Source organism: Candidatus Methanoperedens sp. (assembly GCA_012026795.1).
Classification (GTDB): domain Archaea; phylum Halobacteriota; class Methanosarcinia; order Methanosarcinales; family Methanoperedenaceae; genus Methanoperedens.
In genome coordinates this window covers 1-57671 of the sequence record VEPM01000009.1, presented here as the reverse complement: position 1 = coordinate 57671, position 57671 = coordinate 1, and the positions used below count along the sequence as shown (strand labels likewise).

The window sequence follows — 57671 nt, the reverse complement described above, 5'->3', positions numbered from 1 at the left end:
CTTTGCCACGATCTGAGGTTCAAGCGGCTCGATGTAAACCGCATCTGCCATATCGGTATCTGTCATGATGGTCGCAGGATTGCTATTGACAAGGACAACTTTTATTCCCTCTTCCCGAAGAGAGCGGCATGCCTGGCTGCCTGAAAAATCAAATTCTGCACCCTGTCCTATCATTATAGGGCCTGAACCTATAAGCAGTACTTTTTTGATATCGGATCTTTTTGGCATTGTACCTCTGTTTTTTGTTTTTCAGGTTTAATGGCAAGATGTGTTATTAATTCTATCCATCACAAAGAGACAATCCCTCAATCCCTTCAAAATGTGCTTTATTATTAGTTAGAAGCTTACATCCGTTCTGCAAGGCAATTGAAGCTATCAGCAGGTCCCTGATCTCAATCATTTTTCCCTTAGCCCTTCTTTGTGCGAAAATTCTGCCGGCCGTCTCCATACTCTCCTCCTGCGTGTGGAGCAGAATCATGGTTTTAAGGAGAACCTTAGTTGATGCGATATTCCTCTCCTTATCCCTGGAATTGTAGGCTCCGAAGTACAACTCGAAGGCGTTTATATCCGTGGTAGCAAGTTCTTCGTTTATCTCAAGCCCTTTTATCTTTCTGACCGCATATTCCTTATTCCTGAGAAGGTCGATCAGCATATCGGTATCTATTACAATTCCCATCTTTTCCAGCTTTCCTTTAATTCCTTTTTGATTTCTTCAACTTCATTTTCATCCATTTTCCAGCCGCCAGCTAACATACTTGGCTTATTCTTTCTGCATTTGAGCAAATATCTCAATGCTTCATCAATGGATACCGGTCTTTTGAGTTCTTTCATCAAGTCACTTATTAAGACGTTTATGTTTTCGTATGTTTCATCCCTGATTTTTATTGTTTTATATGGCACATTTACCACCTTATCTACATTGTGACCTATTTATATATAGTTACTGTTTGTGGGCTGGAGCACATATGATTCCAAGTTCCACACTCATCACTTTCTCTCCAGCCCTGAAACCTCACGGGCTGCAATCTGTTCATGCGCCAGACTGATCGCTTCATGCAGTTTTGCTTCAAGAAGCGGGCGCGGCGGGAGTTCGGTAAGATACTCGGCAACCCTTATCCCACTTGTCTCAAGCTGCAATAGTTCAACATGCTCTGCCGTCTTCTCCGCGCATAATATCAAACCCAGCGGGCTTTCTTCACCATCGCGCTTCTCATATTTTTCCAGCCAGCGAAGATATAGCTCCATCTGCCCCTTATCCTGCGCCTGGAATTTTCCAAGTTTCAGTTCAATCGCTACCAGACGGCGCATATTGCGGTGATAAAATAGCAGGTCAAGAAAATCAAGAAAATAGGGGTCGCGAAACACAAGATCAGGAGTCATGCGATCTTCATCGCGCAGTGCGGCAAGCTCCTGTGTGATGAGTTTCTCTGACTTTTTTGTTAGGGCTGTACGCTCATAAAGCATACCCTCGATTTTGGCATGCAGGGTACGGGTGCTCCAGTGTTCGATCCTGCACATTTCTGCATAGAAATCACGTTTAAGCGGGTCATCAAGAGCAATTATCTGCACGAAATGGCTCCAGCCTAATTGTCCAGTCAATGTCTGGACAATTTTCAGGTCGCTGAAAACCTCTGCAAACCGGATCATATGAAATATGTTAGTTCTACTATAACCTCGTCCATATTCCAATATCAATTTTCCAGACAGTGTCTGGACAATCTGTTTCCCATAATCAGCGCGTTCCATTCCGAGAATATCTTTTCGGATGCGGTCTCCTATATGCCAATAGAGCAGCACCATTTCTGCATTAGCTGTCGTGGAAACACGCCTGCGCGCAGCTTCTATAAGAGAACAGATATCGCTTAAGAGGGCCGTCGTTTCTGGTATTATAAGCATATCTTGGGTATTTGTGATAGCCACAATATTCGTCTTTTCAGGTCGTTTCTTCATCTAACCACGTCCTTTAACAACTCCTTTTGATTTTTCACAATCTTTGTTGTGATATTTATTCTAATTTCAGGTCTCTTTTTAAGGAGAATATAACCATTCGGCGCAGTATATCGTTTATCATTTGAAATCAAACTGTTGATCTTATTTGCAAGTTCATCTCCCTGAAGACAATATTCCTCATCAACAACACCCGTGATTGAGCAAATAATCGCATCAAGTTCATCGTCATTAAGTGTTATGTTTTGTTCTGAAGTTAATTTTAAGTATCGAGAAATTTGGGCTATTTTTCCACCCTTCCAGCTCCCATTTTCGAATTCTGCTTGCGATTTTTTATATCTATTATATGGCAAATTCAGAAGCTTAAGGGAACCTGCCGGATATGTTTCAAATATTTGTTTTCCAAGAGGAAATTCTTCTTTAATAGATGAGAATAAATTTAAGAATCGTGCCACTGGAGATCCTATGCGCTCTGCTAATGGAGGCATGGCGCCAAAAGCAAAATCTACGGGACGTTTAACAAGTTCCCAGATAAATCCAACATTATTCGGACACGGAAGTTCCTGCAAATCTATAGGAATATCAACAAGCAAACAACCTTTCTTGCAGCATGCTATCAAAAGTTCTTTTTCATTTTTAACAATATCATCGTCGAGTGGAGTTTTGGCACTACATTTATCAGCAAACACATGTTTCCGAAATACTGTGATTTCAATAGAATAATCTTCTTTTTTATCCGCCCGAACAAAACCAGATTTACCTGTAGAATAACCGGCAATATCCAGTCCAAATGCCGTTTTCATCCCGCCATCTCCCTAATCCCCATGTTATTTATGTATAACTTCTCTAATCCAATTATACTTTGATCATTGAACGCGCTATTTTGCATAGCTGACTTAAAGAAAAGCTTTAGTTATTATACTATCGATATTGGCTCGAATAGACAAAAATGAATGCTGAAACCTGCTCCTTTAAGAACGAGCTCATACAATTACCCTCTTCGCATACTCCACCACCCGATTGAAATCCTCTGCATTCGGTTCATATTTTGCAAATTTAACAAGGTCGCAGAGCATAAAACACTCCCTGACATCCCTTACATATCCCTCATCTTTTGAACCACGGATGCCCGTAATTATCTCATTGCTTGTCAGTTCATTTATTCCTGAGGTTCCCTTAAAATATGACCTCACAGCATGTGAAGCCTCCACATATGCCTCCCGTTGCATACCGCTATTGAACATATCTATTGCTTTTTCAAGCATTGAAAGAGCATTCTTCTTAGGATCAACATAAATAATCTCTTTTACAGGTTCAACAGGCTTTGCATCATTCCTGAACTTTGAATAAAGATATATTCCGAGCAAAGGCACAAGGAGAATAGCAAGTATCCAGTATGGGAATGGCGCCTGGGGTTCATTTAGCGATATATCTTTTATCTCACCTGCACCTGTCACATTACCTGTGATCGAAGCATTCCTTCCCTGCCTGTCACCATACGAATATTCAAAACTGCTGATATTTGTTTTCAGATCAATATTCTTACCTGTCAGGTTATATCCTTTATCTGAAAGCGTCTTATTCATTTGCATGAATGTCTCATTACTCTCAATATACTGCTCCAGTTTCTTTATATCTTCAGTACTCTGTTTCGTGATGTTTTCCATCTTCCCGGCATTCATCCTGCCGCTTATGTTGGCGCTCTCTTCACCTTTCCTGTAATTGTAATTAAAATTCCCGGTGTCATTTGATTCGGGTTTTATTTCCTGGTCAGCTGGCGCATATCCCTGTTTTTGGAGTTCCTCATCCAGTTTCCGGAAATCGCTGTTACCCTCGATCCTTTCCCTTAACTCATTTTGCATCTTCTGCTGTTCCTGCTTCTGGCGCTCCATTTCCTGTTTGATATTCTGCATATCCTGGGCGCTCTGCTGGATATTTTCAGGAGAACCAGCAGGCTGCGGATTGTTATTCTGGCCGGTTTGCTGACTGCCGCTGCTTATCGAAATTGAAGTTGAGCTGCCTGATGACATGGAAGTGCTTTGCATGCTCACACCGCCGCAATTGTATATTTTGGTAATACCCTGCTGCTGCCCTGTTGCTTGCCCCTGTTTTATGGAAACCTTAACAGGCCCGGATTTTACAGATTCCTCTGTTCCTGTTTCCGGATTTGTATAAGTAACTGTTGCAGGGTCGAGCGTAAACTCCCCGGCTGAATATGCCTGTATCGGGAAATCGTATGAAACACCTGTGTGCGCTTGATCAGGAAGAGTATATTCGTAACACTGTATCTCAAGCCCATTATTCCCCAGGATATTGTTATCCTGGATTTTAATTGGTACGGACTTATTGAAAGGATTTTCAAACTCAAGAGCAATATTGACGCTGTCACCTGTCCTTATATCCGTATTCGTAACTTTCTTGACAGCCAATTGTTTTGCAGATGCTATGCCTAGAAATAGAATTAAGAAACATAATAAAATTAATACTATCTTTGATCTCTTCATATTCTCACCTCACGGCAAAATCCTGTACCTCCCGAATCTCAGATACAATTGTGCAAGCAGGACTCCTATTGAAGACATAATAACCCAGTCCTTAATGCTTGAATTTTCGGGTTCACGTTCTATTTTTTGTGGAAGCTCGCTGTATATTTTTTCAAGCGTTCCACTGTCTACTGATTTAAAATACTGGCCATTCGTTTCTTTTGCTATCCTTTGCAGGGTTGCCTCATCAAGTTCGGCATATTGCGGTCGCCCGAACCAGTCATAACCGAGGATGACTCTTTCGTTTGATCCTATTCCCACGGTATATACCTGGATGTTGTTCGTCTTTGCGTATGAAATGGCATCATCCGGGCTTATCACACCTGCATTATTAACCCCATCGCTCATGAGAACTATGACTTTTTTCTTGTTCGGGATAGAAGTTGCCATGTCCACCGCAAGCGCAAGACCATCACCCAGAGATGTTTCACCTTCAGTCTGTTTTATCCCTGAAAGTTTCTCGATCACTTTATCTTTATAAGGTGAAAGATACGCTGACGTTGTCGCACCGCTTGAAAAAATAACAATTCCTGAATTGTCTTTATTATTCAATTCGTTAACCAATATCTTTGCGCTTTCCTTTGCAGCTTCAAGCCGTGTGGGCTTATAATCACTGGCTGCCATGCTTCCTGAAACATCCATCACCATGACTACGTTTACACCTTCTTTTGTTTGTTTGAGCGGTATATGGGGGTCGGCCAGAGCTGTGACAAGCAAGGCGACCAGAAGTATATTCATATAAAAAAGGACTTCCTTTGCTCTTGATTTTCCCACACCTGCTTCTTTGATAAGCGAAATATTGCTAAACTTAATAGCAAGAGATTTTTTCTTTTTAATGGATTTCCTGTAAAAATACCAGACAACAGGGATAAGCAGTAGGGCAGCAAACCATAACGGGTTCTCAAAATTCATCATCTCACCCTCATTTTAAAGAATTTCAATACTGGTTTTATCCAGTCCTGTGCAGTTGAAATTTCTATCAGGTCAATTTCTAGGCGTTTTGTGAGATCATTTAATTCCTTATTCCTGGATTTTACATTTTCCGCAAATCGCATCCTGAATCCGGCATCTGCGGTATCAACAAGTATCTGCTCACCCGTCTCCTCATCCTCAAGTTCGATAAGGCCGATGTCAGGAAGTTCCTGTTCCCTGACATCCCATAGCCTCACTGCTATTATATCATGCCTGTTCTTTAGCACCTGAAGCGGCTTTTTTATATTCCCCGGATCATCCTGGAAATCCGAAATTATAAAGATCACACTCTTTTTCTTAAGAATCCTGGAAAGCTTCACAAGAGGCACTGAAAGGTCGGTCCTATCGTGTTCTGGCTCATGAAAAATAGTCTCCCTTATTATCCTGAACACATGCCTTTTCCCTTTCATTGGCGGGATATATTTTTCCACTATGTCCGAGGTGAGCACAAGACCCACTTTATCATTGTTCCTGATCGCGGACATGGCAAGAGAAGCACATAATTCAATACCGATATCTTTTTTTAGCGAACCCACAGTTGCGAATTCTGACGACCTTGAAATATCAAATACTATAATTATTGTCAGATCTCGTTCCTCAATGAACTCTTTTACGAATGGATGGTTCATCCGTGCCGTAACATTCCAGTCAATTGTCCTGGGGTCATCTCCAGCCTGATATTCGCGCACTTCCGAGAATTCAATGCCTGTTCCTTTAAAGGCAGAAAGATAAGCCCCGCTGATAATTCCTTCCACGGGTCGGTTGGTCTTTATTTCGATCTGTCTTACTTTTGAGATTATTTCCGAAGTTGTTGGACGGGCCAAAATCCCACGCTCCATGTCACATTTAATTGACCCTGTCAGGGAACAGGCACTTTTTCAAGAACCGATGCGATTATTTTATCCTGTGTCATCTCTTCTGCCAGTGCTTCATAAGTCAGGATGATGCGGTGCCTCAGGACATCCTTTGCTATTCGTTTTATGTCTTCGGGTACCACATATCCTCTTCCTGCAAGGAGAGCGCTTGCTTTTCCGCCAAGGGCAAGATAGATCGAAGCGCGCGGAGATGCCCCGTATTCGATGAAATTCTTTATATCAAGCCCGTATTGCTTCGGGTCTCTTGTTGCCTGGACGATATCGGTGAGATATTTTGAGATCTTTTCATCCAGATAGATGCTGTGATTGAAATCCTGGATCTCGATTATCCTTGAAGGCGCAATGATCCTTCTGATTTTTGACAGGCCCTCACCTGCAACCATTCTCATGATTTCCTGCTCCTGCTTCTGGGTAGGATAATCAAGTATTATCTTGAATATGAAGCGGTCAACCTGGGCTTCGGGTAATTCGTATGTTCCCTGTGTTTCAACAGGATTCTGGGTAGCCATTACAAGGAAGGGCTTTTCAAGCTGGTGGCTCTCATCCGAGATAGTGACCTGCTTTTCCTGCATGGCTTCAAGAAGGGCGCTCTGTACTTTCGGAGGAGCCCTGTTTATCTCATCAGCAAGGATAAAATGTGCAAATACCGGGCCTTTTCGTGTTGAAAACTGGCAGGTATTCTGGTTATATATCCGTGTCCCGATAATATCAGCCGGGAGAAGGTCAGGAGTGAATTGTATTCGCTTAAAAGATGCATCTATTGTATCTGATAATGTTTTTATCATCAGTGTCTTTGCAAGACCAGGCATACCTTCAAGGAGCACATGACCATCAGCAACCAGGGCAAGAATAAGTTTTTCAAGGACATTATCCTGCCCGATTATTACCCTGTGCATTTCTTCAATTATCGCTTCGAGGTCTTTTGAATACAGTAACGCCTGCTTATTAAGTGCATGTATATCTTCGTTCGTTTTCATCACCTCATCTCTTTGGATTTCATTATTTATGTACAAAATATTTATTTTTTACGGCGTTTTAAAGTATAAATTAAGGTATAAATTATAGTACCCATTCTCAAAAATTGATAATGGCAGAACGTATTATATTTGTATTAACAATTAATAGTTGGAATATTATGGTTCAACACCTGATAGATAACCTGATCGGAGCAGCTCGCTTTCTCGTAGGTCTGGTTTTAATTATTATTGCAATGCGAGCGTTTTTGAAAACAAGAACTTCTGATATGTTTTATCTTACATTAGGATTTACTCTCATAACGATTGGAAATCTATTCTCAACCATTTATTATGTGGATGATGCACGCATGGATAAATTGCTTGCAAATATTTTTGATATTCTGGGACTAATTGCATTAATAATAGCAGTAAGAAAAAGCTAAAATGAAATGAACTCAAAACCTGGCAATGAGGTGTTTTTTGATCTACTTGCAAACAAGTACTCTCAGAAGATATTGTTGCTTACATCAAAAAAAGAATGTTCTGCCAGCCAGTTGAGCCAGGAGCTTGACATACCCCTTGCAACCGTATATAGAAAGCTCAAACTTATGGAAAGTGCTGGACTTGTAAAGCACGTAAAAAGCATCATTAATCTTTCAGGTAACGAGGAAAAATATTACCGCTGCGCGATCCTTGAGGCAACTGTACATATTCATGATGGGATATTTTCTGTGGATTTTAAGACGGAAGACCATAGTGATAGGATAATCAGATTGTGGAAAAGGCTTGCTCACGCGAATGATGAAAAAACGGAAACCGTTAAATAGCGATATTTGAATCTATATATTGATTAACAGTTAATTGAATATATTGAGGTAAATTATGAAAAATTTGATGAAGATCTTATTTATTGTGATTATAGTAATTTTTGTAGCCGGATGCCTTGAAAGCAAAAAAACTTCCGGGGCCAGTGAGCCAATTAACCTTGTGAAAATGAGCGGACAGGAAATGGTGCAGAGATTGGGGACCGGTGAAATTGCCGGGTTCATTATGTGGGAACCATATCCAGCAATAGCTGTTACCAAAGGATATGGAAAAAATTTGATATTTTCAGGAAAAATATGGACTGATCATCCCTGCTGTGTTGTAGCGTATGATGACGACTGGTATAAGAAGACCAATAATTCTGACGAGATCTTAAAGCGCATGGCACTTGTGCAGTTAAAATCTGTCGAATATATCAATAATGCAAAGCAAATCGATTCGCCCGACCATGAACAATTGATTAATTATACAATGCAATTTGGCGGAATGACAGATCCGGTCGCTGCGAACCTGAGCCTTGCTGATGTGGAATTTGTTTATAATACCAATATTGAGGGAACAACTACTTTTATCCAGAAGATACAGGATTTTGGGATTTTTGACATGAAGAAATGGAACATGTCGGGATACAAGAATGCACAGGATTATGCCAATTCGCTCGTAACAAATAATTACGTTGAGTGGGCGGTCAATAATAAAGATGAAAATATTTCTAAAATTGCATTGAAAGAACCTGTAAACATCCGATATGGTTACCTTGTAAATGATATCCATGAACTTCCATTCTATGTAGGATGGCAAAAAGGATATTACAGGGATTTAGGAATAAATATTGTTATAGCCGAAGGCGCCCCGTTCCAGAATGGCGCTTTTGAAATGCAGCAGGGCTTTAAAGGAAATACGGTCGATGCCGGGAGCCTGGGAATACCCCCGGTAATTATTCACCGGATCAATAGCAATGATTTTTCCAATAATGATACAAAAGTCGGAGTTATAGCCGGGATGAATAATGAAGGGTCGGTTATCGTTGTTGCCAGCAACGTAACTTCATTAAAGGACCTGCAAGGAAAGACTGTGGGATTCCCGGGCCAGGGGACGATACAGCATGTTCTTTTCCTCATGGAGGCAGATAAGGAAGGACTTAAGGTCAGCTATTAATGAAATTCGAGACCGGGAAAAGAGGATTGTTAATAAACATCCTTTCCCTTATCGTTTTTACTCTTGTATGGCAGATGCTGGTTATACTTGCAAGGAATGATATTTTCAATATTCCTTTCATTCGCCTCAGGGATATTCCCACACCTGTTGAAACATGGTATGCACTTGTTGGTTCAATGTTCACCAGAATATACGGCCCCTCCTTCACATATGGTATAATTAACCATGTTTATGCAAGTCTTATGCGGGTGATCGAGGGCGGGATAATTGCATTTATCATTGGAGTACCTGTGGGTATTGGTGTAGGATATTCAAAGTTTCTCGGAAATTTATTTAATCCCATAATTGAAATCGTCCGAAATATGCCTCCTATGGCATGGATACCGCTATCAATATTTATTTTCGTATCAGGCGGGTCAATTTTTATTGTTTTTATTGGTGTGGTTTTCCCAATTATCCTTAACACCATCCAGGGAGTGAAGTCAACAGACCTGCAACTTATCGATGCTGCAAAAACACTCGGGGCCTCAGAATCAATGATCGTAACAAAAGTGGTTATTCCTTCTGCACTTCCATCCATTATGACCGGATTGAGGATCGGCCTTGGCGTGGGATGGATGGCAATTGTAGCAGCTGAGATGGTTATCAAAAGTCCGGTTGGCCTTGGTTATTTTATCTGGAACATGGGGGACCTTGGCCGCTATTCGGAAATGGTGGCAGGAATGATAGTAATAGGCGTGATCGGATATATTATGAATATAAGCATACTTCTTTTTCAGAGGAGGTTCATAAATTGGGTAGATTAGTCCTTAGCTCGGTTTCCAAGAAATACAATAATTTCCAGGCGCTCCTGGATGTAAATTTTGAGGTTGAGCATGGGGAATTTGTATGCCTTCTTGGCCCCAGCGGATGCGGAAAAACGACAATCCTTCGCCTTGCAGCAGGGCTTGTTGCCCCGGATGATGGGATTATATCCCTTGATGGTAAAAAAATAAACGGGGTAAATAAGGAATGTGGTTTTGTGTTCCAGGAATACGCATTATTCCCCTGGAGGACTGTGAAAGAGAATATCGAATTCGGTCCCCAGGTAAAAGGAATAACCAAAGCGGAATGTGAAAGTATCTCAAAACACTATATCGACCTTGTAGGTTTGAACGGGTTTGAGAACCATTACCCCGATGAATTATCAGGGGGGATGAAACAGAGAGTGGGGATAGCCCGGGCTTATGCAAATAATCCGAAGCTGCTATTGATGGATGAACCGTTCGGGGCGCTTGATGCCCAGACAAGGAATCTCATGCAGGGAGAATTACTCAGGATCTGGGAGACTGAACACATAAGCGTACTTTTTGTTACCCATAGTGTTGATGAAGCGGTTTATCTCGGAGACAGGGTTGTTGTCATGTCAGCCCGCCCCGGTAAGGTTAAAGATATATTCGATGTCAAATTGACGCGCCCCAGGATACGGACAGGCCCTGAAGCCAATATCATCAGGGACAGAGTTTTGAAATCATTAAGTACACAGATAAAATTGGCGTCCGGAACAGGATAATGCCAGTCATTATGAACCTCCTGTCATAATCCTACGAATACATATAATTAAACTCACGGACTGGCCTTTGTACTTCAGTGACCTGAGGCTGGCTCATTTTATCCGTATTAAGATTTGTGGCAACAACCCGGAGGAAACAATTCTCTATGAAAGAGACTTCTTCTTCAGTCATTCCTTTTTGTTCTAAAATCAACTCGCTTTTCTCATTATAAACAAGAAGCGTTCCTTTTTCATGATCTGAAACTACCTTCCATATCCTATCCACAGGTTGGACCCATGCCCATATTCCCATATTTGAAACCTCCTTTTATCTGTATTTTTCATACTTCCTCGATTTGTTGGCTTCTTTACTTTCCTGAATTTGCTGTGAATCCAACATGTCGGGTCTGACACACATATCTAAGTTTAGTTATATTCTTATTTAAATTTATCTATTAAAATTTTAATAATCATGATAATAACTATAAGAATACAACTGGTTTTCATTCTGTCAGCTGTCAGATATTTATACTCACAGGTATTATATATATGGGTGAGGAATTCATGAAACAAATACAGATCACACTTACACCCCCGGAATCGAAAAGAATCATAGCAATGGGAGTAAAAAAGCTCCCTGTCATCCGGCAGGCGATGGAAAAAGGAATTATATTGATTACCCTGGGCACAACCAATGCCTATATCGCAGAAGAACTTACAGGCAAAAAGATAGACCATTCCAGATATGCAGCAGGATATATTGGTGAAACTGCCTCCGTTGTCCCGAATGACAAGCGCCTGCCTGCAATCGCCCTTAAAGATGGGAAAGAAGTGAATGCTGATACAATCCTGCAGGAAATGACAGCGCAGGACGTTGTAATCAAGGGCGCAAATGCACTTGACCCTGATGGGGTTGCCGGTGTGATGATGGCAAATCCGGTTGGCGGAACGACAGGAAGTTTCATGGGTATTGTAATGGCAAGAGGCATTAATCTTGTAATCCCGGTTGGTCTTGAAAAATCAATTCCATATTCAGTAATAGAGATATCAAAATATATCGGCATCCAGCGCTGCAGTAAAGCCACAGGGCTACCGGTTGGCATGATGCCGCTGTTCGGTGAAGTTATTACCGAAGTTGAAGCGTTGATCCTCCTTGGTGCTGAGGATGCTTTTCCAATAGGAGCAGGCGGGATAAATGGTGGAGAAGGCTCAATTACCCTGTGCATAATAGGGGATGATGTTGATAAAATATTTGACCTTGTTCAGAAGGTAAAAGAGAAAAAAGGCGATATGTAAAATGATGCCTATTTGATATAAGGATGAAGTTCACGAAACGAATCCATGCAGCTGAGAGTACAGAACATCTTTTTTCTGGCACAATCTTTTCTAACATAAATCTTTTTTTCACAATTTTTACATTTAATTTCTATTATTTCCATTCAATCATTCTTCCTTTTTTATAGTGAGCCAGTCTTCACTTAATTGGATACATCTTGACTTGCAGGCTTGTCTTTTTTGGATTTATTTGTCGGATCGGGTGTTAGATCAGGTGTCGGGTCAGGTGACGGACTTACAGCCGGGTCAGGTGACGGACTTACAGCAGGATCGGGTGTCTGGACGGGTGTGGGTGTAGAGGTCGAACCGGGGGCAGGAGCAGATGGAGAAGAGGTTGGGGCAGGATTAGAAGAGGCGGGTATATATACTGAAGCTGGCGCCGAGGGCCAGATAATATTATACCACGGCATTGCTTTTGGTCCTGATGAGTTTGGAGTATGAGTTGGTGTTGCTGGTAGAGCAGTCTCAAGAACGTTTATTTTTACAGATTGGGCTACAGTATCAGTATCCTTTGACTGAAATATCAATGCTCCTTCAAGAACCACGGGGTTTGGTGGTGCTTTCAGCAGCAGATATCCCTTTGTCTCTCCGGATAATATATCCCCCAAATTCAGGATGTCGGATCTGATTTTAAAGTTGGACTTTGCCTCCAGAAGATTTAGTCCTACTAATTTAATCGAAGCATTACGAATTACTTGTGTTGAAGGATTGTTTGTCGTGAATGAAATTGTATAGTTATCATCCTTCCTGATATTTGCAGGGTAAGATACTCCAAGATACACAGAGCCACTTTTTGCAAAGGCTCCGGATTCGATTATTTTAGATGCATTGTGATCATCCGGGAGTTTTTGCGGGGCTATGGCCTGGGCAAAGAAATAGAATATTCCGCCAGCCAGGAATAGTATCCCGATCAAGAAAAATGTTTTCGCAAACTGGGTTTTCAGGCTTTTCTCTTCCCGGAAAGTCTCCTTTATCCTGAAACTGAGGTACAGTGTTACTGCTGATAGTGCTATTATTGCGAATGTAATCGCAATTCCGATTCCAAATATTCCAATATTCATTATTCTAGTTCCTCTCTTTTTGGTTTTTCCCAACGCATAGCCAGGTTCAGTATTTCTTCGATTAATGCCATAAGACCTACACTATCTATAAAGACGTTATAGAACAGATATAGGGGACTTGCAATTAATTCTCTTAGTTTTGGCATTGGGTCTATGAGTACTGCATATATTGAGATCCCGATAGTTAAAGCCCAGTATGTCAGCATCCCTGAAGCCAGCAAATTCAGGTCATGGCCTGAAAAGCTTACCATATAACTAAAAGCATCAATAACCAGTATGAAAAGCAAAATCATGTTTATCAGGTACGAGCTTACCCCCAGCCACATATAAGGTACTCCGAAAATTCCGGCTGCTCCGTATCTGGGATTAAGGTACATTCCCTGGTACTTCGATAGTACCTGAGTCATACCTCGATACCATCTTCTTCTTTGTTTCAGGAAATCCTCAACGGTCTCAGGCGCCTGTGTGAAAGCTATTGCGCGGGACTCGTACTCAACATGATAACCTGCTTTTAAAATTTTCATAGTAATATCAAAATCTTCTGCAAATGTATCTGATGGAAAGTAACCCACCTCACGTATTACATCGGTTTTCAGGGCTGCTATTGCACCAGGCACTATCATAACGCAATGCAGCATAGACTGGGACTTCCGTCCAAGATTTATTGACGTAGTGTACTCAAGTGATTGCAGGGTTTTCAATAATCCGGTGGGTTTGTCTATTTTTACATTGCCTGCTACTGCACCGAGGCGAGGATTACTGGAGAAGCGTCTGCATATCCATGTAAGGGCATCAGGATGCAGTTTTGAATCAGCATCAACTGTAATAATTATCTCCCCGGAAGAGTTCCGGATGCCTGTGTTAATAGCTCCGGGCTTTCCTGTATTTTTCTGGCGTATCACTTTTACGCCTTTTTCCGAATATTTAGATGCCTCCCTGAATGTATTATCAGATGATCCGTCATCGATTACTATGACCTCATAGGATGGATAGTTCAAACTCAACATGGATTTTATACAACTACCAATTGTTACATCTTCATTATATGCAGGAATGATTATCGACATTTTAAGGAATTTATCGATTTTTCCCTTCCTTTTTATAAAAGTGTCAATAAAAGAAAGAAAGCCAAAACTGGCTAGGCGGAAAATCAGTATAAAAAGCATCCCATAAAAAAAAAGAGTAGCTATAGATAAGTTAAATTCAGGTACCTTAATGAAATCAGGTATCTTGATGAAATCAGGAAGCCTGAATTGTTCCAACGCATCAAATACTGAAGCTGAAGCCGGAATAACGCAGGTTAATGTCAGCACTAATACGGTGGCCGATATCGATAATATCGTATTTTTCATAATCGCATGAATGCCAACGTAATCAATGCTATTTATATAAATCGAAAGTTTTGAGTTTATCAAAGCTTTATTATAGTTCACTTTATTCATTAATACTTTATAAATGCATTTTTTGGTACCGGGGCTGTTTTTTGTTTAAAAATCAAATTTATTCATGGAAAAATTGAGCATATTCTTGTTATTAGCTATTATGAAGTTAGCTTTTTGCTATCAATCTCCATTTGTATTAAGTAGATACGGCCAACAGTGTAAGTTTGATAGATATAACTCTTCTTTTTGTTTTCTTTAAAACTGTTGAAAAACTATGTGCAAAATGTAAAAAACTATGGGAAAGTACATATTAATCGGGTTCGTATGCCTTATTTGAACTGCATTTGAAAAATAAGGAGATAACAAAATGAGTGAAAAAAAATTGATAAGGAATTGGTACCTTAAAAAAATAATGACTATCATCAGTACAATAGTTATTTTGATTTTAATCCTGGCCAGCGTTAATGCTTCTGCCGATTATGTAAAGCCTGCGCTGACATCTACGCCAGCACCCATATCAATCCCATCTGATGATACTATAAGAGTATATAGGACTGCTACCGGCCAAATTGATGTTTTAAATATAGAAACAGAATATTTACCATATGTCGTAGCCGCAGAAAATGACATTGCTCCATTTGAATCAATGAAGGCTCAGGCTGTTGCCTCAAGAACATTCGCTTATTATAAGAAAGAGCATCCAAGCGGAAGAAACTTTGATGTTTATGACGACAGCAGGGACCAGAATTATAAACCATGGCTTGTTCTCACAAATAATTTGAAAAATTCAGTTTCACAAACAAAAGGAATAGTTATTAAATGGAGGGATGTTATAATTTGCAGTTTCTATGTTAGCGGTACTGGTGATTTTGCCAGATATGTAACCTACAATGAAGGTAAAAGCGGGGAGGATATAAAACAGAGCACCATCGGCTGGGTAACAAATCCGCCTTCATTAAATCCGTATAATAGGGGAGCTATGGGGCAGATCCAGGCAAACGCATTAGCGAACAAAGGTTATACATGGCGGAACATATTGAAATATTTCTATGGAAATGATATAATAATAGGACCTAAAATACCAATTGAGACTATAAGAGTATATAGGACTGCTACCGGCCAAATTGATGTTTTAAATATAGAAACAGAATATTTACCATATGTCGTAGCCGCAGAAAATGACATTGCTCCATTTGAATCAATGAAGGCTCAGGCTGTTGCCTCAAGAACATTCGCTTATTATAAGAAAGAGCATCCAAGCGGAAGAAACTTTGATGTTTATGACGACAGCAGGGACCAGAATTATAAACCATGGCTTGTTCTCACAAATAATTTGAAAAATTCAGTTTCACAAACAAAAGGAATAGTTATTAAATGGAGGGATGTTATAATTTGCAGTTTCTATGTTAGCGGTACTGGTGATTTTGCCAGATATGTAACCTACAATGAAGGTAAAAGCGGGGAGGATATAAAACAGAGCACCATCGGCTGGGTAACAAATCCGCCTTCATTAAATCCATACAATAGGGGAGCTATGGGACAGGTCCAGGCAAATTCGTTGGCAAATAATGGTTATACATGGCGGAACATATTGAAATATTTCTATGGAAATGACATATTCTTTATAATGAAATAATTTTTTTGTGAACATTGGTGGTCAAATGAAAGTGAATCAGATTGAAAATGGTCTTGACCTTACAAAAGACGCACAAAACATAGAAGCGATATATGATACTACACTTGAGCCTGGAAAAGGTATCGAGCTGCATTTTCATCCGGATCTTGAAGAAATATATTATATCCTCTCAGGGTACGGCAAAATGACAATAGGCGAAGAAAAACAGGAAATAACACGTTATGATGTTGTGTATATACCGAAGCTTGCAGCGCATGCACTTTTCAATTCAGGGAATGTGCCGCTTCGGTTCATAACGCTGTCAGTGAAAGTGAAGGGGGATAAAGAATATGTGAAAGAAAGTTTTAAACAAAAGAACAGCTAATATAGAATTATGAAAAAGTGGTACCATGATTACGGGCTCCAGGCACGTATGTTATTGACAATGTTCCTGCTTGCGGTAGTGTATCTTTTCTTTCTGGCGGTGATATTGGCTTATGGCGGGGCCTGGACAAATATACTGCTGATATTTATGATGTTAATTCTGTTTGCCCAATTCTTTTTTTCAGACACGCTGGTACTCTGGAGCACCGGAGGACGGCTGGTCACGGAACAGGAGGAGCCGCATCTCCATGAAACCATATCAAGGCTGTGTGCTATTGCTAATTTGCCCAAACCGAAAATCGCTATTGTTGATAGTAATGTCCCCAATGCATTTGCAACTGGCAGGAGCCAGGGGAACGCTGTTGTCGCTGTTACAACATCCCTGAAACAAAGATTGAGCCAGCCTGAACTTGAAGCAGTTCTTGCCCATGAGTTAAGCCATGTGAAGAATCGGGATATGCTTGTGATCACTATTGCAAGTTTCCTGTCCACAGTTGCAGCTTTATTGGTGAGAAACATGCTATTTTTCGGAATGGGTGGAAGGGATGACCGCAAAAATGGTAATGCTGCTATAATCATATTCATAGTATCTATAATTGTATGGGTCCTGAGTTTCCTTCTCATACGAGCACTCTCAAGATACAGGGAGTTTGCAGCAGACAGGGGTTCGGCAATAATCACAGGCCAGCCATCACACCTTGCATCAGCTCTTATGGCTATAAGTGGTATCATGGAACGCGTGCCTTCACGCGATTTGCGGGAAGTTGAAGCAATGAATGCGTTCTTTATCATACCGGCAGTTTCCGGTGAATCTATTATGAATCTTTTATCCACGCACCCATCAGTTGAAGCACGCATTCGGGCTCTTACGGAGATGGAGCGAAAAATGGAGTTTTAATGGGTTTCCTTGATACGCTTCTTGGTAAAAGTAAACTCCCAAAGCCAAAACCGGATAAACTATTTGCAATGTCGACAGCATATGTAACACTGAGTTCCAACCTTGGCCTGACATCAAAGGGCGCAGGCATTTGCTTCAAGCCACTTGAAGCTTCAGGATTCCGGAATGCGGAACTTGAGATAAATCAATTACTGACGCAAAGCTTCAAAGAAACAAATACCCTTCATCGTATGAAAAAAGATTCTTATAGGTATCTATGGGTCATCCTTTCTGATCCGGATTTTGAAGACCTTGTTAGCACGATCTATATGGTAAGTGAGACCCTTACAGACCACGGTTATGGCGAGCAGTTACTATGTGCGGTATTTAAATTCAAGGGAGAAAAAGACGTTTTCTGGATTTATAACTTCAAGCAGGGGAAATATTATCCATTTGTGCCTGATGGGAAAAAAAGAGACTCATCATACGAATTCAGGCTTCGCTCCATTATGGAAAAAGAACTGCCGATCGAAAAAGAAACAGAGCGCTGGTATCCGCTATGGGATATCCCGATATGAGATACATATTGTTTTTTGACGGGGGATGCAGGGGAAACCCCGGACCGATGGCGATTGGGGCAGTGTTATTGGATAACGGGAAAAAAGTGGGTGAAATTTCAAAAAATATCGGTATCGGAACAAACAATATTGCTGAATGGAAAGCTCTTATTGAAGGGTTAAAGCTCGCACATGATCATGAATGCAAAGAACTTGAAGTGCGAGGGGACAGTCAGCTTATAATCAGGCAAATATCAGGGCGATACCAGGTTAAAAGTGATAATCTCATCCCTTTATTCAATGAAGCCAGGAAATTATGCAATACCTTCAAGAAAATCAATTTCAAATGGGTCAAAAGGGACGAAAATAGTTATACTGATAGCATGGTGAATAAAGCCCTGGATAATGAATTATGATTTAACGCTATGAAATTGCTATTTAATTGCTATCAAATAGCTATAATCCAGCTATTATGAAACATAAATTATGAAACATAAATTTGTCCGGATCACTTTTTCAATATCCCTTTCGAGTTTTGATAGCATGGACTTATCAGGTTCTATCGAAGTTTCAGCTCTATTCTTGATTTCGCCACTTCGACCAAAATTGCGTAAATCCTTCATTTAGGAACCGCAGTTCATGGCAGACTCTGTGGTTTCTTCATATAAGAAGATAATAAAAAGTCATAACTGGCGAAGTCAAGCTTAATGATTCCCTTTACATTTTATGCATTTGACTGAATCGTCCTGGTGTTTTTTGGGAAAAGATACCTGAACTTGACCGAAAAGTATTTAAAAGTAAAAAGCAAAACATGTCTATAAATAGACAGGCAATTAAAAAATAAAATCAAACTTAATTATATAAAATCCTGCTTGTTTATTTTCAAGATGGAATGAATGCAAAAAGGCGGAGAAAAAAAATATGATACAAAAAATTATGAAAATAATGATCGCCGGACTTGTGGTAATGGGATTTTTTTTGGCAACAGTACCTGCACAGGCCGCGATACTGGAAGGTCGCGGGCAGACTGCAAATGAAACCGATGGCATACAGGATTATCTTGACCTTTCAAGCGGGACAGTATCCTGGAACCGAAGCAACTTTGATGGGTTTTTCTATGATGTTAATAATGAACTTGGAAGTGAAAAGCTGACAATCCTTAACAGTGCTTCGTTGATAGGAAATAGAACGATAGATGTTGATAAACTTGTTTATTCAACAAGCGGCGATAACAAGATGCTATATGTCGTAAAGTATGGCTTCAATGGGAACTATGCTGCTGCTGCACAGGCAGGACTTGACGGGTTTCAGGCAGGCAGTATGAGTTCTGAAGACGGAGAATATAAGGTTGTCGGATGGCAGATGGAAAGATATGTCGCTGTGAAAAATAAAACCAACAAGCTTTCAAATCTCGTTTTCGAGCAAGGAAATAATAATAAGACGCTCTCGACAGGTGAGACATGGATTCTCGGCCGGGGCTGGGAGTTGACTGTAAATGCGATCGATGCAAGAGCCAATCCAAGACAGATATGGTTCACATTGAAGAAGGATGGGGCTGTAATAGATGAAGGAACAGCGAAACCTGGCGATGTATACACAAAAATCAAGAGTAATCTTGGAGGAGAATCCAATGTTCCTCTGTTCGTGACTTATGTAGATGCTATCGACTCTGGTATCACATCAGATATGGTGAGTTTGAAGTATACCTGGTTAATTGATACGATTGTCAAAGAAGTGAAAAAAGGGGATGAATATGCCATATTTAACACTACAAAAGCTGATGAATCAATTATTGAAATGAGAAACTCAAGATTCCCTGTGACGCTTACCAGGAACAGTATAATTAACCTGATGTCCAATCTGAATTTCAAAGTGGCGGATGCGGAAACATTGAGATTTTATCCAACAGGTGGTTTAAGCGGAAGGATAGCAAATGAAACCACAGGTCAAAAAAGCAATCTTAACCTTTCAATCGGAATAGTTTCATGGCAACCCCAGAACTTTCCCGGATTATTTTATGACCTGAATGACGAGTTCGGAAACGAGAAACTGACTATCATTGATAGCGCCCCGCTGGTGGGGACAAGAACGATCCTTCAGGACAAACTCAGGTATTCCACAAGCAGCAACAACACAATGATGACCGTCGTAAGATATCCTTTTAACGGCAACTATTCTGCAGCAAGGCAGGCGGGTCTTTCGGAGTTTCAGGCGGGAAACATGAGTTCAGAAGATGGCAAATACAGTATAATTGGCTGGCAGGGAGAGAAATATGTCGCTGTGAAGAATAATATCAGCAAGCTTTCAACGCTCGTTATAGAGCAAGGTTCAGGCGATAAAAAGACACTCACAACAGGTGAGACCTGGGATATCGGACAGGGCTGGAGCATGACCATAAATTCAATAGACGCAAGAAGTAATCCAAGACAGGTGTGGTTTACATTGAGGAAGGATGGGGTAATAATGCATGAAAAAGTAATGAATGATCGCCAGATATACACGTATGTCAGGAGTAATCATGCAGGAGAATCAAACGTTCCGCTGTTCGTGACTTATGTAGATGCTATCTTTTCGGGCTCAACATCAGATATGGTACAATTCAAATACACATGGGCAATAGATACCAATGTAACTTATATCAGGGTCGGCGATTGGTTCGGTGTGTTCAAGGTAACCGGAATAAATTCCTCAACGATAGAGTTGAGAAACACCGACTACTACCCGATACCATTGAATAAAGGCAATATTATAAACTTGATAGGCAGCATGGGATTCATTGTTGCTGAGAGCGACAACTTACGGTTCTTCCCGCATAAGTGGAGGGTTCTGGAATGCCAGAATTCGACAATAAGCGGGCATATGTTCGAGGATAACAATGTCAATGGCCTGCTGGAAGCCAATGAACCGGGAATGTCTGACCGGATTATAAAGCTAAAGGGAAGAGATGTCTGCTCGAATGTTAATATCAATACGAATATTCGAACAGATACTGCCGGATACTATGAATTCACTAACATCAGGGCGGGTATTTATTTTCTTTATGAGGAAATACCCGCAGGATATATTCCTACAACACCACCGATATATAGAGTAATTCTCCCCAATTCCATAACAACCATAACAGAAGATTTCGGGAATACACCGGAACCGGCAGTAGAGGAGTAACTGAACATAATTTCAGATGCACCCAATTGAAAGGTTGAAGAATAGAGATATCAAATATCTCTATTTATCTTTTACCCGTTTTCCTTTTTTGCAATGCCAATATACACGTCTCTATATTGGCAATCGCCAATTTGAATATAAGCTAAAGCATATTAAAGCCCTGGACAATGAATTATGATTTAATGTTAGTTTAATGCTATATAATTTCTATTTAATTGCTATCAAATAGCTATGATCTAGCTTATGAAATATAAACTTCATTTGTCCGGATCACTTTTTCGACATCCCTTTCAACCTTTGATAGCATGGACTTATCGAGTTTCTTACCCTTGAGCTGTTCAATGAACATCAGGGATTTTGTATGGTCATCAGGAAGCAGTTTCCAGGTAGGTCTTTCAACATAATAATCTATGCCATTAGCATATGCTATCATTTTCTCGCAGACTTCCTCGCTTATCCAACCGATATCAATATAATATTCAAGAACTTCAGAAAGATTGTTCCTTCCTACCTTTTCCAGTAAGAATTCAATCCAGTTCAATAGTATTATCGAAGTTTCAGCTTTATTATCAAGATATTGTAGTTTTATATTTTCATCATCATATCGTGGACCCGCAGATATAGAACCAGTAGTATCCGTAATATCTATTCTATCAGGTGTGGTGGATAATGATGCAGATTGTGTAGCAGTCTGTTGCACTTGTTGCATTTGTTGTTCGATCATTGGTTTTATCTGGTCCATTACAGGTTTTATTCTTTCCATTACCTGTTCTGCAATATTCTTAATCATATCTTCCTGTTTTAACGGGGTTGAATCCAACAACTGCGTTAATTCCTCCAGGCTCCCTTCAAGCGCTTTAAATTTAATGTCATATTCTTCTTTGATATTTGCGGGGATCTCAGAGGGTTTCTGACTTATGATATCAATTCTTTTCTCAAGTTGATCTAATTTCTCGTTAGGAACCATACCCTTATCGCCTACAAAAGGGTTTACAGTGCTTGATACTACTTCATATAACGATAATAATTCAAGAAGACTTTCATCAATTTTATCCAGCCTGTCTTTAAATTCACCAACTGAGGTCTTAGTAATCGAAACTGCGCCTTCCAGCTTACTTATCTTTACGTCATATTCTTTAATGGCTTCCACACTTGTAGTAAGTTGTTCTGTTTTGGACTTTACAATTTCTTCGATTTTCTGGGTCATCTCTTCCTGGGCTTTCTTGACCTGCTCTGAAATATCAGGTGCACCTGGCGATGTAGAACCGGGGACAGAATCGGAACCAGGAACAGTATCAGTAGAAGAAACTGAAGGTAAAGATGATGAGTTTGCGGCATCCGGAGTCTTCTTGATGCGCTCGATCTTCTTTATGAGGGACTCTTCAGGCATCTTAAATTTTTTTAATTTTTCTGAAATATCCTCAAACATTTTTCACCCTGTAATTATATTTTTTTGATTATTATATTCAATGTAATTATATTTAGTATAGTTTTGATAGTACAGGTTATTAAGAGTAATTCACACACTTTTCACAACTGCGTTTATATAGAGAAAAATTTAATCACATATAATTAGCTTATTACGAGGTTCATTATGAGAATAAAATCAGGAATTGAAGGATTTGACGCACTTGTCGAAGGAGGATTGCTGCAAGAAAGACAATACTTATTGAGTGGCTCCCCTGGCAGCGGCAAGACTACTTTTGGCGTCCAATTCCTCCTGGCAGGAATTCTTCAAGGCGAAACAGGAGCATATATTGCATTATCCGAAAGTATCGGAACGATTATAGAAGATATGACCAGATATAATCCACAGGTCGTAGATCTTGTCAAGAATAAAAAATTGTTTTTTATAGATCTCGGTCCTTCTGCAAATTATGGGGAATATGATGAGATATCAAATGTTATCACTCCCGATTATCACCAACAATCGGGGGATACCCCTGCAAATCAAGCGCCTACTCCATTTTCTGTTTTCAAGGAGGTAGAAAAACAGGTACAGCAGTATGGCATTAAGAGATTGGTTATCGATTCGTTATCTTCGATCAGGTTCACAACACAGAACCCTGCAACTGAAGAGCGTTCTATCGGGAGGTTCATCCGTAACCTGAAAACTCTTGGATGCACAACTATTTTGTTATCCGAGCTTACAAAGCCCGATGCTTATACAATAGAACAATTCGCATCCCACGGCGTGATATTCCTGCATAATTTCATGGATAAGCAGGGAAGTATGGTCCGTGCTTTGCAAATCCTGAAAATGCGCGGGACAAAACATGATTGTGAAATGCGATCTATTGAGTTTACTGATAAAGGTTTAAAAGTTGGGAAATTGATTAAAAGTAAATAAAGGGGTTTTACGTATTATCAGTAAAAGCGCAGAAAAGGAAAGGGCACAGGTCATAAAGAAAATATATGAGCTTGGCTTTGAAGTCGGGCTCAAGAACCATTCTGAAATTGGCTGGGTTTTAAGAGATTATAATGACCTCATAGCTAAAGCTTCAATATTAGGGATAAAAACGCCTGATTCCTATTATGCTGATGGCAAGATCAAAGGGAAAACCAGCAGGGACAAAACTATTGAAGGATCAAAAACCCCTGAAAAAGTAACTCAGGCAGCAGTTAAAGTCCCAGTCAGAAATCCTATAGTTAATCATATTAATCAAGAAGAGGAATCCAGACCTGATCATAGTATGGAAAAACCCTCCTTGAATGAGTTGCCTGGATTTATGGGGAAAAGCAGGGCTACGGAAATCCCACGTTTCCTTGAAGGGTTCAGGCCACATAAAAGGAAATAAGAATTATTTTTATTGTTTTCCAATTTCCAACAAAATAATATCACAAAGATAATGTCAACAATAACATCGTTGCTGCAAGCTATATAGCAATTTGATATCAGAAAAATAGCTTTTAGTATAATTTTATAGCTAATGTATAGCAATATGCTAACAATTATATTGCATAATAATAGCGTTTTTTCTCCAGAAGTACCCTATCGAGTTCACACAATTTTCACAAATCCGTTTATAAACTGGTAGCTTTCTCTTTGATATTCAGTACTAATCTGAGGGGTCGCACTCTCAGACAGAATCATAATCAATGGAGGAATAAACTAAAATGGTAAGTATAAAAGATATATCTTTGAGCAAGAAGCTGATCGGTGGATTCAGTGTGGTCGTGATACTTCTTGCCATTGTTGGGTTTATAGGATATAATGGCGTGAATACGATAAATTCAGAACTTGACAGTATCTTGACAGCTGATGTGCCTATGGCAAGTAATGTCGCAGGGATGCAGACAGCCATACTGACAAGCGCAGATGCAGTCAATTCATATGGTCTTGGGGAGGCAGATGCAAAAATTGATTTTGAAGAATCTAAGAAGGATTTCGAAAAGGCTGAGGCTGCATTGCTGAGCATGGATTTGGATGCGGAAGAAAAAAAGGATCTGGAAGATATAAGTATTCTACACTCAAAATATGAAGAATCGGCGAAAAAATTTATTGAAACGATCGAAGCTGCAAAGCTTGAGAAAAATACCGATGTAGTAACTGCAATGGATAGATTTGACGAGGACAGGAAAAAATTGGATATTGCTCTCGAAGAATTTGAAAGTATGCAGGTGGCTCAGATGAAGGAATCCGAAGGAGAAGCAGAGGCCGCAGCGAAAAATGCGACAATGACTATTATAATTGTGAGTATTGTTGCTGCAATAACGGGATTCGGCACCGGGATTTATATCTCCCGCTCGATCACCAAACCCATGGATGAAATGCTCCAGGCTGCCAACAAGATTGCGGCAGGCGACCTGACAGTGCAACTTGTAAATAACTCAAAAGATGAAGTTGGGCAGCTTTCCAATGCCATACAGATAATGACAAATAGCTTAAAAGGAGTGCTTGGAAAAGTGCAGCAATCTTCAATGAATGTGGCTTCCACCGCCCAGGAACTTTCGGCTTCAAGCGAAGAAATGAAAGCATCTACCGACCAGATATCAGGCACCACACAGGACATTTCAACGGGCGTAAGCTCGCAGGCCACAAAGATGGCAGAGATAAGCCGCGCCATGAAGGAGATGTCAGAAAGCGTCCAGCAGGTCGCAGTGAACTCACAGAAGGCGGCTGACAGCGCAACAAATGCTAATAAAACTGCCCAGGAAGTCCAGGTGAATGTGACAAAGTCCGCCACTTTAATTAAAGACCTTGATAACAAATCCCTGCAGATAGGTGAGATCATTGGCGTGATAACAAATATCGCAGACCAGACAAACCTCCTTGCATTGAACGCTGCAATAGAAGCTGCAAGGGCAGGAGAGCATGGCAGGGGTTTTGCAGTAGTTGCCGATGAGGTCAGGAAACTTGCAGAAGAATCCCGCGGCGCAGCAAGCCAGATAACAGATTTGATAAAAGGCATACAGCAAGGCACAAAACAGGCTGTGGAGAGCATGGAGAAAGAATCAGTAACCGGCATCAACCTTATCGTCAAAGCAGCAGCAGACGTTGCTACAATGGTGCAGGAAATAGCAGCAGCCGCAGAAGAGCAGTCTGCCTCGGTTGAAGAAGTAACAGCGTCTGTTGAGGATGTATCAGCCATAAGCGAACAATCCGCAGCAGGCACACAGGAAACATCAGCAGCCGCAGAGGAACAGGCAGCTACAATGGACCAGCTTGTTGGCGCTGCCCAGAATATGGCACAATTGGCATCCGATCTTCAGCAAGAAGTTGCCAAGTTCAACATCGGTGAGTCTGCAAAAGAACAAAAACATGGATATGAGCCAGCAACATCCGAGTACAAACCTGCCCCTGAAAGAAAATATGTTGAACACAAGAAAATTGAACACAGGATTGTACAACGCATGCCTGAAGTGCAAAAAACTACCAAACACAAACCTGAAGGCAGTCAGAAGAAACCGAAGGAAGACCATACTTCAGGCACTATACCAAATAAGGATGAGGTAATTGATGTCGGAAGCAGTCCTCCGGGTCCAAGTCTTGAAGACCTGACAAAATAGGAGGATACAATGGCAGAAAAACAACCACAGGATGCAAAAGCAAAATCCGGCGACGAGCTACAGCTCGTCGTTTTCAATATCGGCACTGAAGAGTTCGGTGTTGAGATCATGAACGTGCAGGAGATCATCCGCATGACCAATATCACAAAGATACCGCAGGCATCAGGATATGTGAAGGGAATTATCAATCTTCGCGGCAAAATAATCGTGGTAATAAACCTGAACGTGATAATGGGTATGGAAAGCAAAGAAAACAATGAGAATACGCGCATCATTGTTGCTGATATCGGCGAGACAGTGATGGGTTTTGTCGTTGATTCAGTAAGTGAGGTAATACGCCTTCCTGAAAGCAGTGTTGAGCCGGCACCTGCTGTCATTGCCAATAAGATAGGTACGGAATATGTACGCGGCGTAGGAAAGATGGAAGACAGGCTGCTTATTCTCCTTGACCTTGATAAAATACTCAGCGCAAACGAACTGCACAATATAAACAACATAGCAACAGAAGCAGCAGTAACCGCATAAAAGGATAACGAAATAATTATGAATACAAAACAAGCAGATAAAGATTACTATTAGTCTTCTTTTTTTTCTCACACGTATTTCACAATCCCATATTTGAATGTGTGCATTTCTCGTTATAACATATAGTAATTTCCCGCCAAATTTACTAATAATCTTGAAAGAAACATGGAGGAATAAAATGGTTAACTTAAAAGACCTGTCATTAAGCAAGAAGCTGCTCGGAGGTTTTGGCCTCGTCAGTATTCTGCTCATAATAGTAGCAGTGGTAAGCATAGCCACGCTTGGAACAATTAAAACGGAAACTGATAATGTTATAGATAATACCATAACAATGAAAGAAAAAAGTCTCGCTATAGACGTTTCTATGCTTGAAGCACGACGTTCTGAGAAAGACTTTTTTGCGCGTCGTGATCTTTCATACGTCGATAAAGTAAAAGCTTCGGTTTCAAACGTCAGGAAACAAGCAGGGGAGATAAAAGCACTTAATATACCCCAGGAACAAAAGGACGCAACAGAAAAAATAATTGCTGACATTAATGGTTATGAAAAAGCCTTCCTTGAGACTGTTGAACTAATTAAAACAAAAGGTCTCGATGAGACCCAGGGACTTCAATTTGAAATGAGGAGTGCTGTGGCTGTTATTGAAGCAGATATACAGAAACAGAATAATGACCAGCTTATGGCAGATATGCTGACACTGAGGAGGAATGAAAAAGATTACATAATGCGGCAGGACGTGGCATACCAAAAGAAATTGCATGATAATGAATTGATAATGAAAAACCATCTTGCAGCAAGCTCTCTTCCTCAGAATGTAAAGGATGATATTAATATCAAACTCGTCACATATACGGCAGCCTTTGACAAGATAGTAGATATTGATACCAAGATAGCATCCAAAACAGCAGAATTCACAACCTTTGTGCATGCCATAGAGCCCGAAATCACAGCTTTTGAAACAGCAGCAGACGAAGAACAAATCACGGCACTTGCTGGAATAGCCACAACGAATTCAACTGCTAAAACTACGATAATCATACTCTCCATAATAGCGATAGTATCCGGTCTTGGTATCGGGATATATATCTCCCGCGCTATCACAAGACCAGTGGATGAAGTTGTCCTTGGTGCCAAAGACATTGCTTCAGGAAAACTCAATGTCAGTATGCAAAATACGTCTAAGGACGAAATTGGCACGCTCTCCGGCACATTCCAGAATATGGCAAATGACCTGAATAATGTAATCGGAGATGTTAGCAATGTGATGGGAGCAATATCAGAAGGAGACCTCTCAAAGCATATCCAGGTGGAAGCAAAAGGCGATTTCGGCAAAATAACTTCATCGATAACCAACATGCAGACAGATATCCAGGGAGTTATCGGCGATGTCAATGAAGTACTGGATTCGATGTCCCATGGCGACCTGACAAAACATATCCAGGTTGAAGGTAAAGGTGATTTCGGCAAGATAACAAACGGCGTGGATAACCTGCAAAAGAGCTTGCAGCAATTAATACTATCCATGAGGCAAAGCGCCGAAAGAGTGGCTTCAACCGCCCAGGAACTTTCAGCTACAAGCGAACAGATGAAAGCCTCAACAGACCAGATATCCGGCACATCACAGGACATTGCCAGGGGTGTAGGCGCACAGGCAACCAAGATGGCTGAAATAACCCGTGCCATGAAGGAGCTATCAGAAAGCGTCGAGCAGGTTGCCTCGAATTCACAGAAAGCAGCCGAAGGCGCAAATGCAGCCAGCACAACAGCCCAGAAAGTGGGCAAAATGTCAAATGATGTTGCTAATAAGATGACAGAAATACAGTCAACAGTGGATAATTCGGCAGGTGTTATAAAACAGCTTGATGGTAAATCACAAAAGATAGGTGAAATAATCGGTGTTATCACAAATATCGCTGACCAGACAAATCTGCTTGCATTGAACGCGGCAATAGAAGCAGCAAGAGCGGGAGAGCATGGAAGAGGCTTTGCGGTTGTTGCTGATGAAGTAAGGAAGCTAGCTGAAGAATCCCGTAGCGCAGCCAACCAGATCACGGAATTGATAAAAGATATACAGCAAGGCACAAAACAGGCTGTAACGACCATGGAACAGGGAACAAAAACGGTAGGTGAAGGAGGAAAGACAATCGCAGATACCGTGAATGCCATAAACGAGATCGTCAAAGCAGCAGCAGAGGTTGCAACAATGGTTCAGGAAATAGCGGCAGCCGCAGAAGAACAATCGGCATCTGTTGAAGAAGTGACTTCCTCAGTAGAGGATGTTTCAGCTATAAGCGAACAATCCGCAGCAGGCACACAGGAAACATCAGCAGCTGCAGAACAGCAATCTGCTTCAATGGAACAGCTTGTAAAAGCTGCCCAGGATATGGCTATGTTATCAAATGAACTGCAGGATCAAGTTGGAAAGTTCAATCTTGGAGATTCTGTCTTGACATCAAAAAATGTTCACGGGCAGCCAGCGATGGAAACCAGATACGTCCCGGAACAACCAAAGGTAGAACCTAAACATGTTCCAGAAAAACCAAAGGCTGAACCTAAACATGTCCCGGAGCATAAGACTGCTGACCATAAGCGGACAGTTAATCAGAAGAAAACAGTCGAACCCAAAACTTCAGACAAAACTCAAGATAAGATTCCAGTAAATGAGGAAATAACTCAAGATAAGAGCCCTCAGCCTGTTGAAAGTCTTGAAGACCTGACAAAATAGGAGGAGACAATGGCGCAAATACAACCACAGGATGCAAAAGCAAAATCCGGCGACGAGCTGCAGCTCGTCGTTTTTAATATCGGCACTGAAGAGTTCGGTGTCGAGATCATGAACGTGCAGGAGATCATCCGCATGACCAATATCACAAAAATACCGCAGGCATCGGGATATGTGAAAGGAATAATCAACCTTCGCGGCAAAATAATCGTGGTAATAAACCTGAACGTGATAATGGGCATGGATAGCAAAGAACATAATGAGAATACGCGCATCATTGTTGCTGATATCGGCGAGACAGTGATGGGTTTTGTCGTTGATTCAGTAAGTGAAGTAATACGCCTTCCTGAAAGCAGTGTTGAACCGGCGCCTGCTGTGATTGCCAATAAGATAGGTACGGAATATGTACGCGGTGTAGGCAAGATGGAAGACAGGCTGCTTATTCTCCTTGATCTTGATAAGATACTCAGCGCAAGTGAACTTCATAATGTAAATACCATAGCCTCCGAAGCGGCAACAGCGACCACTTAAATGAACTGCTTTTTCTATTTTCCTTCACACTTTTTTCACAAATCTCTATATCAGGATGCAGATTGCTTCTATCCTATAAAAATAGATTGATCAGACATTCTCATTTATATAAAAAACGGAGACATAAAAATGGTTTCAATAAAATATAAATTAATCCTTCCGATTGGCCTTCTTCTTTTGATAATTCTATCCCTGAGCAGCCTGTTTTCTTTTTTTGTTACTGAGAGGGCAGTGACGGGCAGTGCATTGCAGTCCATGGATAAGGAAATGGATCAAAAAATCAATGAAATCCAGTCTTTACATGACAGCGCAAGCAATGATCTGGTTATCGCTGTAAATTATCCTGTCTTTAGGGAATACTTTTATCTTCCAGAAACAAAAAATGGTAATATATACAATGATCAGGGGATTATCCAGTTCACCCCCAGGCAGAATGAACTGAGGGAAAAAATCGGGGAATGGACGCAATTTATCCAGAGCAGGATGCCTGTTGAGGAAACCTGTCTAATTGACAGTACAGGTCAGGAACATTCAAGAATAACAAACAGGGAGATAGCGCCCGTTGAAGATTTCTCCAGTGAGGAGGACGGGTCTGATTTTTTTAAGAAAACGCTCATGATCGATAAGGAAAACGAAGTCCATGTGGCATATCCCTATATGTCAGCCGATGCGTTAAAATGGGTTTTTGCTTATGCTACCCCAATATTCCTGGAAGATGGCAGTAAGCCCGCATTGTATCACTTTGAGATGCCAATCTCATACTTCCAGGGAATCATCGGCAAGACAGGCTCAGGCAGGACCTTTGTTCTTGACCGTGATAACTTCCTGATAGCGGACAGCGCCAGCAATATAGATATTAACCTGAAAAAAGGAGAGGAACCGGAAAATTCTGTTTTTAAGGATTATATGCCTTCGGTTGATACCATATCCACAAGCGAGGGCTTCAGAGAGTATGTTTTGCTGATGAAAGAAGGCAGGGAAGGCACAGGGTCATATGAAGACAATGGCACCACATACTATATTATATACAGAAAGCTGCCGCTGTTTGGCTGGAGCATCGCAAATATAAAAAGTTATGATGAACTGCTGCAGGGAGATATAACGCTCAGCAAACTGAAGAATACAATGTTTTTGATAATAATTGGTTCTCTAATAATCTGTACCGCTGTACTGGGTAAAATGGTGAAAGGAACCATCACAAAACCGATAGATGCAATGCTTAATGCTTCAAATAAAGTCGCTGAAGGCGACCTTACTATACAGCTCAAGAATGATTCAAAAGATGAAGTTGGAAAATTATCAAATGCCATCCACACCATGGCCGGGAATTTAAAGGGTGTGCTTGGAAAAGTGCAGCAGTCGGCGCTGAACGTATCGTCCACAGCCCAGGAACTCTCGGCATCAAGTGAGGAAATGAAAGTCTCAACATACCAGATATCAAATACAACACAGGATATAGCAACCGACGTAAGTTCACAGGCCACAAAGATGGTTGAGATAAGCCGCGCCATGAAGGAGATGTCAGAAAGCGTCCGGCAGGTCGCGAAGAACTCCCAGAAAGCCGCAGAAGGAGCAAACTCAGCCAGCACGACAGCGCAAAATGTGAGCAAGATGTCGGATGATGTGGCAAAAAAGATGTCAGAGATACAATCAACCGTGGGTGGTTCTGCAGCAATTATCAAACAGCTTGATGGGAAATCCCAGCAAATTGGGGAGATTATCGAGGTTATCACAAACATTGCAGACCAGACAAATCTGCTTGCATTAAACGCTGCCATAGAAGCTGCGCGCGCAGGAGAACATGGCAGGGGCTTTGCAGTGGTCGCGGATGAGGTCAGGAAACTTGCTGAGGAATCAAGGAATGCAGCCAACCAGATCACTGGCCTGATAAAAGAGATACAGCAGGGCACTAAACAGGCTGTGACTGCAATGGAACAGGGCACAAAGACGGTAGGTGAGGGCGCAAAGAATGTAGCGGATACCATAACTGCCATTAATGAAATAGTCAAAGCTGCGGTATCTGTTGCCACAATGGTTCAGGAAATAGCTGCAGCGGCTGAAGAACAGTCTGCGTCAGTCGAGGAAGTAACCGCATCTGTTGAAGACGTATCTGCAATTAGCGAGGAATCAGCAGCCAGAACACAGGAAACATCAGCGGCTGCAGAAGAGCAGTCAGCTTCAATGGGCCAGCTTGTGAATGCAGCCCAGCAACTTGCACGACTATCAAATGAACTGCAGGCTGAAGTGAGTAAGTTCTATCTGGGTGAAACAGCTTCATATACAATAAAACAGGCGCAGGAACCAATGAAGATAATGGAACCATCGAAGGTAGAGCAAAAACCAATTCCTGACCATGGGATCACTGAAAGCAAGACCACAGAACATAAACTTGCTGAAAGCAAGAAGAAACAGAAGGAACATACAACTCCTGGCAAGATTTCAGCTAAGGACAAAAAACCACAGGAAAGTATCAGTACTGCAGTCGAAGGTCTTGATGAGCTGATAAAATAGGAGATATTATGGCAGAAATACAACCACAGGATGCAAAAGCAAAATCCGGCGACGAGCTGCAACTCGTCGTTTTTAATATCGGCACTGAAGAGTTCGGTGTCGAGATCATGAACGTGCAGGAGATCATCCGCATGACCAATATCACAAAGATACCGCAGGCATCAGGATATGTGAAGGGAATAATCAACCTTCGCGGCAGGATAATCGTGGTAATAAACCTTAATGTGATATTGGGTATGGAAAGCAAAGAACATAATGAGAATACGCGCATCATTGTCGCGGATATCGGCGAGACCGTAATGGGTTTTGTCGTTGATGCAGTGAGTGAGGTCATCCGCCTTCCTGAAAGCAGTGTTGAGCCGGCACCTGCTGTTATTGCCAATAAGATAGGTACGGAATATGTACGCGGCGTAGGAAAGATGGAAGACAGGCTGCTTATTCTCCTTGACCTTGATAAGATACTCAGCGCAAACGAACTTCATAATATAAACAAAATAACAACAGAAGCAACAGAAGCAGCGACCGTGTAGAGGCACTGCTTTTTTTCACACCTTTTTCACAAATCCGTTTATAAACTAGTGGGTTCTCTTTCATACCTATTATAGTAATCTGGGGGTATTCTCTCAGGTTAGAATTATTGGTGAATGGAGGAATAAATTAAAATGGTAAGTATAAAAGATATATCTTTGAGCAAGAAGTTATTAGGGGGGTTCGGTCTTATCAGTCTCCTGCTTTTAATAATAACTTTAGTAAGTATAACAACAATGAACACTATCCAGGATGGAAATAACAAAGTGATCGAAAATACGATCGCAATGAACGAAAAGAGTCTTTCCATAGATGTAAATATGCTTCAGGCAAGACGCTCTGAGAAAGACTTTTTTGCGCGTCTTGATCTTACATATGTCGATAAGGTAAAAGCTTCTGTAGCAAAAGTCAGGAAAGAGGCGCAGGATATTCAGGAACTTGACGTCCCCCAGGAAAGAAAGGAGATGGCAGGAAAAATAATAACCGCAATAGAAGCTTATGAAAAAGCCTTTCTTGAGACTGTTGAACTCTATAAGATAAAAGGATTTGATGAAAGCTCAGGGCTACAGCTTGAACTTATTACAAAAGCCAGTGATGTTGAAACTGAAATCAAAAACCAGGGGGATAATCTCTTATACGCAGAAATATTGGAATTGAGGCGGGATGAAAAGAATTATATAATAAGAAAAGACGTTGCAAATCAGAAGACACTGCACGATAATGAAAAGATACTCATAAACGATCTGGCAGCAAGCAAAATATCTCAGGATAAAAAGAACATTATTAATACAAAATTACTTGCATATACCGCAACTTTTGATAAATTGGTTACTACCGATACCAATATAGCATCAAAAACAGCCGAATTCACAAATTACGTTCATACTATAGAACCCCTGATAGCTGAGTTCGAAAAAGATGCCGGGGACGATAAAGTAGCACAGATTACCGAAATGGCAAGTACAAATTCAACTGCAAAAACAGCTGTATTAATGCTCTCTCTGGTAGCCATAGTATCAGGTCTTGGCATTGGCTTTGTTATTCGCAGCCTGATCACAAAACCTGTGGATGAATTAATATCAGGTGCAAAGACAATATCAGATGGGAAACTGGATGTTAAGTTGCTCAATAATTCAAAAGATGAAATAGGTGTACTTTCAAATACATTCCAGACCATGGCGAACGATTTGAATGCTGTTATCGCGGACACCAATAGGGTACTTTCTGCAATGTCCATGGGTGATCTGACCAAAAATATATCGGTGCAGGCAAAAGGAGATTTCGAGAAAATCACCACTGGTATACAGATAATGCAAAACAGCATATATAAACTTATATCGTCCATGAAGGCCAGCGCCGAAAAAGTAGCATCTACTGCCCAGGAACTCTCGGCATCAAGCGAACAGATGAAAGTAGCCACTGACCAGATATCAGATAGCACGCGGGATATAGCAAAAGGCGTAAACTCCCAGTCATCCAAAATGATTGAGGTGAGCCGTGCCATGAGAGAAATGTCAGAAAGCATCCAGACAGTCGCCGTGAATGCCCAGAAAGCCTCTGAAAGTGCTGGTTCAGCCAGCTCCATTGCCCAGAATGTAGGCAAATTGTCAGCTGATGTATCGAAAAAGATGACAGAGATACAGTCAAATGTAGATAATTCTGCAACAGTCATCAAACAGCTTGCTGGTAAATCGCAGGAAATAGGTGAGATAATAGGGGTTATCACCAATATCGCAGACCAGACTAACCTCCTTGCCTTAAACGCAGCCATAGAAGCTGCACGAGCAGGAGAACACGGCAGGGGTTTTGCAGTAGTTGCTGATGAAGTCAGGAAACTCGCTGAAGAATCACGCGATGCTGCCAACCAGATCACTGGCCTGATAAAAGAGATACAGCAGGGCACTAAACAGGCTGTGACTGCAATGGAACAGGGAACAAAGACAGTAGGTGAAGGCGCAAAGAACATAACAGATACCGTGAATGCCATAGACGGGATCGTCAAAGCAGCGGCAGATGTTGCAACAATGGTACAGGAAATAGCAGCAACCGCCGAGGAACAGTCTGCCTCGGTTCAGGAAGTCACATCTTCAGTAGATGATGTTTCAAGTATAAGTGAACAATCAGCAGCAGGCACACAGAAAACATCTGCGGTCGCTGAAGAGCAGGCAGCTACAATGAAACAGCTTGTAGCCGCAGCCCAGGAAATGGCAAGATTAGCCTCGGATTTAAATTCCGAAGTGAATAAGTTCAATCTTGGTGATGGTGCTTCAACAGAATCAAAACAGGTGCATAAGGCATCAAAGGATGAAAAGGCTGAATTGAAAGACAGTCATTTCAGTCAGGATCTGGTTGCACCTGCAAACTGTTGGGAATTCAAGAAATGCGGAAGGGAAGTTGGCGGAAAGAATGTGAAAGAACTGGGCGTGTGTAAGGCCAGCCCTGATAACGGACGAGATTGCTGGAAAGTCGCAGGAACATTCTGTGGTGGAAAGGTACAGGGAACAGCGGCTCAAAAACAGGTTAGTTGCATGGTTTGTGAATGGTATAAAGAAGTCAATAATGGAGGACATAATGGCTGAAAAACAACCACAGGATGCAAAAGCAAAATCCGGCGACGAGCTGCAGCTCGTCGTTTTTAATATCGGCACTGAAGAGTTCGGTGTTGAGATCATGAACGTGCAGGAGATCATCCGCATGACCAATATCACAAAGATACCACAGGCATCAGGATATGTGAAGGGAATAATCAACCTTCGCGGCAGGATAATCGTGGTAATAAACCTGAATGTGATATTGGGTGTGGAAAGCAAAGAACATAATGAGAATACACGCATCATTGTCGCGGATATCGGCGAGACAGTGATGGGTTTTGTCGTTGATGCAGTAAGTGAGGTAATACGCCTTCCTGAAAGCAGTGTTGAGCCGGCACCTGCTGTCATTGCAAATAAGATAGGTACGGAATATGTGCGCGGCGTAGGCAAGATGAAAGACAGGCTGCTTATTCTCCTTGATCTTGATAAGATACTTGGCGCAAACGAACTTCATAATATAAACAAAATAACAACAGAAGCGGCAGCAGCGACCGTGTAAAGGCGCTGCTTTTTTTCTTTTTTTCACACCTTTTTCACAAATCTATTTATAAATCGGTAAATTTATTTTATCATTACCTAAAATTTTTGGAAAGAGCGAATATTATGGAAACCAAAGACATCAGCATAAAATATAAAATTATAATTTTTGGATTGATTTTATCGATAATACCTGTGATGATCATCGGTTTATATGCCTATAATGAAATGGAAAGCTCATTAAATACAGAGATACAGAGTAAATTAACAGAACAGGTTAAACTGGAAAAAGATATCGTAGATATGACATTTTCTCTTGCACAGGATAATGTCAACAATTCACTCGGAGTTGCAAAAACCCAATTCTATTCCAGGGGAAAACCCAGTATCGTAAATGGCAAGATGCAACTTGGCAACAATCATGTAGTGAATGGGAACTTTGAGATTGTAGATTCAGTTAAAAATATGGTAGGGGGTACAGCAACGGTATTTCAGGTTATAGGGGATGAAGCGGTCCGGATTTCAACAAATGTAATTAATACCGATGGTTCACGCGCAGTGGGAACAACAGTTTCAAAACCGGTGTATGATGCTGTTATAACGCGCGGTGAAACATATTACGGCAGGGCATGGGTAGTTAATGCATGGTATCTTACGGCTTATGAACCGATTAAGGACGGATCGGGGAAAATTATAGGTATTTTGTATGTTGGTATTCCTGAAGATCCATTCGTAAATAAAATCAAAGAAATGATGAAAAATATAGTCGTGGGAAAAACAGGTTATATGTATGTAATTAACTCAAAAGGCGACCTGATAATACACCCGAACCTCGAAGGACAGAATCTCTATGAATATGATTTCATTAAAGAAATAACACAAACAAAAGAAGGTTACATTGAATATGTATGGGAAGGGAGGGATAAAGTGGTTGCATATACTTATTATGAACCCAGGGATTGGATAATTGCTTCAGGAAGTTATCTTGAAGATTTCAGCGATCCGGTTTATGCAATAAGGAATGGCCTGATAATAGTAATCTTAATTTTTTCAGTACTGGGTTCGATTATTGGAATATGGTTTTCAAGATACCTCACCAAGCCAATCGGCAGAATGCTTCGTATCTCCAATAAGATCGCAGCAGGCGACCTGACAGTCGATGTAAAACGGATGTCAAATGATGAGATAGGCCAGTTATTCGGTGCCCTTGGTACTATGAATGAAAACCTGAGATCAGTTATCGGAAAAGTGCAAAGCTGTGCATTGAAAGTAGCCTCCACGGCTCATGAACTTTCAGCATCAAGTGAAGAGATGAAAGCATCCACTGACCAGATATCAAACACCACACAGGAGATTGCAACAGGTGTAAGCTCACAGGCTTCCAAAATGTCTGAGATCACCCGTGCCATGAAGGAGATGTCAGAAAGCGTCCAGCAGGTCGCTGTGAACTCCCAGAAGGCAGCACAAGGTGCAGACGCTGCCAGCACAACTGCACAGAACGTAGGCAAGTTGTCAGAAGATGTGGCCAAAAAGATGTCAGAAATCCAGTCAACTGTAGATGGTTCAGCAACTGCTATAAAACAGCTTGAAGGCAAATCGCAGCAGATAGGCGAGATAATAGGGGTCATCACTAATATCGCTGACCAGACAAACCTTCTTGCCTTAAACGCAGCCATAGAAGCTGCACGGGCAGGAGAACATGGCAGGGGTTTTGCCGTAGTTGCTGATGAGGTAAGGAAACTCGCTGAAGAATCACGTGATGCTGCCAACCAGATCACAGGATTGATAAAAGATATACAGCAGGGAACAAAGCAGGCTGTAACGACTATGGAACAGGGAACAAAGACAGTAGGTGAAGGCGCAAAAACAATCGCAGATACCGTGAATGCCATAGACGGGATCGTCAAAGCAGCGGCAGACGTTGCAACAATGGTTCAGGAAATAGCAGCAGCAGCACAAGAGCAGTCTGCCTCGGTTGAAGAAGTAACCTCTTCAGTAGAGGACGTATCAACCATAAGCGAACAATCAGCAGCAGGCACACAGGAAACATCAGCATCTGCAGAAGAACAGTCGGCCACAATGGACCAGCTTGTGAATGTAGCCCAGGAAATGGCAAAATTATCAAATGAATTACAGGCTGAAGTTGCCAAATTCAAAATTGATAAATCTGCAAAAGAACAAAAAAATGCGTATGAACCTGCAAAGGTTGAGAACAAACCTGTTCATGAACATAAAGCACCTGAACATAAAGCACCTGAACATAAAGCACCTGAACATAAAGCACCTGAACATAAGGCATCTGAAAACAAGACACCTAAACATGAAACTGTGAAACCCGGATCTGAAAGCACCCGGAAGAAAACAGAAGAACACAGTGCTTCAGACACTATATCAAGTAAGGATGAGATAGCTGATGTTGGAAGCAGTCATCCTGATTTGACCCTTGAAGAACTGACAAAATAGAAGGAGACAATGGCTGAAAAAAAGTATGGCCACTGATTCTGCCTGAAATAGTTGTTTATTTGTCCTATATTTTTAAAAATATGGAGATAAAAATGAAAATAATAAAAATAATCGATGCTGCAAATGAATTGACCATTAATAAATTCAATATTGGTTTGAAAATCACTTACAGCTTCATTGTAGCTGATGTACTGATGTTAATGATAGGATTTATAGGTTTATATGAGGAGAGCTTAAGCGTTTATATTGATCCGAAACTGGCTATCATACTTGGTATTATTTTCATTATATTTTCATCCGTACTGATGTGTATAGGACTGACCCGTTCTATAATGAAACCTTTAAATGAATTTATGAATGCTGCTGACAAGATCGCTGAGGGGGATTTAACAATAGAAGTAGATGTCTCATCAAAGGACGAACTCGGAAAGCTTGCCGAATATTTCAAGAGAATGACTTTAAATCTGCGGACTCTAACAGGCAAAGTCCAGAATGTCACATCAAAGGTAGCCATTACTGCCCAGGAACTTTCAGGATCAAGTGAGGAAATGAAAGCTTCCACAGACCAGATTTCAAACACCACGCAGAATATTTCTTCAGGTATAAGCTCTCAGGCATCCAAGATTAGTGAAGTCAGCCGTGCGATGAAGGAAATATCACAGAGCGTCCAGCAAGTTGCAACGAGCTCGCAAAAAGCAGCCGATGGCGCAACTGCCGCAAGCACTACCGCTTCGCAGGTTGGTAAAATGTCCGGTGATGTAACGCAGAAGATTGCTGAGATCCAATCAACAGTGGATAATTCAGCAACTGTAATAAAACAGCTTGACGGTAAATCACAGCAAATAGGCGAGATAATAGGGGTCATCACTAATATCGCTGACCAGACAAACCTTCTTGCATTGAACGCAGCCATAGAAGCTGCACGTGCAGGAGAGCATGGAAGAGGCTTTGCAGTGGTAGCGGATGAAGTAAGGAAACTCGCTGAAGAATCACGTAGTGCTGCAAACCAGATAACCAGTCTGATAAAAGAGATACAGCAGGGTACAAATCAGGCTGTTGTGGCCATGAAACAGGGTAAGCAGACCGTTTCTGACGGAACAAAAATCATGGAAAGCACAGTATCAGCTATCAACCAGATAGTCAGGGCAGCAGCAGACGTGGCAGCAATGATTAATGAAATTGCAGCAGCCACAGAACAACAATCCGCATCCGTTGAAGAAGTAACAGCATCTGTTGAAGATGTGTCAGCCATAAGCGAACAATCGGCAGCAGGTACACAGGAAACATCAGCAGCAGCACAAGAGCAGGCAGCAACAATGGATGTGCTTGTTAATGCAGCCAGGGAACTTGCAAAATTATCAAATGAATTGCAGGATGAAGTTGCCAAATTCAATATCGGTGAATAGGAGGATACAATGGCGCAAATACAACCACAGGATGCAAAAGCAAAATCCGGCGACGAGCTGCAGCTCGTCGTTTTTAATATCGGCACTGAAGAGTTCGGTGTCGAGATCATGAACGTGCAGGAGATCATCCGCATGACCAATATCACAAAGATACCGCAGGCATCAGGATATGTGAAGGGAATTATCAACCTTCGCGGCAGGATAATCGTGGTGATAAACCTTAATGTGATAATGGGCATGGAAAGCAAAGAAAACAATGAGAATACCCGCATCATTGTCGCAGATATCGGCGAGATAGTGATGGGTTTTATCGTTGATGCAGTAAGTGAGGTCATCCGCCTTCCTGAAAGCAGTGTTGAGCCGGCACCTGCTGTCATTGCCAATAAGATAGGTACGGAATATGTGCGAGGCGTAGGAAAGATGGAAGACAGGCTGCTTATCTTGCTTAATCTTGATAAGATACTCAGTGCAAACGAACTTCATAATATAAACAAAATAACAACAGAAGCAGCGACCGTGTAAAGGCGCTGCTTTTTTTCACACATATATTAGATAAAAATTAAAAGGTAATATTATGAGCTTTATGAAAACTATAGATGAGGTCAATAAGTTAACCCTTGATAGATTAAATATTGGACTGAAAATCGCTTATGGTTTCATTGTAGTTAACATATTGTGGTTAATCGTGGGGTATTTTGGCTATTATCATGATAGAATTATCACGTTTATTGACACTGATGAGATAATCATAATTTTAATTTTTTTAGCAATCACATCATCTCTATTCATATGCATTGGATTGACACGTTCCATTATGAAGCCATTAAATGAATTTGATATCGCTGCTAAACGAATATCTGCAGGAGATCTCACAATAGATATTAAATTTATATCTAATGATGAACTCGGAAGACTTGCAGGATACTTCAGAAAAATGACATCTACACTCAGGTGTATTACTGGAAAGGTGCAGAATATCTCTTTAACAGTGGAAACTAAAGCACATGAGCTTTCTGAATCAAGCAGGGGGTTGAAATCTTCAATTGATAATATATCAAATAATACAAAGGGTATAGCAGAAGTATCAGGCCAGCAATCAAATAAAATAGAAAATATCAATGAGATCGTAAATGAGATGTCACTCATCAAGCAGCAGGTTACAGTTGGATCGGAAAGGACGGCGCAGGTTACAAAAGATTCCAATAATACAGCAAAAGAATTACTCCAGAAATCAAAAGACCTGATGAACAAAATAAAGGATATTCAGAACTCAGTAAATAAATCTGCCGTTGTTATAAAGAATCTTGATAGTAGTTCTGAAAAGATAGGTGAAATAGTGGGAGTAATAACTAATATTGCAGACCAGACAAACCTGCTTGCCCTGAATGCTGCAATTGAAGCAGCCCGCGCTGGAGATCATGGAAAAGGATTTGCTGTTGTGGCAAATGAAGTAAAGAAACTTGCAGAAGAATCAAGGAATTCGGCAAATGAAATCACAGGACTGATAAGAGGTATACAACAGGAAACTAAAAAGGCTGTGAATAACATGGATCATGGAACAAAAACCGTTACTGATGGCATAGGAACGATCGACTCCACTATATCTTCAATAGATAGTATAGTTGAAGCGTCTGAAAATGCTGCTAATATGTTCGGTGAAATAATTGAAATGGCAAAAATGGAGACAACTTCAATGGAAAAAGTAAAATCCTCAGTTGATGACATTTCCATACTCGCTAAAAAATATAATGCGGCTATTGAGGAAGCAGATGCACAGGTCCATGAGCAGGTGGCATCTATAAGCAGGTTCACAGATATCGCCAGGGAGTTAGCGGAATTATCGGGTGAATTAAAAAATGAAATTGCTTTATTCAAACAAAAATAATTGAATTTCACACATTTTTCACAATTGGGTTTATGATGATATGAAGAGATTAACGAGTGTTATGGCACCAAATAATTGCTGGGAATTAAAAAATTGCGGAAGAGAGAAAGGCGGAAAAAAAGTAAGCGAATTGGGAATCTGTCCCGCATCACCTTCTCATGGCAGAGATTGCTGGGCTGTAGCGGGAACTTTCTGTGGCGGCAAGGTTCAAGGATCCTTTGCTCAAAAAAAAGCAAGCTGTTTGACATGTGATTGGTATAAAACAGTAAACTCAACCTGAAAATCCTAATTTTTTATATTTTTAATAAAATTATTATTATCTTATTGTCTATTATTCCTATTTCACACTTTCTTCACAAAATATCTTATATTCAGGAAAAATCAATTTTCAATTAAATATTACATCGCATCTCCCTAAAAACGATTTTTAGAGGTTTATTATGGAATTAATGAAAATAATGGATTCAGTCAATGACCAGACTCTTAACAGGTTCAAAATAGGTATGAAAATCGCTTATGGTTTCATTGTTGTTGATATTCTTATGCTGATCGTGGGTTTTATGGGTTTATACGGGAAGAGTGTAAGCGCTTATATTGACCCTGGACAGGCCATTATCCTGTGTATTTTATTCGCAATAGTCTCTTCCATACTCATGTGTATCGGATTGACACGTTCAATCATGAAACCATTGAATAATTTCAGCCATACAGCCGACAGGATATCAGAGGGGGATTTAACAACTGAAATAAATGTCTCCTCAAAGGATGAACTCGGACAACTGGCTGAATATTTCAGGAAAATGACATCAAACCTCAGGCATCTGGCAGGTAAAGTCCAGAACGTATCGTCAAAAGTAGCTAATACGGCACATGAACTTTCCGCATCAAGTAAGCAGATAAAAGCTTCCTCAGACCAGATATCAAACACCACACAGGAAATTGCAACAGGTGTGGGCCAGCAGTCATCCAAGATGGCTGAAGTTACCCGCGCCATGAAGGAAATGTCAGAAAGCATCCAGCAGGTTGCGGTGAACTCACAGAAAGCAGCCCAGAGCGCAAGTACAGCCAGCACGACTGCCCAGCAGGCAGGCAAGATGTCGGAAGATGTGGCACAGAGCATGACGGGAATCCGATCGACAGTAGATAATTCAGCAACTGTAATAAAGCAGCTTGATGGGAAGTCACAAAAGATAGGTGAAATTATCGGTGTTATCACAAATATCGCAGACCAGACAAACCTCCTTGCCTTGAACGCTGCAATAGAAGCAGCAAGAGCAGGAGAACATGGCAGGGGTTTTGCAGTGGTAGCGGATGAAGTCAGGAAACTGGCAGAGGAATCACGTAGTGCTGCGAACCAGATAACCGGATTGATAAAAGAGATCCAGGAAGGTACGAAACAGGCTGTAGTTGCAATGGAAAAAGGCACAAAGACTGTTGAGGAAGGAACAAAGACAATGGAAGGCGCCGTATCAGCGATAAATAATATAGTCAGGGCAGCAGCAGACGTGGCAGCAATGATTAATGAAATTGCGGCAGCCGCAGAACAACAATCCGCATCCGTTGAAGAAGTAACAGCATCTGTTGAAGATGTGTCAGCCATAAGCGAACAATCGGCAGCAGGTACACAGGAAACATCAGCAGCCGCAGAAGAGCAGACCGCATCAATGGACCAGCTTGTTAATGCAGCCCAGGAACTTGCAGGATTATCAAATGAATTGCAGGTAGAAGTTGCTAAGTTCAATATAGGTGAGAGAACAGGCAGGTAAAAGGAGGCAGAAGAGGTAACAACCAATTTTTCACACCTTCTATTTTCCGCCAAAAATTGCGAAATCCTCCCAATAAAGTTGTATATTTCTAACAAAAACATAAGTTTTATATAGTAATGTTATAAATATACAACATTATGTTGTAATTATACAACATATGGAGGTCTTGTAATTATGGAAAAAGAAAAAGTGAAAGGAACCGATACATGGTTAATACTTATCTGGATATATATAGTCGCAGCCGTTTACAGTATCCTGTATGGAAATTTCTTCTTAAAAGAAATCATAATGACTGTTGCCGGAATAGCTCTGCTGGTGAATTTTATTGTTCGAAAAAGAAAATATAGAGCCGAAATGAAAGCAGATGAAATGATGAAACGGATTTCAGGGATTTCATCGGATTTTGCCTTCATTGCAGCAATATCAACTATTTCCATATTGGCAATATTGTTTGATGATTACCCCTCATTGATCGATACACGAGGTGTTTTATTCATTCTGGTGGCTGTTTTGGTTGTTTCAAAAGTTGCCTGTCAATTGTATTATTTAAATATTAGTAAAGAAGTAAATTATTAAATTGGAATTGTATTCACGCTCTTGAAATTCTATCCCCACATTGGCCTTATTCTTCTTTCTTGAAGATTAAGATTTTAACCACAAGATTTATTACTAAGTTTCACTAATAAACAATAAACTCGTCTTTTTTTAGACCAGTTAAATTAATTTAGAGTAAGGAGGTTTAATTAAATGAATAAATATACAGGTATCCTGGCTTGCATGCTTGTGTTTGCAATGTTTGCAGGCACTGTTTCAAGCGAACAGGTAGCTACAGTCGAAAAGATGCCTGCTGGTGTTATGCCAGCGCCAGATCAGGCATTTAATTTCACAAAGATTGAAATTTCTCCCCAATATACGAATTTCAGGTTAATGCCGGGAGAAAACAAAGAAACGACGGTCACAATCAGGAACAAAGAGAAAAAAGCAGTTAGCGTCAAACCCAATATAGTATTAGCGCCATACGGGGGATACAATGTGGATCCGGCATGGATCACAGTCACTCCTGAGAGTGCAGAAATACCAGCAGGGGGAAACCAGAAATTCACCATTAAAGTTACCGTACCGGGAGATGCATCAATAGGTAATTCCGGTGTCCAGGTGGCATTCACGGATGAAACCATGCCAACGCCATATCCAAGTCCTGTCCCTAATTATATTCATGCGCTGCAGATGTCAATTGATGTGTGGACTAAACCAAAGATACAGATAATGGCACCATATATAAACGATATGCTTGAAGCAGGAAGAGGTTATGACTTTGAGGTAAAACTCAAGAATATCGGGACGGAAGCAATAAAAATCGATCCCAAAATGAGTAATGATAACATGTTCTACGGCGGGCCAGGGCAGATGGCGCCAGCTTTTACCGATGATGCAATAACAATAACTTCACCGGCCAATGTTCCTGCTGGCGGGACTGAAACCGTAAAAATCCATGTGCAGGTTCCCGCAGATGCAAAAGGTTATTATAACGGGGCCATAAAACTTAACATCGATGACCCATCAATTCAGGAATGGGACAGCAGGGTCCAGTTAAGCTTCAATGTCTGGACGCAACCATCTGAGCCATTTGTGAAGAGTTTTAGCATGAAAGAGGTAAAGCCACTGACTATTGAGATAAGCTCCGGTTCTAATTACGGGTATCCATACGGGATGGCAACTGGAAAAAATAAGAAAGATCCATCTTTTGAAACAACACTTATTGGGCCCAATGGTCCGGTTGACCTTAATGTCACAAAGACAGTGATTAGAGGTATGGTGAATATGGGCGGCCAGATCCCGCCATGGGAACTTGACAGCAAGGGAATATACCAGGAAAATGGAGACCGGCTTTTAGAAACCTATGAGACGGGCGGTTTGATAGGCGAATGGACACTAAAAGTGCTGCCAAAGAACACAGAGAGTTTTGAATACTCTATACAAATAGGGGAGTAATCCTCTCCTGTTTGTTCCTGTTTATTTTCCCGGGTGCATGTGAAAAGACCTATTCCATATAGGAAAATGTTTATGGAGGTTAGAAAATGGATAATAAAATAATAGTTACTATTATATTGCTGATTCTCGGACTTGGTATCGGGCTTGCTCTTGACCAGGGGAACTTAAATTCAAATGTCAGGCCTGAATGGGTACATAATGTCCAATGGCAGGGTGACCGGCCGGATAATGCCGGAAAGATCGAAGAATTGTTATTTCTGGAAATAACTCCTTATAAAACGGAGTATGAACTGGTGAATATCAGTACAAAAGGTGATACGAATAAGATCGATATCAAGGTAACAGCCACTACACTTGATTCGGAAATTCCTGATATATACGATTTTGTATTTGAAAAAAATGAATTGTTGATGACAGGCTATCTTCTTGAAGCGATACCTGCGACTTACAGGAACGATGCTATCGGGATAGCGTTAACTGACAGGGATCTGGCTACATCTGTTAGCAATCTGGGTATCCCTTCCGTGAAACGGATTTTACCCAAAACATCTGAAAAATTCTACCTGCCAAAAACCCTGCTTAGCGTTTCATGGAAAGGTATTTCCGCGCTTGTTGATCCTGATGAAAGAAAAGTTGTCCGGGTCTGGAAAGAAGGCACAAATACGAATACAAATTAAATTTTTATATAGCAAATCTTATTAGTAATACAATCTTATCAGGCACAATAAAGGGCTCGTGGTCTAGCCGGTTATGACGTCGCTCTCACACAGCGGAGGTCCTGAGTTCGAATCTCAGCGGGCCCATATCAGGAATTGCAAAAATAGGACTGGTTCTTTGGAATTGAATATTCCTAAAAAATTGTGGAGTCAAGGTTTAAATATTTAAAGTGAGAATATAATCTCAGGTCAAAGGAGGCCGAAATTGTATGAATAGAGTTAAAACCTTATTACTTGTGGCAATGGTTTTAACCGCGGTAACGGCAGTTGCAGGAGCTGACGACCCAGTCAGTCCAGAGACAGGAGTTATTTCAGATTATTCAAAGAACAAAATAACCCGTGATGCAGTTAAAACCGAACTTAGCAATAAATATACAGCAGGAACGCTTACAAAAGCAGACCTGAAAAAAGCGATAACAACGGCTTACAATCATAATGTCCTGAAAAGGGAGGATATGAGGTGGTTGCTTGGCGAAATGTATAAAGAAGGCAAGCTCACGCGTGCGGACTTAAGATGGATTCTCACTGAAGCTTATAAGAATGGCGAGCTTACAAGGGATGACCTGCGGTTCATAATCGCGCAGGCATACAAGAACAACGAGCTAACCAGGGCAGATATGAAGTTCCTTATCATGGAAGCTTATAAAACCGGTGAACTCAAACGCGACGACATTGCATGGATAATAACCCATGCATACAAGAACGGCGAACTCACCCGCGAGGACATGAAATGGCTCATAGCTGGGGCTTATAAGGCTGGAGAGCTTACGCGGGATGATATCCGTGAAATAATTATCGTTGCATATAATCACAACGAACTCAAGCGCGATGATGTTAAATGGCTGCTCATCCAGGCATACAAGAACAATGAGCTTACGCGCGAGGATTTACGCATTATTATCACAGCAGCTTACCGCCACGGCGAGCTAACGAGGGCTGATGTCAAATGGCTCATTGTGGAAGCATATAAAGCAGGCGAACTTACAAGGGATGATGTGAGATCGATACTCCTTGAAGCCATCAAGCGCGGGGAACTGCGCAAAGCCGATGTGCTCTGGCTTGTCAAAGAGGCATACAGGGCAAATGAACTTACTACCTCGGACATCACAGAAGCAGAGGTAAATTCAGCCCCTGTTGAAAGTGAACCTGCAGGTGTGCCAACAGTAGAGACTATAACAGAACCCAACGCGGAAGCGGCATCAGATGCCATAACTGCTAAGACCTTTGACGAGGATAGCGCACCCGCTCCGGCAGAGTCCGTAATAAAGACAAAACAGGCGTGGATGCTCTACAAGTATGCCCTGTTACCTGTTGAGAAGCACAGGATAGGGATGGAAGCGATTATCGGATATGTCCAGTCCGCTGGCAAAGACGCTTCAAAACTTGTGACGTTGAAAGATAAATTCGTTTTACTTGCAGACCAGCTAAAAGCTGCGGCTGAGAAGAACGATTACCCGGGCGGGAAGAGCATAATCTCGCAGATGAAAGATACGGTCACAAGCTTCAGGACAGAAACCAAAACGCTTGTATCAGGCAATGAATCAGCCGCAAAAGATGCGCTAAACGCTGCACTTTCCGCGAACAGCGATTATTTCGACTCTCTTGTTACCGAAGCCAGGGAAGCCAGAAAGGACAGGAACCTTGAGTTTTTTGACCTGGCACTTGCAAGAGCCCAGGGAAGATTGGACAAGGCAAAGGAAAAGGGTATTGATGTAAGCGCCCTCCAGGCAAAGCTTGATGAAATAAGCAGTCTGAGAAGCGCTTTTGTCGATTCCATGAACGAAGGTATCTCTGCTTGCACTGGCGAGGGTCTGGGTAAGTGCACAAAACCTGAAGTTGAGGCATACAAGACCGTAAGAGATCAGATAAAAAACAAATACAAGGAGCTTGTCGAACTTGCAAAGACCGCAGGGCAGAGCCAGAGGTTCGCTGCTGCAATAACAAAGGCAAGAGATATTATCGCAAAGAGTGAAACGGCTCTGGCTGCTGCTCAGAAGCGCGGTATCGATGTTTCTGCTGAAAGTGCGGGAATCGATGAAATAAAGGGTCTTGTGGATTCAGCTGAGTCTAAATACAAGGCTGGCGACTTTAGCGGGGCAAAGGATGACCTCAAGAAAGCGCAGGATAAATTCAAAGAGCTCAAGAGTAACGCGATCTCAAGGAGGAAAGCTAAATGAGAAAACTACATCTGACACTGGCATGTCTCCTTATCCTTGCAGTGCTGTTTTCTGGCTGCACGGATAAGAGAGCAGATGATAAGCCTGGACAGCAACAGCAACCTGCTACAGGGGCGGAAATTGATGGGAACCTGAGCGTTCCCGGTGAAAAAGACCTGCTTGTAGAGGAACCGCTTTCAAGCGCGGATGAGAATGTGGATATGGGCTCATTGATATAAAGCCCATTTTCTTTTTTTTCTTGAAATATCATATCTTATCCCAGCTTCTTGAACAACCGCGCCTGGAAGCCGTGATATTTGCAGAATCCTTCTGCATCCTTCTGGTCTATGGTTTTGCTGTCAAAAGATGATATATCTGCAGAATATAATGCATAGGGTGAATTTCTTGCAATGACCTTTGCGCTTCCTTTGTAGAGCTTAACTTTTACAGACCCGGTCACTCTTTCCTGCGTCTTATCAATAAAAACGTTCAAATCCGAATAAAGCGGCTCATCCACAAGACCTTTGTAGGCAAGTTCGCTCCATGTATCATCGACAATTGACTTGAACCTCAATTCATCTCTTGTCAGGACAAGCTTCTCAAGATCTTTATGCGCCATAAGCAATATCGTAGCTGCGGGATGCTCATAGTTCTCCCTTGCCTTGATCCCGAGAACCCTGTCTTCGATCATATCAGTGCGCCCCACACCATGCGCCCCGCCAATTGCGTTGAGCTTCTGGATCAATGAAACCCCATCTGATTTTTCACCATCAAGCGATACAGGAATTCCATTCTTAAAACCTATATCGATAATTTGGGCAGCAGGCGCTTTTTCCGGTGAAACTGTCCACTCAAATATCTCTTCAGGAGGAACAAAATCCGGCTCTTCAAGCCGCCCGCCTTCGATGCTCCTGCTCCATATATTCTCATCCACGCTCCAGGGCTTTGATCTGGTTGCAGCTACAGGGATACCGTTCTTTTTCGCATATTCCATTTCCCATTCACGCGTGAGGTTCATATCCCTCATAGGGGCTACGACTTCCAGCGAAGTGCTCCTGAAAATAGTCTCAAATCTTAACTGGTCATTGCCTTTACCGGTACATCCATGAGCAAGAACCTGTGCTTTTTCTTTTTTTGCTACTTCCACGACCTTTTTTGCAATCAGTGGACGTGCTATTGATGTGCCAAGCACATATCCTTCGTAGCTGCCATTCGCCTTGATGAGGGGAAAAATGTAATCTTTTACGAATTCATCTTTAGCATCGATAGTATAATGTTTCTGGCTGATCTTTTCGGCCTTTTTTTCTGCCTGTTCTATTTCTTTTGCCGGCTGCCCCACATCAACCGTAACTGTAATAGCGTAATCGCAACCATAATGTTCTTTCAAAAGGGGGATACACACAGATGTGTCAAGCCCGCCTGAATAAGCAAGTACTACTTTCTTCATGGGTGGCCTATTATAGTGAGAGATGATTAAAAGTTTTTGCATTTGCTTTTTAGAAAACTTATTTTATATTAGCCGATATTAATACAGTTCATGGCAGACCTGGCAATCAAAGGGGGCACCCTTCTTAAGTGCGGCGAAATAATCAAAAATGGTGTGATAGCCGTAGATAATGGTTTGATAACTTTTGCAGGAAAGGATACAAAAGTGAAAGCTGATAAAATAATCGATGCAAAAGGCTGTGTCGTGATGCCCGGTCTTGTAAGTGCCCACACGCATCTTCCAATGACGCTTTTACGGGGTTATGCAGATGGGCTTCCATACAGGGAATGGACTGAAAAGATCCGGAAAGCTGAGATGAGACTTACTCCTGAATTTATAAGGGCAGGCGCCCGCCTGGGGATCCTTGAGATGATAAAATCAGGGACTACATCGTTTGCTGATATGTACATTCATATGGACGAAGTGGCAAAAGTTGTAGAGGAAACAGGTATAAGAGCCGCGCTGGGCTACGGGATGATAGAGGGGCTCAATGAAGATCCCGAAACGAAACTTAAAAACAGGGAGAAATTTGTAAAAAAATGGAACGGCGCAGCAAATGGCAGGATCACGACTATGTATGCGCCTCATTCGGCTGCTTCCTGTTCGAAGGAATTTTTAATAAAAGTAAAGGAACTTGCCAAAAAAGATGGCGCAAGAATTCATATCCATGTGCTTGAAACTGAAGACGAACTCAAATTAATGAAAAAAAGCTATGGGATGTGTTCTATTAATCTGCTAAATAGTATAAACATGCTTGGCCCAAATGTGCTCGCAGCGCACTGTATCTGGTTATCTGATGACGATATTGGAATACTGAAGGATAAGGAAGTTAACGTTATTCATTGTCCGACGAGCAATATGGCTCTTGGCGCCGGGGTCGCGCGCGTGCCTGAAATGCTGAAGATCGGAATTAACGTGGCTCTGGGCACTGATGGCGCTGCTTCAGGAGCGGGTCTCGATATGTGGAAAGAGATGAGGGCAGCGGCGTTGCTGCATAAGATCAGGGACCTGCGGGCGATGACTGCGCAAACAGTGCTTGAGATGGCCACAGCCAATGGTGCACGGGCACTGGGGATAAATGCGGGAGTACTCAAAGCAGGGTGCCTGGCTGATATAATTATTGTGGATACGAGGAAACCGCAGTTTATATCTTCAAATATCCCTGCAGCGCTTGTGAATGGCGTATCGGGATGCGATGTTAAGACTGTGATAGTGGATGGAAAAGTACTGATGGAAGATCATGTTGTTTCTGTGATGAATGAAAAGAACGTTATCGATGAAGGAATGGATGCGATGTTAAGACTTGAAAGTGAAGTGTAATCTTAATCGTGTATACCTCGCAGCTCTGCTGCAACTGGGACAAACCACTGTCAATTCAACCTCAGTCGCCTTATCCATGAGATACTCCGACAGCTCTGCTGCTGTTGGGGGCTTCACTTGGGCATTGCCGATATATTCACTTTTTTATTAATATTCAAAATCATCATATTTTTTCAAAGCTATCCAAAGTATCATTGAAAAACCTATAAAATAAAATACGAACAAGATTAAGACGATTATAACGTAAACTAAAGATAAAGATAGAGGCAAAACGACTTTTGGTAGGCTAAGAAAAAGATTACCATTTATAACACCAGAAAATAATCCACCAATTATGAAAGACACTGTAGAAATCCATTTTAACTCGGATTCACTGAAAAAAGGTTTTTGAATAGCAATAAAATAACCGATAGAACATAGAGCAAACAACATATATAACCAAATCAAATCCTTTTCTAAGTGGACAGCCGCAGCTAAAGTGCCGATTAATAAAAGTAGTTCAATTAGCTGCAATTTTTGTTCCACCCTTTTTAAATTGATGATTCTTAATTTCTCCTCGAAAAAAAAAATCCTCTGATATTAAATTGATAATTCTTTATATATTTATAATACAAATGGGCAACCATAATTAACACAAATGCAAAAAACAATGTAAGTTCCATATGCCAAATAGTTTTTGCTGGGTCTTCAGCATAGTCCTTTATCATTGGATATATAGCGAAAATCAAAGCAGTAAAGGTAAGTATCCATATCCAATACTTATCTTCTGAATCATCAGGCATTAAAACTTATATCGGTACTATACTTTATAAAACTTTCTATTATGATAATTTTAGTTATCACTCAAATATCTCTTTTTTTATCACAATATTTATATCAAAATTGCTAATTATCTGAATATAGTGATATTATGAAACCAGAGATATACAGGTAAGCAATACCTTAATAGTCATAAATAATGAATGAAAAAATACGGCATTTGGAATACTTGAGGAAAACAGGTTGAAGATACAATGATTGTAATTAAAACATGATCAAGAGAACAATTAGAACCCTTTTACAATCCAGTTATAGTGAATCATTCATATTTCGCCCGCAAGGAAACAATAGAATAAACCGCAAAGGGCGCAAAGAACGTAAAGTGTAACAGCAAAATCTTTGCGCCCTTTGCGTTCTTTGCGGTGAAAGTTCAATATAACAATATAGGCTATTTATCTGCGCCTCCAGCGCGAAGCAGCAAGCAAGGTCGCCAGCGTAAACATCACTGAAAGGAACGGCGTCTCTTTTGTCGAAGCGCCCGTTCCTGTTATTTCCGGTGCGGGAGTCGTGGCGGCGCCGGTGTACTGCTCGTCGAGGATGTAGGGGTTAGCGATGGTGATCTGTTTAAGGTTCATAACAATTGGCAGCGCTTCGGTTTTCAAGCCTGTTCATCCTGTAAATCCTGTCTTTCGATCTTTTGTTTTTATAATTTGGTTTGAACCGGGAACACGGATCAGACGGATTTTCACAAATCCATGAGCATCCGCGAAATCCGCGTTCTGTCTCATGATTTTTCTCTTCTCAAGCTTTTTTTAATTTCAGGTTCAGTAAGATAATTCCCTTTGGAGACTACTTTTTCCCCACTTCTTTTTTCCAATAGCCTCTCCAAGCATCGTGAAAATCAATTCCAGGTCATTCATATGATCCCTGAGATTCTGGCGCTTTAATCCTTTTACCTTTTTGTATTCACCAGGCGTTAACCCAAATGTAGCAAATAAAAAAAATGTTATGACGTTAAAATTGAACAAAGTTATATTTAAAAAGAATTTCGTAATGTTTACACTTCAGATAGGTCTTTACATATTAATTTTGCCTGTTCCAACACGGTCTCTGTTGCCTTCTTTTGTTTATCTGGAGGATAACCATACTTCTTTAATATCCTTTTTACCATGACTCTAAGTTTTGCCTGGACACTTTCTTTCAATGTCCAGTCGATTGTTACATTTTTACGCACAGTATCAACAAGTTCTCTGGCAATGATTACTAATTTTTCATCACCCAGAACTTTAACTGCACTGTCATTTACCTCCAGAGCATCATAGAACGCAAGTTCCTCTTCATTCAAATTTAATTTTTCTCCCCTAAGTCTTGCCGCGCGCATCTCTTTTGCCAGTTCTATCAATTCCTCAATAACCTGCGCGGTCTCAATACTCTTATTCTGGTATCTTTTAATCGCTTTTTCAAGCATCTCTGCAAAAGACTTACCCTGCATCAGATTCTTTTTTGACCTTGTTTTTATTTCATCATTCAGAAGCTTCCTGAGCAATTCAAAAGCAAGATTCTTGTATGGCATCTTTTTAACTTCGGTTAAAAATTCATCCGATAGTATTGAGATATCCGGTTTTTTCAATCCAACTGCATCAAAAATATCTATCACTTTGTCTGAAACAACAGCCTTGGATATAATCTGCCTGATAGCGGAATCTAAATCTTCCTGTGGTTTGCCTGCTGTTACAGTAGTTTTAGTAAGACCTGACCGAACTACCTGGAAAAATCCAACCTCATCCCTGATCTTTAAAGCTTCATCATGCGGTACGGCAAGGGCGAATGCCTGCGATAATCTGGTTACATACTCAAGATATCTCTCTTTTCCATTCTCCTGCTTTACCACATGCTCCATAGCCGCCGGGATAATGGACATCTTTTCTCTTGGCAACGCAGTGAAGAATCTTTCATAATCAAAACCATGGAATAGTTCTGCCACAAGTTCATATTTTTCAAGCATTAATGCAACTGCTTCTTCTTTATCGAATACTGTTTTACCCCTGCCACCACTTTCGGTATAGTCAGATAATGCCTTCTTTAACTCATCTGCTATTCCAAGATAATCAACAACGAGTCCTCCCTTCTTATCCTTAAAAACACGGTTCACCCTTGCAATAGCCTGCATCAATCCATGACTTCGCATGGGTTTGTCAATATACATTGTATGCAGACTTGGCGCATCAAATCCTGTCAGCCACATATCCCGCACGATGGCAATTTTAAGAGGGTCGGCAGGGTCTTTCATGCGGTCTCCTAAAGCTTTGCGCCGCGGTTTGGTCCGGATATGCTCTTGCCAGCTCACATCGTCACTTGCAGAACCGGTCATAATAACCTTGACAAATCCCTTGTCGTCATCCCGATGATACCATTCAGGTCTCAATTTAACGATCTCATTGTGAAGTTCAATGCAGATGCGCCTGCTCATGCAAACGATCATGCCTTTCCCCTCAAGTACTTCAAGCCGCTTCTCGAAATGATCAACAATATCCTTTGCAATGATCTTTATGCGTTTTTCGCTCCCGACAATTGCTTCAAGCCTTGCCCATTTGCTTTTCAGCTTTTCTTTCTTCTCTATTTCCTCGCCTTCTGTGACATCTTCAAATTCCGGATCGATTTTCGGGCGCTCCTCAGGCTTTAATTCAAGTTTTGCAAGCCTGCTTTCGTAATAAATCCTTACTGTTGCGCCGTCTTCTACTGCCTGCTCTATATCATAAATATCAATATAATTTCCAAATACAGCAGGAGTGCTTCTATCTGCTTTTTCTATTGGCGTCCCGGTGAAGCCGATAAATGAGGCATTGGGCAATGCATCCCTCATATATTTGGCGAAACCATCAATAAAATCATACTGGCTTCTGTGCGCCTCGTCTGCTATTACGATGATATTTCTTCTTTCAGAGAGCAGAGGGTACCTATCTCCTTTCTCTTCGGGGAAGAATTTCTGTATCGTTGTAAAGACCACTCCGCCTGAGGCAACCATGAGGAGCTTCTTTAATTCACTTCTTGAAGTTGCCTGTACTGGTTTTTGCCTCAGTAAATCATGGCAGCGGCCGAATGTGCCAAATAACTGGTCGTCCAGATCATTCCTATCCGTTAGCACGACAATCGTAGGGTTATCCAGAGCTAAGACAAGTTTTCCAGTGTAAAAAGCCATTGTGAGGCTTTTACCAGAACCCTGTGTATGCCAAACAACACCACAGCGCTTATCACCTATTGGGCTTGAAGCTTTAAGAGTTGCTTCAATTGCTTTATTGACAGCATGGTATTGGTGATAGGCAGCAAGTTTTTTATGAATGTCCTGCCGTTCCTGTTCAAAGACCATGAAGTGCCTTATCAGGTCAAGCAGAATTTTTTTATCAAACATCCCCTGGAACAGTACTTCCAGCTGAGGCATTGCAGATGATGCAGTCTCATTTCCTTCGATAGTTTTCCATGGCATGAACCTCTCTTTGTTGGAGGTTATTGTTCCTGCTCTTGCTTCTATTCCATCGCTGATGACTAAAATTTCATTATAAGGGAAAAGCGAGGGAATCTGGGCTTTGTAGGTTTCTAGCTGGTTAAAAGCAGTCCAGATGGTTGCATTCTCATCTGCCGGGTTTTTCAGTTCAATGACTACAAGAGGAAGCCCGTTTATGAAAAGGATTATATCCAGCCTTCTGTTATTGTTGTTTTCAAGGACTGTGAACTGATTTACTGCCAGGAACTCATTATTTTGTGGGTTATTGAAATCAAAGAGCCAGACCTTATCTCCGGCTATGCTCCCGTCTTTTCTTCTATATTCAACATCAACGCCATTAACAAGCATCTTATGAAAGCTCTGGTTGTTAATAATGAGAAGAGGACTTTCGGACCTCAACACTTTTTTAACAACTTCCTCCCTTGCTTCTTCCGGTATATCTGGATTAAACCTGTCAATGGCATCTCTCAGCCTTTCCGTCAGAATAACATCAGAATAGCTCTGCCGTTCAGGAGATATACCATCAGGTGCAATATCGAGACCATAAATGGTTTTGTATCCTAAATCTGAAAGTACTTCAAGAGCCGCTACTTCAACTTCTGATTCAGTCATTCCAGTCATGCGGTCGCCCCATATTCTTTTGCAGACAAAATAACATTCATTTATCTTCACCTATGAAAATTCTTATTTTCTCAAGAATTTCTTGTGCAGAATCCAGGGCAGCTTTTGCTTCTTTATCATCAATTGCGAAATCAAGCCCATAAATTGCATCGTGCCTGAATCTTCGGTATGAATCAAGAATATTTGCTAAAGTCTCCAATTGCGGATACTTTTCCTTAAGATAAACAGGGATACATTCATGACTGCGCTCTTTTATCCCATCCCTGAAAAGGATGGCTCTTGCTGCATGAAACATGGATGAGTAACTCGATATAGCCACTACTCTATAACGATGTATGGACATATTCTCAGCCGCATCCTCAATATTGCTCCTTGAAAGCTCAAGGGAACGAAGGGCATTTTCCATATCAGACGTTATTCTTTTCAGAAGTCCCTTCTGGAAGCATTCTGCCATTTTCATTTTAAACCGCTCCCATAGAGCAGGATGTGATTTTCAACAACTCTTTTATAAAATGCATCATCCTTTTTTGCCATAGTCCTCCATTCTGATAATTTTAAAACAGATAAACTTACCTCTTTTTCCAATTCTTCCTCCAGTCGTTTTGCTGCTTTTATGAACATTTCTTTCCTTGCAGATGTCACTATCAGAAAATCGATGTCACTTTTTTCATCAAAACTGCCTTTTGCAAAGCTTCCAAAAAGGGCAAGAGAGATAATATTCGGATCTATTTCAAGGAATTTCTCTTTTGGTTTTGATGACAGCACAAATGCGATCCCGTATGCCTTTTTCAGCGGCGCAACCATGCTATTATCAGATTCCAGCTTGTAAATATGAGCCAGCCCTTTTTCTTCCTTCGAAAGCAGCCCATACTCCTCGAAGGACTTTACAGCACCGCTCACGCTTGCAGGGCTGACATTAAGTATCCTTGCAAGCTGTTTAATGTGGAAAGGGATATTTGGATTTGCCAGGAAATGAGACAGGATTTTCCATTTTACATATGTTCTGAATAGTTCAATCAAATGAACCACCGTTCAGTATATTAAACGTAAGTTCAGTATAAAAATCTTTCCGCGATCATCGCAGGTTCAATTTCTCGCCCGAATTTCGCCCATCATCAGCTCCTTTCTGCTTGAAACTCTCCCAATCCTATTACGTCTTTTATAGAAGTATTCTTTTTAATTATCTCTCTTCTCGGAATAATGTGCAAATAATCACCTGTTATAAAAAATAACTCTCCAACCTGCAAACCAATATGATGAGCATCAAGAATAATCTCTACATCTATAAGGTCTATTTGTGCTAATCCGTCAATTTCAAAAATATTATAAATAACATTATATGGCTTATCCCTTTTGTAAAATGTAATTAATTTTTCAATGGAATTAAAATTGACCAGACAGCGTGACTCAGTATCCCTTAATTACGGTAACTAACTAATAATGGTATTTTTAATTTAACTTATATTTTATAACATATATTCAGTTTATACATAGCTATAAATAGGATAAAAACAATGTATA

The 57671-nt window shown here is 41.1% G+C and carries 53 protein-coding genes, 1 tRNA gene and 1 pseudogene (1 of these 55 running past the window's edge); 34 read left to right on the top strand and 21 right to left on the bottom strand.

Annotated features, from left to right (window positions below):
- The 9 genes from carB to FIB07_04610 all read right to left on the bottom strand — a co-directional run.
- Positions 1–228, bottom strand: the 5' portion of a protein-coding gene (gene carB, locus FIB07_04650) for a carbamoyl-phosphate synthase large subunit (protein ID NJD52137.1). Its footprint begins 2967 nt before the window's first position; 228 of the gene's 3195 nt are visible here — the first part of the coding sequence; the start codon lies at positions 226–228; the stop codon falls past the left edge of the window.
- Positions 229–280: 52 nt separating this feature from the next.
- Complete coding sequence (locus FIB07_04645; protein ID NJD52136.1) at positions 281–676, bottom strand: type II toxin-antitoxin system VapC family toxin; 396 nt, start codon at positions 674–676, stop codon at positions 281–283.
- Positions 664–900, bottom strand: a complete 237-nt coding sequence (locus tag FIB07_04640; protein NJD52135.1) for a hypothetical protein — start codon at positions 898–900, stop codon at positions 664–666. Before FIB07_04640 ends, FIB07_04645 begins: the two co-directional genes overlap by 13 nt.
- An 87-nt stretch (positions 901–987) precedes the next feature.
- Positions 988–1950, bottom strand: coding sequence for a DUF1016 domain-containing protein (locus FIB07_04635; protein ID NJD52134.1), 963 nt, complete (start codon positions 1948–1950; stop codon positions 988–990).
- On the bottom strand, positions 1947–2750 hold the full coding sequence (locus FIB07_04630) for a DUF429 domain-containing protein (GenBank protein ID NJD52133.1): 804 nt from the start codon (positions 2748–2750) through the stop codon (positions 1947–1949). Before FIB07_04630 ends, FIB07_04635 begins: the two co-directional genes overlap by 4 nt.
- Before the next feature lie 180 nt (positions 2751–2930).
- Positions 2931–4451 (bottom strand): hypothetical protein, encoded by a 1521-nt coding sequence (locus FIB07_04625; protein ID NJD52132.1) that lies wholly within the window; start codon positions 4449–4451, stop codon positions 2931–2933.
- Positions 4452–4460: 9 nt separating this feature from the next.
- Positions 4461–5405, bottom strand: coding sequence for a VWA domain-containing protein (locus FIB07_04620; protein NJD52131.1), 945 nt, complete (start codon positions 5403–5405; stop codon positions 4461–4463).
- Positions 5402–6301 (bottom strand): DUF58 domain-containing protein, encoded by a 900-nt coding sequence (locus FIB07_04615; GenBank protein NJD52130.1) that lies wholly within the window; start codon positions 6299–6301, stop codon positions 5402–5404. The genes FIB07_04620 and FIB07_04615 overlap by 4 nt, the downstream gene beginning before the upstream one ends.
- A gap of 20 nt (positions 6302–6321) precedes the next feature.
- Positions 6322–7314: a MoxR family ATPase gene (locus tag FIB07_04610; GenBank protein NJD52129.1), complete on the bottom strand. Its 993-nt coding sequence runs from the start codon at positions 7312–7314 to the stop codon at positions 6322–6324.
- 110 nt (positions 7315–7424) lie between these two features.
- Between FIB07_04610 and FIB07_04605 the strand changes: the two genes are divergently transcribed.
- The 5 genes from FIB07_04605 to FIB07_04585 are packed head-to-tail and all read left to right on the top strand — an operon-like array spanning position 7425 to position 10828.
- Positions 7425–7736, top strand: a complete 312-nt coding sequence (locus FIB07_04605) for a hypothetical protein (GenBank protein ID NJD52128.1) — start codon at positions 7425–7427, stop codon at positions 7734–7736.
- 6 nt (positions 7737–7742) lie between these two features.
- Positions 7743–8120 carry a helix-turn-helix transcriptional regulator gene (locus tag FIB07_04600; GenBank protein NJD52127.1) on the top strand — a complete coding sequence of 126 codons (378 nt, stop codon included), beginning with the start codon at positions 7743–7745 and terminating at the stop codon, positions 8118–8120.
- Between the two features lie 55 nt (positions 8121–8175).
- Positions 8176–9276 carry a hypothetical protein gene (locus FIB07_04595; GenBank protein ID NJD52126.1) on the top strand — a complete coding sequence of 367 codons (1101 nt, stop codon included), beginning with the start codon at positions 8176–8178 and terminating at the stop codon, positions 9274–9276.
- The gene (locus FIB07_04590; GenBank protein ID NJD52125.1) at positions 9276–10082 is read left to right on the top strand and encodes an ABC transporter permease; all 807 of its coding nucleotides are present in this window, start codon (positions 9276–9278) and stop codon (positions 10080–10082) included. The genes FIB07_04595 and FIB07_04590 overlap by 1 nt, the downstream gene beginning before the upstream one ends.
- Positions 10070–10828, top strand: coding sequence for an ABC transporter ATP-binding protein (locus tag FIB07_04585; GenBank protein ID NJD52124.1), 759 nt, complete (start codon positions 10070–10072; stop codon positions 10826–10828). The genes FIB07_04590 and FIB07_04585 overlap by 13 nt, the downstream gene beginning before the upstream one ends.
- Before the next feature lie 31 nt (positions 10829–10859).
- Here FIB07_04585 and FIB07_04580 read toward each other — a convergent pair whose 3' ends face one another.
- The gene (locus tag FIB07_04580) at positions 10860–11120 is read right to left on the bottom strand and encodes a hypothetical protein (GenBank protein ID NJD52123.1); all 261 of its coding nucleotides are present in this window, start codon (positions 11118–11120) and stop codon (positions 10860–10862) included.
- Positions 11121–11371: 251 nt separating this feature from the next.
- On the opposite strand from FIB07_04580, the gene FIB07_04575 reads away from it, so the two are divergent.
- Entirely contained in the window at positions 11372–12103 is a 732-nt protein-coding gene (locus FIB07_04575; protein ID NJD52122.1) for a hypothetical protein, read from the top strand.
- A gap of 182 nt (positions 12104–12285) precedes the next feature.
- Here FIB07_04575 and FIB07_04570 read toward each other — a convergent pair whose 3' ends face one another.
- Complete coding sequence (locus FIB07_04570; GenBank protein NJD52121.1) at positions 12286–13203, bottom strand: hypothetical protein; 918 nt, start codon at positions 13201–13203, stop codon at positions 12286–12288.
- Positions 13203–14645, bottom strand: coding sequence for a glycosyltransferase family 2 protein (locus FIB07_04565; GenBank protein NJD52120.1), 1443 nt, complete (start codon positions 14643–14645; stop codon positions 13203–13205). The genes FIB07_04570 and FIB07_04565 overlap by 1 nt, the downstream gene beginning before the upstream one ends.
- A 307-nt stretch (positions 14646–14952) precedes the next feature.
- Between FIB07_04565 and FIB07_04560 the strand changes: the two genes are divergently transcribed.
- The 6 genes from FIB07_04560 (at position 14953) to FIB07_04535 (ending at position 21183) form a co-directional block, all read left to right on the top strand.
- Positions 14953–16221 (top strand): hypothetical protein, encoded by a 1269-nt coding sequence (locus FIB07_04560; GenBank protein NJD52119.1) that lies wholly within the window; start codon positions 14953–14955, stop codon positions 16219–16221.
- Between the two features lie 25 nt (positions 16222–16246).
- Positions 16247–16585: a cupin domain-containing protein gene (locus tag FIB07_04555; GenBank protein ID NJD52118.1), complete on the top strand. Its 339-nt coding sequence runs from the start codon at positions 16247–16249 to the stop codon at positions 16583–16585.
- Between the two features lie 9 nt (positions 16586–16594).
- The gene (gene htpX, locus FIB07_04550) at positions 16595–17482 is read left to right on the top strand and encodes a zinc metalloprotease HtpX (GenBank protein ID NJD52117.1); all 888 of its coding nucleotides are present in this window, start codon (positions 16595–16597) and stop codon (positions 17480–17482) included.
- Positions 17482–18039, top strand: coding sequence for a hypothetical protein (locus FIB07_04545; GenBank protein ID NJD52116.1), 558 nt, complete (start codon positions 17482–17484; stop codon positions 18037–18039). The genes htpX and FIB07_04545 overlap by 1 nt, the downstream gene beginning before the upstream one ends.
- Positions 18021–18434, top strand: a complete 414-nt coding sequence (locus FIB07_04540) for a ribonuclease HI family protein (GenBank protein NJD52115.1) — start codon at positions 18021–18023, stop codon at positions 18432–18434. Before FIB07_04545 ends, FIB07_04540 begins: the two co-directional genes overlap by 19 nt.
- Positions 18435–18939: 505 nt before the next feature.
- Positions 18940–21183, top strand: coding sequence for a hypothetical protein (locus tag FIB07_04535; protein ID NJD52114.1), 2244 nt, complete (start codon positions 18940–18942; stop codon positions 21181–21183).
- 241 nt (positions 21184–21424) lie between these two features.
- On the opposite strand, the gene FIB07_04530 is transcribed toward FIB07_04535, so the two are convergent.
- A complete protein-coding gene (locus FIB07_04530; GenBank protein NJD52113.1) occupies positions 21425–22612 on the bottom strand; it encodes a hypothetical protein in 1188 nt (395 codons plus the stop codon).
- A gap of 165 nt (positions 22613–22777) precedes the next feature.
- On the opposite strand from FIB07_04530, the gene FIB07_04525 reads away from it, so the two are divergent.
- The 21 genes from FIB07_04525 (at position 22778) to FIB07_04425 (ending at position 48701) form a co-directional block, all read left to right on the top strand.
- On the top strand, positions 22778–23533 hold the full coding sequence (locus FIB07_04525; GenBank protein ID NJD52112.1) for an ATPase: 756 nt from the start codon (positions 22778–22780) through the stop codon (positions 23531–23533).
- Positions 23534–24300: 767 nt separating this feature from the next.
- Positions 24301–26193 carry a methyl-accepting chemotaxis protein gene (locus FIB07_04520; GenBank protein NJD52111.1) on the top strand — a complete coding sequence of 631 codons (1893 nt, stop codon included), beginning with the start codon at positions 24301–24303 and terminating at the stop codon, positions 26191–26193.
- Between the two features lie 9 nt (positions 26194–26202).
- A complete protein-coding gene (locus FIB07_04515) occupies positions 26203–26718 on the top strand; it encodes a chemotaxis protein CheW (protein NJD52110.1) in 516 nt (171 codons plus the stop codon).
- A 97-nt stretch (positions 26719–26815) separates the two neighbouring features.
- On the top strand, positions 26816–29443 hold the full coding sequence (locus tag FIB07_04510) for a HAMP domain-containing protein (GenBank protein ID NJD52109.1): 2628 nt from the start codon (positions 26816–26818) through the stop codon (positions 29441–29443).
- A gap of 9 nt (positions 29444–29452) precedes the next feature.
- Positions 29453–29971 (top strand): chemotaxis protein CheW, encoded by a 519-nt coding sequence (locus FIB07_04505; GenBank protein NJD52108.1) that lies wholly within the window; start codon positions 29453–29455, stop codon positions 29969–29971.
- 129 nt (positions 29972–30100) lie between these two features.
- Positions 30101–32482, top strand: coding sequence for a HAMP domain-containing protein (locus FIB07_04500; protein ID NJD52107.1), 2382 nt, complete (start codon positions 30101–30103; stop codon positions 32480–32482).
- Positions 32483–32490: 8 nt separating this feature from the next.
- Positions 32491–33012 (top strand): chemotaxis protein CheW, encoded by a 522-nt coding sequence (locus tag FIB07_04495; protein NJD52106.1) that lies wholly within the window; start codon positions 32491–32493, stop codon positions 33010–33012.
- Positions 33013–33144: 132 nt separating this feature from the next.
- A complete protein-coding gene (locus FIB07_04490) occupies positions 33145–35589 on the top strand; it encodes a HAMP domain-containing protein (GenBank protein NJD52105.1) in 2445 nt (814 codons plus the stop codon).
- Entirely contained in the window at positions 35582–36100 is a 519-nt protein-coding gene (locus tag FIB07_04485; GenBank protein ID NJD52104.1) for a chemotaxis protein CheW, read from the top strand. Before FIB07_04490 ends, FIB07_04485 begins: the two co-directional genes overlap by 8 nt.
- 104 nt (positions 36101–36204) lie before the next feature.
- A complete protein-coding gene (locus FIB07_04480; GenBank protein NJD52103.1) occupies positions 36205–38541 on the top strand; it encodes a HAMP domain-containing protein in 2337 nt (778 codons plus the stop codon).
- An 80-nt stretch (positions 38542–38621) separates the two neighbouring features.
- Positions 38622–39947, top strand: a complete 1326-nt coding sequence (locus tag FIB07_04475) for a methyl-accepting chemotaxis protein (GenBank protein ID NJD52102.1) — start codon at positions 38622–38624, stop codon at positions 39945–39947.
- Between the two features lie 9 nt (positions 39948–39956).
- Positions 39957–40469, top strand: coding sequence for a chemotaxis protein CheW (locus FIB07_04470; protein NJD52101.1), 513 nt, complete (start codon positions 39957–39959; stop codon positions 40467–40469).
- Positions 40470–40881: 412 nt separating this feature from the next.
- Positions 40882–41832, top strand: a complete 951-nt coding sequence (locus FIB07_04465) for a hypothetical protein (protein NJD52100.1) — start codon at positions 40882–40884, stop codon at positions 41830–41832.
- A 61-nt stretch (positions 41833–41893) separates the two neighbouring features.
- On the top strand, positions 41894–42112 hold the full coding sequence (locus FIB07_04460) for a hypothetical protein (protein ID NJD52099.1): 219 nt from the start codon (positions 41894–41896) through the stop codon (positions 42110–42112).
- Between the two features lie 160 nt (positions 42113–42272).
- Positions 42273–43598: a HAMP domain-containing protein gene (locus FIB07_04455; protein NJD52098.1), complete on the top strand. Its 1326-nt coding sequence runs from the start codon at positions 42273–42275 to the stop codon at positions 43596–43598.
- A 174-nt stretch (positions 43599–43772) separates the two neighbouring features.
- Complete coding sequence (locus tag FIB07_04450) at positions 43773–44174, top strand: hypothetical protein (protein NJD52097.1); 402 nt, start codon at positions 43773–43775, stop codon at positions 44172–44174.
- 171 nt (positions 44175–44345) lie between these two features.
- A complete protein-coding gene (locus FIB07_04445; GenBank protein ID NJD52096.1) occupies positions 44346–45590 on the top strand; it encodes a hypothetical protein in 1245 nt (414 codons plus the stop codon).
- 86 nt (positions 45591–45676) lie between these two features.
- Positions 45677–46267 (top strand): hypothetical protein, encoded by a 591-nt coding sequence (locus FIB07_04440; GenBank protein ID NJD52095.1) that lies wholly within the window; start codon positions 45677–45679, stop codon positions 46265–46267.
- A 52-nt stretch (positions 46268–46319) separates the two neighbouring features.
- A tRNA-Val gene (locus FIB07_04435) sits at positions 46320–46393 on the top strand.
- A gap of 122 nt (positions 46394–46515) precedes the next feature.
- The gene (locus tag FIB07_04430) at positions 46516–48483 is read left to right on the top strand and encodes a hypothetical protein (GenBank protein ID NJD52094.1); all 1968 of its coding nucleotides are present in this window, start codon (positions 46516–46518) and stop codon (positions 48481–48483) included.
- On the top strand, positions 48480–48701 hold the full coding sequence (locus tag FIB07_04425; protein ID NJD52093.1) for a hypothetical protein: 222 nt from the start codon (positions 48480–48482) through the stop codon (positions 48699–48701). Before FIB07_04430 ends, FIB07_04425 begins: the two co-directional genes overlap by 4 nt.
- Positions 48702–48736: 35 nt before the next feature.
- On the opposite strand, the gene FIB07_04420 is transcribed toward FIB07_04425, so the two are convergent.
- The gene (locus FIB07_04420; protein ID NJD52092.1) at positions 48737–49909 is read right to left on the bottom strand and encodes an argininosuccinate synthase; all 1173 of its coding nucleotides are present in this window, start codon (positions 49907–49909) and stop codon (positions 48737–48739) included.
- A 90-nt stretch (positions 49910–49999) separates the two neighbouring features.
- Between FIB07_04420 and FIB07_04415 the strand changes: the two genes are divergently transcribed.
- Positions 50000–51268, top strand: a complete 1269-nt coding sequence (locus FIB07_04415; GenBank protein NJD52091.1) for an amidohydrolase family protein — start codon at positions 50000–50002, stop codon at positions 51266–51268.
- 147 nt (positions 51269–51415) lie between these two features.
- On the opposite strand, the gene FIB07_04410 is transcribed toward FIB07_04415, so the two are convergent.
- From FIB07_04410 to FIB07_04380, 7 genes and pseudogenes are all read right to left on the bottom strand, one after another.
- Positions 51416–51781 (bottom strand): hypothetical protein, encoded by a 366-nt coding sequence (locus tag FIB07_04410; GenBank protein ID NJD52090.1) that lies wholly within the window; start codon positions 51779–51781, stop codon positions 51416–51418.
- Positions 51782–51813: 32 nt separating this feature from the next.
- Entirely contained in the window at positions 51814–52050 is a 237-nt protein-coding gene (locus FIB07_04405) for a hypothetical protein (GenBank protein ID NJD52089.1), read from the bottom strand.
- Positions 52051–52479: 429 nt separating this feature from the next.
- Positions 52480–52689, bottom strand: a complete 210-nt coding sequence (locus tag FIB07_04400) for a hypothetical protein (GenBank protein NJD52088.1) — start codon at positions 52687–52689, stop codon at positions 52480–52482.
- A gap of 122 nt (positions 52690–52811) precedes the next feature.
- A pseudogene (locus FIB07_04395) lies at positions 52812–53019 on the bottom strand (phage antirepressor protein).
- Between the two features lie 65 nt (positions 53020–53084).
- A complete protein-coding gene (locus FIB07_04390; GenBank protein ID NJD52087.1) occupies positions 53085–56150 on the bottom strand; it encodes a type I restriction endonuclease subunit R in 3066 nt (1021 codons plus the stop codon).
- Between the two features lie 37 nt (positions 56151–56187).
- Entirely contained in the window at positions 56188–56556 is a 369-nt protein-coding gene (locus FIB07_04385; protein ID NJD52086.1) for a HEPN domain-containing protein, read from the bottom strand.
- Between the two features lie 50 nt (positions 56557–56606).
- Entirely contained in the window at positions 56607–57170 is a 564-nt protein-coding gene (locus tag FIB07_04380; GenBank protein ID NJD52085.1) for a nucleotidyltransferase, read from the bottom strand.
- Positions 57171–57671: the final 501 nt, after the last annotated feature.

Excerpts from the sequence above, each read along its gene's own strand:
- FIB07_04645 (NJD52136.1), bottom strand. The coding sequence starts at position 676 with ATGGGAATTGTAATAGATACCGATATGCTGATCGACCTTCTCAGGAAT.
- FIB07_04635 (NJD52134.1), bottom strand. The coding sequence starts at position 1,950 with ATGAAGAAACGACCTGAAAAGACGAATATTGTGGCTATCACAAATACC.
- FIB07_04630 (NJD52133.1), bottom strand. The coding sequence starts at position 2,750 with ATGAAAACGGCATTTGGACTGGATATTGCCGGTTATTCTACAGGTAAA.
- FIB07_04625 (NJD52132.1), bottom strand. The coding sequence starts at position 4,451 with ATGAAGAGATCAAAGATAGTATTAATTTTATTATGTTTCTTAATTCTA.
- FIB07_04620 (NJD52131.1), bottom strand. The coding sequence starts at position 5,405 with ATGATGAATTTTGAGAACCCGTTATGGTTTGCTGCCCTACTGCTTATC.
- FIB07_04615 (NJD52130.1), bottom strand. The coding sequence starts at position 6,301 with ATGGAGCGTGGGATTTTGGCCCGTCCAACAACTTCGGAAATAATCTCA.
- FIB07_04610 (NJD52129.1), bottom strand. The coding sequence starts at position 7,314 with ATGAAAACGAACGAAGATATACATGCACTTAATAAGCAGGCGTTACTG.
- FIB07_04605 (NJD52128.1), top strand. The coding sequence starts at position 7,425 with ATGGCAGAACGTATTATATTTGTATTAACAATTAATAGTTGGAATATT.
- FIB07_04600 (NJD52127.1), top strand. The coding sequence starts at position 7,743 with ATGAACTCAAAACCTGGCAATGAGGTGTTTTTTGATCTACTTGCAAAC.
- FIB07_04595 (NJD52126.1), top strand. The coding sequence starts at position 8,176 with ATGAAAAATTTGATGAAGATCTTATTTATTGTGATTATAGTAATTTTT.
- FIB07_04590 (NJD52125.1), top strand. The coding sequence starts at position 9,276 with ATGAAATTCGAGACCGGGAAAAGAGGATTGTTAATAAACATCCTTTCC.
- FIB07_04580 (NJD52123.1), bottom strand. The coding sequence starts at position 11,120 with ATGGGAATATGGGCATGGGTCCAACCTGTGGATAGGATATGGAAGGTA.
- FIB07_04575 (NJD52122.1), top strand. The coding sequence starts at position 11,372 with ATGAAACAAATACAGATCACACTTACACCCCCGGAATCGAAAAGAATC.
- FIB07_04570 (NJD52121.1), bottom strand. The coding sequence starts at position 13,203 with ATGAATATTGGAATATTTGGAATCGGAATTGCGATTACATTCGCAATA.
- FIB07_04565 (NJD52120.1), bottom strand. The coding sequence starts at position 14,645 with ATGAATAAAGTGAACTATAATAAAGCTTTGATAAACTCAAAACTTTCG.
- FIB07_04560 (NJD52119.1), top strand. The coding sequence starts at position 14,953 with ATGAGTGAAAAAAAATTGATAAGGAATTGGTACCTTAAAAAAATAATG.
- FIB07_04555 (NJD52118.1), top strand. The coding sequence starts at position 16,247 with ATGAAAGTGAATCAGATTGAAAATGGTCTTGACCTTACAAAAGACGCA.
- htpX (NJD52117.1), top strand. The coding sequence starts at position 16,595 with ATGAAAAAGTGGTACCATGATTACGGGCTCCAGGCACGTATGTTATTG.
- FIB07_04545 (NJD52116.1), top strand. The coding sequence starts at position 17,482 with ATGGGTTTCCTTGATACGCTTCTTGGTAAAAGTAAACTCCCAAAGCCA.
- FIB07_04540 (NJD52115.1), top strand. The coding sequence starts at position 18,021 with ATGGGATATCCCGATATGAGATACATATTGTTTTTTGACGGGGGATGC.
- FIB07_04535 (NJD52114.1), top strand. The coding sequence starts at position 18,940 with ATGATACAAAAAATTATGAAAATAATGATCGCCGGACTTGTGGTAATG.
- FIB07_04530 (NJD52113.1), bottom strand. The coding sequence starts at position 22,612 with ATGTTTGAGGATATTTCAGAAAAATTAAAAAAATTTAAGATGCCTGAA.
- FIB07_04525 (NJD52112.1), top strand. The coding sequence starts at position 22,778 with ATGAGAATAAAATCAGGAATTGAAGGATTTGACGCACTTGTCGAAGGA.
- FIB07_04520 (NJD52111.1), top strand. The coding sequence starts at position 24,301 with ATGGTAAGTATAAAAGATATATCTTTGAGCAAGAAGCTGATCGGTGGA.
- FIB07_04515 (NJD52110.1), top strand. The coding sequence starts at position 26,203 with ATGGCAGAAAAACAACCACAGGATGCAAAAGCAAAATCCGGCGACGAG.
- FIB07_04510 (NJD52109.1), top strand. The coding sequence starts at position 26,816 with ATGTGTGCATTTCTCGTTATAACATATAGTAATTTCCCGCCAAATTTA.
- FIB07_04505 (NJD52108.1), top strand. The coding sequence starts at position 29,453 with ATGGCGCAAATACAACCACAGGATGCAAAAGCAAAATCCGGCGACGAG.
- FIB07_04500 (NJD52107.1), top strand. The coding sequence starts at position 30,101 with ATGGTTTCAATAAAATATAAATTAATCCTTCCGATTGGCCTTCTTCTT.
- FIB07_04495 (NJD52106.1), top strand. The coding sequence starts at position 32,491 with ATGGCAGAAATACAACCACAGGATGCAAAAGCAAAATCCGGCGACGAG.
- FIB07_04490 (NJD52105.1), top strand. The coding sequence starts at position 33,145 with ATGGTAAGTATAAAAGATATATCTTTGAGCAAGAAGTTATTAGGGGGG.
- FIB07_04485 (NJD52104.1), top strand. The coding sequence starts at position 35,582 with ATGGCTGAAAAACAACCACAGGATGCAAAAGCAAAATCCGGCGACGAG.
- FIB07_04480 (NJD52103.1), top strand. The coding sequence starts at position 36,205 with ATGGAAACCAAAGACATCAGCATAAAATATAAAATTATAATTTTTGGA.
- FIB07_04475 (NJD52102.1), top strand. The coding sequence starts at position 38,622 with ATGGAGATAAAAATGAAAATAATAAAAATAATCGATGCTGCAAATGAA.
- FIB07_04470 (NJD52101.1), top strand. The coding sequence starts at position 39,957 with ATGGCGCAAATACAACCACAGGATGCAAAAGCAAAATCCGGCGACGAG.
- FIB07_04465 (NJD52100.1), top strand. The coding sequence starts at position 40,882 with ATGACATCTACACTCAGGTGTATTACTGGAAAGGTGCAGAATATCTCT.
- FIB07_04460 (NJD52099.1), top strand. The coding sequence starts at position 41,894 with ATGGCACCAAATAATTGCTGGGAATTAAAAAATTGCGGAAGAGAGAAA.
- FIB07_04455 (NJD52098.1), top strand. The coding sequence starts at position 42,273 with ATGGAATTAATGAAAATAATGGATTCAGTCAATGACCAGACTCTTAAC.
- FIB07_04450 (NJD52097.1), top strand. The coding sequence starts at position 43,773 with ATGGAAAAAGAAAAAGTGAAAGGAACCGATACATGGTTAATACTTATC.
- FIB07_04445 (NJD52096.1), top strand. The coding sequence starts at position 44,346 with ATGAATAAATATACAGGTATCCTGGCTTGCATGCTTGTGTTTGCAATG.
- FIB07_04440 (NJD52095.1), top strand. The coding sequence starts at position 45,677 with ATGGATAATAAAATAATAGTTACTATTATATTGCTGATTCTCGGACTT.
- FIB07_04430 (NJD52094.1), top strand. The coding sequence starts at position 46,516 with ATGAATAGAGTTAAAACCTTATTACTTGTGGCAATGGTTTTAACCGCG.
- FIB07_04425 (NJD52093.1), top strand. The coding sequence starts at position 48,480 with ATGAGAAAACTACATCTGACACTGGCATGTCTCCTTATCCTTGCAGTG.
- FIB07_04420 (NJD52092.1), bottom strand. The coding sequence starts at position 49,909 with ATGAAGAAAGTAGTACTTGCTTATTCAGGCGGGCTTGACACATCTGTG.
- FIB07_04415 (NJD52091.1), top strand. The coding sequence starts at position 50,000 with ATGGCAGACCTGGCAATCAAAGGGGGCACCCTTCTTAAGTGCGGCGAA.
- FIB07_04405 (NJD52089.1), bottom strand. The coding sequence starts at position 52,050 with ATGCCTGATGATTCAGAAGATAAGTATTGGATATGGATACTTACCTTT.
- FIB07_04390 (NJD52087.1), bottom strand. The coding sequence starts at position 56,150 with ATGACTGGAATGACTGAATCAGAAGTTGAAGTAGCGGCTCTTGAAGTA.
- FIB07_04385 (NJD52086.1), bottom strand. The coding sequence starts at position 56,556 with ATGGAAAATGCCCTTCGTTCCCTTGAGCTTTCAAGGAGCAATATTGAG.